The organism is Arthrobacter sp. PTI12, from assembly GCF_056679915.1.
Genome location: NZ_CM155256.1, coordinates 964442 through 1017764, shown reverse-complemented (window position 1 = coordinate 1017764; position 53323 = coordinate 964442). Strand labels below are relative to the sequence as shown.

General features: G+C 62.7%; 66 protein-coding genes and 2 riboswitches (2 of these 68 cut by a window edge). Of the genes, 30 read left to right on the top strand and 36 right to left on the bottom strand.

The window, feature by feature from the left end; translation table 11 throughout:
* From AC1MBU_RS05080 to AC1MBU_RS05045, 8 genes are all read right to left on the bottom strand, one after another.
* A protein-coding gene (locus AC1MBU_RS05080; protein WP_277358941.1) for a molybdopterin molybdotransferase MoeA crosses the window boundary here: on the bottom strand, positions 1-919 show its 5' portion. 335 nt of this gene lie to the left of the window's left edge; only the first 919 of its 1254 coding nucleotides appear in the window; its start codon is at positions 917-919; its stop codon lies beyond the left edge, outside the window.
* On the bottom strand, positions 916-1200 hold the full coding sequence (locus AC1MBU_RS05075; RefSeq protein ID WP_346028709.1) for a DUF6457 domain-containing protein: 285 nt from the start codon (positions 1198-1200) through the stop codon (positions 916-918). Before AC1MBU_RS05075 ends, AC1MBU_RS05080 begins: the two co-directional genes overlap by 4 nt.
* A 13-nt stretch (positions 1201-1213) precedes the next feature.
* Positions 1214-1855 (bottom strand): molybdenum cofactor guanylyltransferase, encoded by a 642-nt coding sequence (mobA, locus tag AC1MBU_RS05070; protein WP_277358939.1) that lies wholly within the window; start codon positions 1853-1855, stop codon positions 1214-1216.
* Complete coding sequence (locus AC1MBU_RS05065) at positions 1852-2352, bottom strand: HNH endonuclease (protein WP_479789050.1); 501 nt, start codon at positions 2350-2352, stop codon at positions 1852-1854. Before AC1MBU_RS05065 ends, mobA begins: the two co-directional genes overlap by 4 nt.
* Positions 2353-2537: 185 nt before the next feature.
* On the bottom strand, positions 2538-3386 hold the full coding sequence (locus tag AC1MBU_RS05060) for an NlpC/P60 family protein (protein WP_471672894.1): 849 nt from the start codon (positions 3384-3386) through the stop codon (positions 2538-2540).
* 23 nt (positions 3387-3409) lie between these two features.
* Complete coding sequence (locus AC1MBU_RS05055; protein WP_471672893.1) at positions 3410-4216, bottom strand: NlpC/P60 family protein; 807 nt, start codon at positions 4214-4216, stop codon at positions 3410-3412.
* 5 nt (positions 4217-4221) lie between these two features.
* A riboswitch (cyclic di-AMP (ydaO/yuaA leader) is annotated at positions 4222-4381 on the bottom strand.
* A gap of 156 nt (positions 4382-4537) precedes the next feature.
* Positions 4538-5416 carry a M23 family metallopeptidase gene (locus AC1MBU_RS05050; RefSeq protein WP_479789047.1) on the bottom strand — a complete coding sequence of 293 codons (879 nt, stop codon included), beginning with the start codon at positions 5414-5416 and terminating at the stop codon, positions 4538-4540.
* Positions 5417-5513: 97 nt separating this feature from the next.
* A riboswitch (cyclic di-AMP (ydaO/yuaA leader) is annotated at positions 5514-5707 on the bottom strand.
* 117 nt (positions 5708-5824) lie between these two features.
* Positions 5825-6529, bottom strand: coding sequence for an iron-dependent transcriptional repressor DtxR (locus AC1MBU_RS05045; RefSeq protein WP_277358934.1), 705 nt, complete (start codon positions 6527-6529; stop codon positions 5825-5827).
* A gap of 240 nt (positions 6530-6769) precedes the next feature.
* Here AC1MBU_RS05045 and serC point away from each other — a divergent pair, with 240 nt between their 5' ends.
* Positions 6770-7897, top strand: coding sequence for a phosphoserine transaminase (gene serC, locus AC1MBU_RS05040; RefSeq protein WP_479789045.1), 1128 nt, complete (start codon positions 6770-6772; stop codon positions 7895-7897).
* On the opposite strand, the gene AC1MBU_RS05035 is transcribed toward serC, so the two are convergent.
* From AC1MBU_RS05035 to AC1MBU_RS05025, 3 genes are read right to left on the bottom strand one after another with little or no spacing between them, the layout of a single operon-like run.
* A complete protein-coding gene (locus AC1MBU_RS05035; RefSeq protein ID WP_277358932.1) occupies positions 7894-9180 on the bottom strand; it encodes an MFS transporter in 1287 nt (428 codons plus the stop codon). The genes serC and AC1MBU_RS05035 overlap by 4 nt on opposite strands.
* Before the next feature lie 33 nt (positions 9181-9213).
* Positions 9214-9771 carry a DUF3027 domain-containing protein gene (locus AC1MBU_RS05030; RefSeq protein ID WP_479789043.1) on the bottom strand — a complete coding sequence of 186 codons (558 nt, stop codon included), beginning with the start codon at positions 9769-9771 and terminating at the stop codon, positions 9214-9216.
* Positions 9772-9776: 5 nt separating this feature from the next.
* Positions 9777-10160, bottom strand: a complete 384-nt coding sequence (locus AC1MBU_RS05025; RefSeq protein ID WP_277358930.1) for a cold-shock protein — start codon at positions 10158-10160, stop codon at positions 9777-9779.
* Between the two features lie 181 nt (positions 10161-10341).
* Between AC1MBU_RS05025 and AC1MBU_RS05020 the strand changes: the two genes are divergently transcribed.
* From AC1MBU_RS05020 to AC1MBU_RS04995, 6 genes are all read left to right on the top strand, one after another.
* A complete protein-coding gene (locus tag AC1MBU_RS05020) occupies positions 10342-10605 on the top strand; it encodes a hypothetical protein (protein WP_471672888.1) in 264 nt (87 codons plus the stop codon).
* Between the two features lie 102 nt (positions 10606-10707).
* Positions 10708-13092 (top strand): helicase-associated domain-containing protein, encoded by a 2385-nt coding sequence (locus AC1MBU_RS05015; RefSeq protein ID WP_479789041.1) that lies wholly within the window; start codon positions 10708-10710, stop codon positions 13090-13092.
* Positions 13085-14728 (top strand): DNA repair helicase XPB, encoded by a 1644-nt coding sequence (locus AC1MBU_RS05010; protein WP_056550003.1) that lies wholly within the window; start codon positions 13085-13087, stop codon positions 14726-14728. Before AC1MBU_RS05015 ends, AC1MBU_RS05010 begins: the two co-directional genes overlap by 8 nt.
* 63 nt (positions 14729-14791) lie before the next feature.
* Positions 14792-15502, top strand: a complete 711-nt coding sequence (locus AC1MBU_RS05005) for a response regulator transcription factor (RefSeq protein ID WP_479789039.1) — start codon at positions 14792-14794, stop codon at positions 15500-15502.
* 72 nt (positions 15503-15574) lie between these two features.
* Entirely contained in the window at positions 15575-16969 is a 1395-nt protein-coding gene (locus tag AC1MBU_RS05000; protein WP_277359117.1) for a sensor histidine kinase, read from the top strand.
* A gap of 147 nt (positions 16970-17116) precedes the next feature.
* Complete coding sequence (locus tag AC1MBU_RS04995) at positions 17117-17407, top strand: WXG100 family type VII secretion target (RefSeq protein WP_056549995.1); 291 nt, start codon at positions 17117-17119, stop codon at positions 17405-17407.
* A gap of 168 nt (positions 17408-17575) precedes the next feature.
* Here the strand turns inward: AC1MBU_RS04995 and groL are convergent, their stop codons facing one another.
* The 4 genes from groL to AC1MBU_RS04975 all read right to left on the bottom strand — a co-directional run bounded on the left by groL (position 17576) and on the right by AC1MBU_RS04975 (position 20876).
* On the bottom strand, positions 17576-19210 hold the full coding sequence (gene groL / locus AC1MBU_RS04990; RefSeq protein WP_479789036.1) for a chaperonin GroEL: 1635 nt from the start codon (positions 19208-19210) through the stop codon (positions 17576-17578).
* Between the two features lie 298 nt (positions 19211-19508).
* Complete coding sequence (locus AC1MBU_RS04985) at positions 19509-19715, bottom strand: cold-shock protein (protein ID WP_056549990.1); 207 nt, start codon at positions 19713-19715, stop codon at positions 19509-19511.
* Between the two features lie 126 nt (positions 19716-19841).
* On the bottom strand, positions 19842-20534 hold the full coding sequence (locus AC1MBU_RS04980; protein WP_346028720.1) for a LytR C-terminal domain-containing protein: 693 nt from the start codon (positions 20532-20534) through the stop codon (positions 19842-19844).
* Between the two features lie 36 nt (positions 20535-20570).
* A complete protein-coding gene (locus AC1MBU_RS04975) occupies positions 20571-20876 on the bottom strand; it encodes a DUF3263 domain-containing protein (RefSeq protein ID WP_056550316.1) in 306 nt (101 codons plus the stop codon).
* Positions 20877-21001: 125 nt separating this feature from the next.
* On the opposite strand from AC1MBU_RS04975, the gene AC1MBU_RS04970 reads away from it, so the two are divergent.
* Positions 21002-21742 (top strand): uracil-DNA glycosylase, encoded by a 741-nt coding sequence (locus tag AC1MBU_RS04970; RefSeq protein ID WP_346028721.1) that lies wholly within the window; start codon positions 21002-21004, stop codon positions 21740-21742.
* A 10-nt stretch (positions 21743-21752) separates the two neighbouring features.
* Here the strand turns inward: AC1MBU_RS04970 and AC1MBU_RS04965 are convergent, their stop codons facing one another.
* Positions 21753-23354 (bottom strand): threonine/serine exporter family protein, encoded by a 1602-nt coding sequence (locus tag AC1MBU_RS04965; protein WP_479789033.1) that lies wholly within the window; start codon positions 23352-23354, stop codon positions 21753-21755.
* A gap of 52 nt (positions 23355-23406) precedes the next feature.
* On the bottom strand, positions 23407-24480 hold the full coding sequence (locus AC1MBU_RS04960) for a lipid II:glycine glycyltransferase FemX (protein ID WP_346028723.1): 1074 nt from the start codon (positions 24478-24480) through the stop codon (positions 23407-23409).
* A gap of 121 nt (positions 24481-24601) precedes the next feature.
* Here AC1MBU_RS04960 and AC1MBU_RS04955 point away from each other — a divergent pair, with 121 nt between their 5' ends.
* From AC1MBU_RS04955 to AC1MBU_RS04920, 8 genes are all read left to right on the top strand, one after another.
* The gene (locus AC1MBU_RS04955) at positions 24602-25606 is read left to right on the top strand and encodes an aldo/keto reductase family protein (protein WP_479789029.1); all 1005 of its coding nucleotides are present in this window, start codon (positions 24602-24604) and stop codon (positions 25604-25606) included.
* Complete coding sequence (locus AC1MBU_RS04950; protein WP_471672881.1) at positions 25603-26451, top strand: NAD-dependent epimerase/dehydratase family protein; 849 nt, start codon at positions 25603-25605, stop codon at positions 26449-26451. The genes AC1MBU_RS04955 and AC1MBU_RS04950 overlap by 4 nt, the downstream gene beginning before the upstream one ends.
* Positions 26452-26574: 123 nt before the next feature.
* Positions 26575-26994 carry a hypothetical protein gene (locus AC1MBU_RS04945; protein ID WP_277359114.1) on the top strand — a complete coding sequence of 140 codons (420 nt, stop codon included), beginning with the start codon at positions 26575-26577 and terminating at the stop codon, positions 26992-26994.
* Between the two features lie 41 nt (positions 26995-27035).
* Positions 27036-27377 carry a hypothetical protein gene (locus AC1MBU_RS04940; protein WP_471672880.1) on the top strand — a complete coding sequence of 114 codons (342 nt, stop codon included), beginning with the start codon at positions 27036-27038 and terminating at the stop codon, positions 27375-27377.
* 76 nt (positions 27378-27453) lie between these two features.
* Positions 27454-27900, top strand: coding sequence for a hypothetical protein (locus tag AC1MBU_RS04935; RefSeq protein ID WP_056549972.1), 447 nt, complete (start codon positions 27454-27456; stop codon positions 27898-27900).
* Between the two features lie 127 nt (positions 27901-28027).
* Positions 28028-28507 (top strand): hypothetical protein, encoded by a 480-nt coding sequence (locus tag AC1MBU_RS04930; protein ID WP_479789018.1) that lies wholly within the window; start codon positions 28028-28030, stop codon positions 28505-28507.
* A gap of 59 nt (positions 28508-28566) precedes the next feature.
* Positions 28567-28878 carry a hypothetical protein gene (locus tag AC1MBU_RS04925; RefSeq protein WP_277359112.1) on the top strand — a complete coding sequence of 104 codons (312 nt, stop codon included), beginning with the start codon at positions 28567-28569 and terminating at the stop codon, positions 28876-28878.
* A 120-nt stretch (positions 28879-28998) separates the two neighbouring features.
* Positions 28999-29598, top strand: coding sequence for a uracil-DNA glycosylase family protein (locus tag AC1MBU_RS04920; protein ID WP_277359111.1), 600 nt, complete (start codon positions 28999-29001; stop codon positions 29596-29598).
* A 63-nt stretch (positions 29599-29661) separates the two neighbouring features.
* On the opposite strand, the gene AC1MBU_RS04915 is transcribed toward AC1MBU_RS04920, so the two are convergent.
* Positions 29662-29817 carry a hypothetical protein gene (locus AC1MBU_RS04915; RefSeq protein ID WP_471672878.1) on the bottom strand — a complete coding sequence of 52 codons (156 nt, stop codon included), beginning with the start codon at positions 29815-29817 and terminating at the stop codon, positions 29662-29664.
* 173 nt (positions 29818-29990) lie between these two features.
* Between AC1MBU_RS04915 and AC1MBU_RS04910 the strand changes: the two genes are divergently transcribed.
* The 3 genes from AC1MBU_RS04910 (at position 29991) to AC1MBU_RS04900 (ending at position 34659) form a co-directional block, all read left to right on the top strand.
* Complete coding sequence (locus AC1MBU_RS04910) at positions 29991-30932, top strand: HNH endonuclease (protein WP_346028729.1); 942 nt, start codon at positions 29991-29993, stop codon at positions 30930-30932.
* Between the two features lie 464 nt (positions 30933-31396).
* A complete protein-coding gene (locus AC1MBU_RS04905) occupies positions 31397-32404 on the top strand; it encodes a DNA methyltransferase (RefSeq protein WP_479789718.1) in 1008 nt (335 codons plus the stop codon).
* Positions 32405-34104: 1700 nt separating this feature from the next.
* The gene (locus AC1MBU_RS04900; RefSeq protein WP_479789014.1) at positions 34105-34659 is read left to right on the top strand and encodes an ATPase, T2SS/T4P/T4SS family; all 555 of its coding nucleotides are present in this window, start codon (positions 34105-34107) and stop codon (positions 34657-34659) included.
* A 136-nt stretch (positions 34660-34795) separates the two neighbouring features.
* Here AC1MBU_RS04900 and AC1MBU_RS04895 read toward each other — a convergent pair whose 3' ends face one another.
* The 5 genes from AC1MBU_RS04895 to AC1MBU_RS04875 all read right to left on the bottom strand — a co-directional run bounded on the left by AC1MBU_RS04895 (position 34796) and on the right by AC1MBU_RS04875 (position 37871).
* The gene (locus AC1MBU_RS04895) at positions 34796-35095 is read right to left on the bottom strand and encodes a hypothetical protein (RefSeq protein WP_479789012.1); all 300 of its coding nucleotides are present in this window, start codon (positions 35093-35095) and stop codon (positions 34796-34798) included.
* Between the two features lie 183 nt (positions 35096-35278).
* Positions 35279-35983: a recombinase family protein gene (locus AC1MBU_RS04890; RefSeq protein ID WP_479789010.1), complete on the bottom strand. Its 705-nt coding sequence runs from the start codon at positions 35981-35983 to the stop codon at positions 35279-35281.
* 132 nt (positions 35984-36115) lie between these two features.
* Positions 36116-36664, bottom strand: coding sequence for a PIN domain-containing protein (locus AC1MBU_RS04885; RefSeq protein ID WP_479789008.1), 549 nt, complete (start codon positions 36662-36664; stop codon positions 36116-36118).
* An 89-nt stretch (positions 36665-36753) separates the two neighbouring features.
* Entirely contained in the window at positions 36754-37566 is an 813-nt protein-coding gene (locus AC1MBU_RS04880; protein ID WP_479789006.1) for an ImmA/IrrE family metallo-endopeptidase, read from the bottom strand.
* Positions 37563-37871 (bottom strand): helix-turn-helix transcriptional regulator, encoded by a 309-nt coding sequence (locus AC1MBU_RS04875; protein ID WP_479789004.1) that lies wholly within the window; start codon positions 37869-37871, stop codon positions 37563-37565. Before AC1MBU_RS04875 ends, AC1MBU_RS04880 begins: the two co-directional genes overlap by 4 nt.
* 183 nt (positions 37872-38054) lie before the next feature.
* Between AC1MBU_RS04875 and AC1MBU_RS04870 the strand changes: the two genes are divergently transcribed.
* Positions 38055-38528: a hypothetical protein gene (locus AC1MBU_RS04870; RefSeq protein WP_479789002.1), complete on the top strand. Its 474-nt coding sequence runs from the start codon at positions 38055-38057 to the stop codon at positions 38526-38528.
* A gap of 47 nt (positions 38529-38575) precedes the next feature.
* Here AC1MBU_RS04870 and AC1MBU_RS04865 read toward each other — a convergent pair whose 3' ends face one another.
* The 3 genes from AC1MBU_RS04865 to AC1MBU_RS04855 form a co-directional block, all read right to left on the bottom strand.
* The gene (locus tag AC1MBU_RS04865) at positions 38576-38761 is read right to left on the bottom strand and encodes a hypothetical protein (protein ID WP_479789000.1); all 186 of its coding nucleotides are present in this window, start codon (positions 38759-38761) and stop codon (positions 38576-38578) included.
* 540 nt (positions 38762-39301) lie between these two features.
* Positions 39302-39823: a hypothetical protein gene (locus AC1MBU_RS04860; RefSeq protein ID WP_479788999.1), complete on the bottom strand. Its 522-nt coding sequence runs from the start codon at positions 39821-39823 to the stop codon at positions 39302-39304.
* A 132-nt stretch (positions 39824-39955) separates the two neighbouring features.
* Positions 39956-40390, bottom strand: coding sequence for a hypothetical protein (locus tag AC1MBU_RS04855; RefSeq protein ID WP_479788997.1), 435 nt, complete (start codon positions 40388-40390; stop codon positions 39956-39958).
* Between the two features lie 594 nt (positions 40391-40984).
* Between AC1MBU_RS04855 and AC1MBU_RS04850 the strand changes: the two genes are divergently transcribed.
* The 3 genes from AC1MBU_RS04850 (at position 40985) to AC1MBU_RS04840 (ending at position 44051) form a co-directional block, all read left to right on the top strand.
* The gene (locus tag AC1MBU_RS04850) at positions 40985-42187 is read left to right on the top strand and encodes an AAA family ATPase (protein WP_479788995.1); all 1203 of its coding nucleotides are present in this window, start codon (positions 40985-40987) and stop codon (positions 42185-42187) included.
* 331 nt (positions 42188-42518) lie between these two features.
* Entirely contained in the window at positions 42519-43271 is a 753-nt protein-coding gene (locus AC1MBU_RS04845) for a hypothetical protein (RefSeq protein ID WP_479788992.1), read from the top strand.
* A 123-nt stretch (positions 43272-43394) separates the two neighbouring features.
* The gene (locus AC1MBU_RS04840; protein WP_479788991.1) at positions 43395-44051 is read left to right on the top strand and encodes an HNH endonuclease family protein; all 657 of its coding nucleotides are present in this window, start codon (positions 43395-43397) and stop codon (positions 44049-44051) included.
* A 42-nt stretch (positions 44052-44093) separates the two neighbouring features.
* On the opposite strand, the gene AC1MBU_RS04835 is transcribed toward AC1MBU_RS04840, so the two are convergent.
* The 8 genes from AC1MBU_RS04835 to AC1MBU_RS04800 form a co-directional block, all read right to left on the bottom strand.
* Positions 44094-44534 (bottom strand): helicase associated domain-containing protein, encoded by a 441-nt coding sequence (locus tag AC1MBU_RS04835; RefSeq protein ID WP_479788989.1) that lies wholly within the window; start codon positions 44532-44534, stop codon positions 44094-44096.
* On the bottom strand, positions 44524-44757 hold the full coding sequence (locus AC1MBU_RS04830; protein ID WP_479788987.1) for a helix-turn-helix domain-containing protein: 234 nt from the start codon (positions 44755-44757) through the stop codon (positions 44524-44526). Before AC1MBU_RS04830 ends, AC1MBU_RS04835 begins: the two co-directional genes overlap by 11 nt.
* A gap of 44 nt (positions 44758-44801) precedes the next feature.
* Positions 44802-45140, bottom strand: a complete 339-nt coding sequence (locus tag AC1MBU_RS04825) for a hypothetical protein (RefSeq protein WP_479788985.1) — start codon at positions 45138-45140, stop codon at positions 44802-44804.
* On the bottom strand, positions 45137-45607 hold the full coding sequence (locus AC1MBU_RS04820; protein WP_479788983.1) for a type II toxin-antitoxin system Phd/YefM family antitoxin: 471 nt from the start codon (positions 45605-45607) through the stop codon (positions 45137-45139). Before AC1MBU_RS04820 ends, AC1MBU_RS04825 begins: the two co-directional genes overlap by 4 nt.
* Positions 45608-45669: 62 nt before the next feature.
* Positions 45670-46152 carry a GNAT family N-acetyltransferase gene (locus tag AC1MBU_RS04815; protein WP_056549828.1) on the bottom strand — a complete coding sequence of 161 codons (483 nt, stop codon included), beginning with the start codon at positions 46150-46152 and terminating at the stop codon, positions 45670-45672.
* Between the two features lie 34 nt (positions 46153-46186).
* Entirely contained in the window at positions 46187-46642 is a 456-nt protein-coding gene (locus tag AC1MBU_RS04810) for a GNAT family N-acetyltransferase (protein ID WP_235563336.1), read from the bottom strand.
* 110 nt (positions 46643-46752) lie between these two features.
* Positions 46753-47154 (bottom strand): hypothetical protein, encoded by a 402-nt coding sequence (locus tag AC1MBU_RS04805; RefSeq protein WP_479788979.1) that lies wholly within the window; start codon positions 47152-47154, stop codon positions 46753-46755.
* Positions 47151-47345, bottom strand: coding sequence for a hypothetical protein (locus AC1MBU_RS04800; protein ID WP_479788977.1), 195 nt, complete (start codon positions 47343-47345; stop codon positions 47151-47153). The genes AC1MBU_RS04805 and AC1MBU_RS04800 overlap by 4 nt, the downstream gene beginning before the upstream one ends.
* Positions 47346-47419: 74 nt before the next feature.
* Between AC1MBU_RS04800 and AC1MBU_RS04795 the strand changes: the two genes are divergently transcribed.
* On the top strand, positions 47420-47683 hold the full coding sequence (locus tag AC1MBU_RS04795; protein ID WP_479788974.1) for a hypothetical protein: 264 nt from the start codon (positions 47420-47422) through the stop codon (positions 47681-47683).
* Positions 47684-47945: 262 nt separating this feature from the next.
* Here the strand turns inward: AC1MBU_RS04795 and AC1MBU_RS04790 are convergent, their stop codons facing one another.
* Entirely contained in the window at positions 47946-48806 is an 861-nt protein-coding gene (locus AC1MBU_RS04790; RefSeq protein WP_479788970.1) for a hypothetical protein, read from the bottom strand.
* 111 nt (positions 48807-48917) lie between these two features.
* On the opposite strand from AC1MBU_RS04790, the gene AC1MBU_RS04785 reads away from it, so the two are divergent.
* Positions 48918-50099: a LamG domain-containing protein gene (locus AC1MBU_RS04785; protein ID WP_479788968.1), complete on the top strand. Its 1182-nt coding sequence runs from the start codon at positions 48918-48920 to the stop codon at positions 50097-50099.
* Between the two features lie 496 nt (positions 50100-50595).
* On the opposite strand, the gene AC1MBU_RS04780 is transcribed toward AC1MBU_RS04785, so the two are convergent.
* The gene (locus AC1MBU_RS04780) at positions 50596-50949 is read right to left on the bottom strand and encodes a hypothetical protein (protein WP_479788966.1); all 354 of its coding nucleotides are present in this window, start codon (positions 50947-50949) and stop codon (positions 50596-50598) included.
* Between the two features lie 138 nt (positions 50950-51087).
* Between AC1MBU_RS04780 and AC1MBU_RS04775 the strand changes: the two genes are divergently transcribed.
* From AC1MBU_RS04775 to AC1MBU_RS04755, 5 genes are all read left to right on the top strand, one after another.
* On the top strand, positions 51088-51420 hold the full coding sequence (locus AC1MBU_RS04775) for a hypothetical protein (protein ID WP_479788964.1): 333 nt from the start codon (positions 51088-51090) through the stop codon (positions 51418-51420).
* The gene (locus tag AC1MBU_RS04770) at positions 51407-51847 is read left to right on the top strand and encodes a hypothetical protein (protein ID WP_479788962.1); all 441 of its coding nucleotides are present in this window, start codon (positions 51407-51409) and stop codon (positions 51845-51847) included. The genes AC1MBU_RS04775 and AC1MBU_RS04770 overlap by 14 nt, the downstream gene beginning before the upstream one ends.
* Positions 51848-51857: 10 nt before the next feature.
* Positions 51858-52550 (top strand): endonuclease/exonuclease/phosphatase family protein, encoded by a 693-nt coding sequence (locus tag AC1MBU_RS04765; RefSeq protein ID WP_479788959.1) that lies wholly within the window; start codon positions 51858-51860, stop codon positions 52548-52550.
* 121 nt (positions 52551-52671) lie between these two features.
* Positions 52672-52869, top strand: a complete 198-nt coding sequence (locus tag AC1MBU_RS04760; RefSeq protein ID WP_479788955.1) for a hypothetical protein — start codon at positions 52672-52674, stop codon at positions 52867-52869.
* Between the two features lie 218 nt (positions 52870-53087).
* Positions 53088-53323, top strand: partial view of an NADP-dependent oxidoreductase gene (locus AC1MBU_RS04755; RefSeq protein WP_479788953.1) — the start only. Its footprint extends 694 nt past the window's final position; 236 of the gene's 930 nt are visible here — the first part of the coding sequence; its start codon is at positions 53088-53090; its stop codon lies beyond the right edge, outside the window.

Here is a 53323-nt window from a genome sequence, read left to right as displayed (position 1 = left end):
GCCGTGCCAGGAGCGTAGGGTGTCCGGGGCGCATGGCGATGCCGTCGATGAGAAGCTCAGCCTCGAGCACAGCCAGCGCGCGGCGGATGTGGTCCGCATCCGAGGAACCGGTGCCGCCGGTGCTGATCAGGACGTCTCCGGAAGCCCTCGCGAGAGAGACTTCATCTGTGGCCTCGGCGCTGATGGCAGCAACGACGTCGTCCAGATCATCACGCGCGCGGGCCACCGTATCCACGTGGCCGCCCAGCATGGTGAGCAGGCCGGGCAACTGCGGGCCGAACGTATCGCGAACCTGGCCCGCCTCGGGCAACCCTGCCTCGATCACTTCATCACCGGTCAACAGCAGGGACACCCGTGGCGCACGGAGAACGGGAAGCGTGTCATACCCGCAGACTGCGGCCAGCGCGATCTGCGCGGGATTGAGCACCGCACCGGCAGCTATGGCCTGCGCTCCCTCTGCCGCTTCCTCACCTGCCGGGCGGATATGTTCGTTCTCGAGCGGCTCGTCGGGGCGGGCACGGTCATTGCGGGTGAGCATGCCATCCCGGATGGCTCCGTGCTCAGAACGAAGAATTCCGGTAGCCCCTCGGGGCACCACGCCGCCTGTAAGGATGAACGTGGCCTGACCGGGTTCCAGCGTGGCGTAGCCGGACTTCTTGTGCTCGTGTGCCCGGTGCCAGGGGCTCTCATCCTCCTGAACGGGTGTGATCAGCATCCACGGCGGCTCACCGCTGAGCGCCCAACCGTCCATCGCCGAGGACGCGTAGTGCGGGATGGGCTGCAGCGCCACGACAGGTTCAGCAAGGGTCTGGCCGAGAGCGTCCGCGAGGTTCACGGTCTGTACAGGCTTAGGAGATGCCGATTCATACGCCAGCCGCCGGGCCTCCTGCCAGCTCAACTCGTGCCCTGCACTGCTCATCGGCGGTCTTCCGACCCGGCGACGGGCGGGCACGCCGCATGGGCGGCCCGCAGCGCTGACCGCATGGCCGTTCCGCTGTCTGCCTGCCCGATCCCGACGGCCATTCCGGCTGCATAACCGGCGATGAACGTGGTGAGCGGCGCTGCGGGTCGAACAACCGAGTGCGCCGCCTGACCGGCCAGCGCCAAAACGGCATCGACATCGACCTCGATGCCCTCAAGTTCAAACGTTTCCAGAAGCTTCTCGCTCCACTGCCTGAGCAGGCGTTCCCGATCCTCCATGGTGAACCTTCCGCTATCTGCCCGCGCCTGGCTCCTCCACCCCGAACTGCCGGGCATCGGACCACGTATCAATGTCAGTGGTTGAGCCCGCGGGAACTTCGACTGGACTCCATGTCACCCTAGCAAGGAGCGCGCGCATAGACAGATTCCTTACTTCCTGCTTTTCCACTGTGGCCAGGTCAGCCCAGCGGTACAGTGCGGCAAGCGGTTGGTCCCTGCCGCCGTCGTGAGCCAGAACCGAGGCGCCCGTTTCAGCGGCGCCTCGCATGAGTGCAGGCAGTGCGTCGCTGATCCGCGGCATGTCGCACGCAAGCACAAGCACCCAGGGCGCGGGATCGGTCATCAGATGTACGACGGCGGCGCTCACCGCCGCTGCCGGCCCCCCGAAGGGCGGGTCTTCCCGTACCAGTTCCGCCCGGGGCGGCAGATCGGGCGCCGGTCCGCCAACAACGACAAGCCGCCGGGCTTCATTCAGAGCGCTGCAGGTTCGTTCCAGAAGGGAGAATCCATCGACGATCAGGGTTGACTTGGGGACCCCTCCGAGCCTTGAGGACCTGCCTCCGGTGAGCACAACGGCGTCGTACATCAACTCGCTGGCGCCACCGACACCGGCGGCAATGCTACCGGCGCCCCGGCCGTCGCGTGTATTGCTCACGCGGCGTTGTCAGCGGGCAGGAATTCGCACCACTGCGGCAGCGGTTTTTCCAATTCCCGGATCTGCCAGAACGTCCCCCGGGGCGGCGTAGGCACAATTCGCAGGGACCAACCCAGCGAGGCCAGTGTCTTGTCACCCTTGGCGTTGTTGCAGCGTAGGCAGCAGGCCACCAGATTCTCCCAACTGTCCTCGCCCCCACGCGATCGCGGAACAACGTGATCAATGGTCGAGGCAGGCTTGCCGCAGTAGGCGCACAGGTGGTTGTCACGCCGGAGCACTCCACGGCGGGTCGCGACGGTGCCGCTACGGTAGGGGATCTTCACATACCTGTTGAGGAGGATGACTGATGGCCGCGACAGCACTTCGTTGGGGCCCACTACCGGGTCCTCCCCTTCTGCGACGACGCTGGCCTTGCCCGTAAGAACAAGCACGAGCGCCCGGCGGAAGGTCACGACCGCCAGTGGTTCGTATCCAGCATTCAGAACGAGAGTGCGCATGCACATTCCTCTTTGCCATCCATAGCCGCAGGATTGAATCCCTGAGGTCCCTGAAGCTACGGCGAAGGTACTTCGGATTGACAGTGCAAGAGTAAGCCGTTGCCGGGAGGATCCGTCAATCGCCACGCACGACAAAGCCCTCCGCCTGATAGGCAGAGGGCTTTGTCGAGGGAGGGTAAGGGAGATCAGCCGCCAACGCGGATGTAAACACCGCCGGAGCCGAGTTCTGCAGGTGCCACAACGGTCTGGTTGCCATTGAAACCACCGTGAACGGCCTGCCCTCCACCGATGTATACAGCGATGTGGGCTGCGCCCATGCCACCGTCAGCGTAGTAGATGAGATCGCCGGGAATAGCTTCCGCGGCGCTGACCGTGCGGCCGAGGGAGAGATAGCCGGCCGGCCATCCATGGAAGTTGATGCCGGCAGCGGCAAGGGCGTTGCTGGCGAGGCGGGTGCAGTCCTGGATTACTCCGAGCTGACCCTGCGCAGCGGCAGCAATGGTGGCCGCTACACCCGAGGAGACCTGGGGAGCTGCGGGCGCGGGCTTCTCGGCGACAGCAGCCGGTGCAGCAACAGGAGCCGCTGCCTGTATGGCGACAGCGGCCTCCGCTACGACGGCGGGTGCTGCTTCTGCGACTGTAGCTGTCTCCGCCACCGGAGCGGCTTCGATGATCTGGGCCTGCGGCTGCACAACAGGTACAGCCTCGACAACAGGGGCAGCCACAGTGGGCGCCGCCACTGCCTTGACGGCAGCCTTGTTGAAGGAGATTTTGGCATCCGCCGGGGCCTGAATCGGGGCCTTGGCGCCCTGAACCTCAAGCGTGGTGGTGACGGTGTTGCGCTCCGCGGGCAGCTCCACAGCGTTGGCCGCGACTCCGCTGGACAGAACGAGGCCCGAAGCCGCCGCGATGACGGCTGCCTGGCGACCTACACCGCCGGCGTTGTCACTGACTGCGCGGGCAATGGAGGAGAGGTGGGCTGAACGCTGCACTTCGGCGCGGTGGCGCGCTATGGCACGGGTGTTAGAGGTCATGTGTGTGCTCCAGGTATCTGTTCTTAGCTAACGCGGACGAAGCTAGAGCCAGCGAGATCGGACAGGCTGTGCAGCCCGGTATTCATACCGTTCAGGCCACCGCTGATGACCTGGCCGTTACCTACGTAGATGGCAACGTGACCTGCGGAGACAACGAGGTCACCGGGTGCAGGAGTGGAAACGACTGAGCCGAAAGCGAAGAAATCGCTCGGCGCGATGTCCCCGACCGACTTGCCGATTGAGCGCAGCGCCTTCTCAACCATGGCGGTGCAATCCTGGGCAACGCCGATCTGCGAGTAGGCCGAGCCTACGAGCGCTGCGCCGATTCCGCTGGAGGTGGGCGCCTCGACGGGAGCCGGAGCCTCAGCGGCGGGAGCCTTTACCTCAACCTCTGCCTGGGGAGCTGCCGCAACCTCGACGGCGGGCTCAACGACCGGGGCCGGAGCGGCCACAGCTGCTTCATTCTGAACTACTGCTTCAGCCTGCACTGTGACGGCTGGGGCGGGCTCAACAGCCTCGACGACCGGAGCTGCTACAGCTTCAACGGCTGCTCGCTCGAAGGTGACGGTTGCGTCAGCGGCGGCGCTGACGCTGACCGGCTGAGCTGCCACGGCACTGAGGGTCTTGACTGCCTGGGCCGAGCGCTGGGCGTCAGAAGCGCCATGAGCCGGAAGGCCTGCGGTGAGGACGAGTCCGGAAGCAGCGACGATGACTGCTGCCTGGCGTCCTACGGAACCTGCGTTCGAAGACACAGCCCTGGAAATGGCTGCGAGCGAATTTGTATGAGCCGGAACCGCACGATGGCGCCCCAGCGCAGAGCTATTTGACACGTTGAATTGCCTCTCCCTACGCCTGCGAGGTGAGCTGTCGGATTCGGATGGGAGTCACCCGGCCGCGGATCGTCTCAGATCCAGCGACTTAACCCCAAGGACTTCAAGAAGAAGCCCACAATTGGTTCCCCCGCCCCTGCCATGCGATTGTTGCGAACGGAACTCGTACAGTGGCAGAGCTAGGCGATCTGCACGAGTGCGCCGAACCCCCTGCGATTCGGCACGAGTTAGACGGTACATCAGTTCTCTGGCTATGTCACATTCCGGTCACGGAACGGTGTGTTCATGATTACGACGCGGCCAACCGGCGCGGAAAATGACTCAGAGCCAGCCGAGCGGATCGACGTTTTTGCCGTCGACAAGGACCTCAAAATGCAGGTGGCATCCGGTTGAGGCGCCTGTGGAACCCACGCGTGCTATCGCGTCGCCACGCTCCACAACCTGGCCCACCGCCACGTCCATGGCCGACAGGTGGTTGTAGGTGGTTTCCAGTCCGTTGGCATGCTTGATCACCACACGGTTGCCGCCCCCGTATGCGTGCCAGCCTGCAAACGTGACGGTGCCGGCCGCAGCCGCCAAGACAGAGGTCCCGCAGGCTTCGCTCATGTCCTGTCCGGTGTGGAGTTCCCCTGCACCGGTGATTGGGCTGATCCTGGCTCCGAAAGCGGAGCTCATCACCATACGGTCCAAGGGTGCTGAGAGAGAGCCCTTGGCCTCCGCAGTCACGATGTCTCCACCGGATGCGGAAACGATCTCGGCAAGCTTCGCATCGGGATCGAAGGTGCTGTGCAGTGCCGCGCGGTCAAATGAGACATCCGCACCGGCGGCAGCCTGCACTGGCTGCAGTTCTTCCTGCTCAGCTGCAGCAGCCACGGTTTGCGCTTCAGCGGGCACCACTGCGGCGGTGGTGGGCAGCGCAACCGTGAGCACCATGCCAGAGGCAGCGGCCGCAATGGCAACCTTCTGGCTGAGTCCGGCGAAGGAAACGTCGCGGCGAGTGCTGGCTGCGCGGCGTCGTCGTTCGGTGCGTTGGGCATCACGGGGGCGTAAGGAAACTACCGGGGCTACCGTTCCGGTGCGGGCTTCACGGCGGGGCAGCGGATTATCCGGGCAGGTGGAAACCGGCGCCGGGAAAGCGTTGATTTCAGTGCACACCGGGCTGGACGGCGCTGCTGCGTTGTCCGCAGCCTGACGTGCCAAGCGCTCAGCTCGTTCCCGCCTATGCGCATCGCGTGGCCGCGCTTCAGCGACCGGGGTGCTCGCACGGCGGCGCCCCGAAGCAGTGTTCGACAAGGAGACCCTTTCTCATTCTTTGCCTGCGAAGTTAGCTGTCGGATTCGAGTATGAGAAAACTCGGTTCAGATCCCTGCGGTGTGGCAGCATCCGAACTTCACCCCAAGGCCATGGCATGCCATGACCGGTTGTGGGTCCTCCGCCCCTGTCCATCTGTGTAACACTGCGTTCGCTGACAGGGTTAGGCAGGCGAACCAGGTAACGCTGGAGTATCAGCGCCAGGAACCAACTATAGCCGTGAGCGCCGGAAAGTAATCATTTCGTAACCATGCTGTGGATATCCTTCGGGAATCCAGAGCCTTCCGGTCCGGCGCCTCAGAACTGCGGCTGAACCGCCACAAAAACATGCGAAGCAACTTCCGGCGGCAACTCCAGCGCACCCTCCACGCCGGGCACCCGAACGGACACGTAGTCTCCCACTGCCTGCAGGGTCATCTGCGCTCCGGGACGCAGACCGCCTTCGTCCAGTTGGGTCAGCAGTTCGGGATCCACCTGAATGGGTTCGGCCAGCCGGACAAGGGTAACAATCGAACCCGCAGTGTAGTTTGCCATCGTGTCCGTAAGCGTGCGCACGCCCAAGGTGAACGCTTCCGACGGGGTACCGCCCAGGGCCTCAAGGCCAGGGATGGGATTGCCGTAGGGTGATTCGGTCGGCTGGCCCAGCAGCTCATACAGGCGCCGCTCAACCCGCTCGCTCATCACGTGTTCCCACCTGCACGCCTCATCGTGGACGTAGGCCCAGTCCAGGCCGATGACATCGGAGAGCAGTCGTTCCGCCAGCCGATGCTTGCGCATCACCTCGGTGGCCCGCCGGCGCCCGAGCTCGGTCAGTTCAAGGTGACGGTCGCCGGTCACCACTACGAGTCCGTCACGTTCCATCCGACCGACAGTCTGCGAGACCGTAGGGCCTGAGTGACGAAGGCGCTCGGCGATCCGGGCACGCAGCGCAACGATGTTTTCTTCCTCAAGTTCAAGGATTGTCCGCAGATACATCTCGGTGGTGTCGATGAGGTCCGTCATTTGCGGGGTTCAGCTCCTTGGCACTGGTGCGGTTTGAGCGTTGATGCAGCGGCTGCCTGCAGTGCCCAACAGATGGGCCGCCGTCGTCATCCCTACGCCCCACAAGGTTAACCCATTTACACAGCGTCACCCGCCCCGCTGATCCGGGCGCATCCGAAGCCGGTCACAATGCATCTGCGCTGAGCGTGCTGGGGCAGAATGGTCTGCGACCCCATCGCAAGCAACCTCCCTGGAGTAACCATGAGCGATCCCGCCGACATCCGCATCCCCGCCGAGCTGCTGCCGCAGGATGGCCGGTTCGGTGCGGGTCCCTCCAGAACGCGCCCCGAGCAGCTGGAAGCGCTGAACCGGGCAGGAACGGCCCTGCTTGGAACCTCACATCGGCAGGCACCGGTCAAGAATCTGGTGGGTTCGGTCCGGGCCGGTTTGATGGACTTCTTCGGCGCCCCGGAAGGCTACGAAGTGATTCTCGGTGTTGGAGGGTCCACTGCTTTTTGGGATGTCGCCTCCTTCGGTCTCGTTGAAGCGCGTGCGCAGCATCTCTCCTTTGGTGAGTTCGGATCCAAGTTCGCAGCGGCGACGTCCAAGGCACCATTCCTGGGCGAGTCAACGGTCATCACCTCTGACCCCGGCTCCCGGCCGGTGCCCGTCGCGGAGCCGGGCATCGACTTCTATGCCTGGCCGCAGAACGAAACCTCAACCGGTGTGGCGGCGCCGGTCGAGCGGGTGGCGGGCGCGGATCACGGCGCGCTCATCTGCATCGATGCAACCTCCGCTGCCGGCGGGTTGTCGGTGGACGTCTCAGAGGCTGACGTGTACTACTTTGCTCCGCAGAAGAACTTCGCGTCCGACGGCGGACTCTGGCTTGGCCTCTTTTCCCCCGCTGCACTCGAAAGGGCAGCGGCGATCAAGGCTTCGAAGCGCTGGATCCCGGACTTCCTCGACCTTCAGACGGCGATCGACAACTCACGCCTGAATCAGACCTACAACACACCGGCACTGTCCACGCTTGTGACACTCAATGCTCAGATCGAGTGGCTCAACAGCAACGGCGGGCTGGAATTCGCTGCAGCGCGAACCGCCGATTCCGCCAGCCGCATCTACAGTTGGGCTGAGTCCTCCGCCGTTGCCGCACCCTTTGTGCAGAACCCGGACCACCGCTCCAACGTCATCGCGACGATCGACTTCGCGGAGACTGTTGACGCTGCCGCCGTAGCCAGGACCCTCCGCGCAAACGGGATTGTCGACGTCGAACCGTACCGGAAGCTGGGCCGCAACCAGTTGCGCATCGCCACCTTCGTGGCAATCGAGCCCGCCGACGTATCGGCGCTGCTGGAATGCATTGACTACGTGGTGGAGCGTTCCTAGCCGTTCCGTTCCGCAGTATTCCGCGCTGTCGCGGCAAGGGTCAGTTTGAGCCGCCGCGGCGAGGGATGGATGAGACGGACCCGCACGTGATGCGACCGCGCTACCCAGGCCAGCCCGGCCACCGCGGCCACGAAGCCCGACGCCGCAGCGACCACCAGTCCCCACCGCGGCCCGTAGGCGTTGGTGACCCAACCGACGATGGGCGCTCCGATAGGCGTCCCGCCCAGGAAGATCGCAAAGTACAGGGCCATGACCCGGCCGCGCATCTCCTGCACGGTTGTGGTCTGAACGTAGGCGTTGGCGCTGGTCATCAGCGTCAGCGCGAAGAGTCCCACTGGAACAAGGGCCAGCCCGAAAAGCCAGACGGACGGTGCCAGCGCAGCCAGCAGGCACGCGAGGCCAAAGGCACCGGCTGCTCCGAAGACGAACCTGAGCCGCGGCCGGTCCCGCCTCGCCGAAAGCAGCGCCCCCGCCACGGAACCCACCGCCATGATCGAGGACAGCGTGCCGAAGACTCCCGCGCCTGTTCCGAACTCAGTGCGTGCCATCGCCGCAATATAGACGGCGAAGTTCAAGCCGAAGGTTCCGACCACGAAAATTGCGAACATCACCATCATGAGATCCGGCCGCTGCTGCACATAGCGGAAACCTGCTCGGATCCTCCCGCGACCGGGCGCCGAGCGGTTGAGTACACGCAGTTCTTTTTGACGGATAGTGACGAGGACGAAGATCATCGCCCCGAACGTCACTGCGTTGATCAGGAAGACCCAGCCGGGCCCTACGGCAACCGTGAGTAAACCCGCAACTGCGGGACCGAACATCCGAGCGCCGTTGAAAGAGGCGCTGTTCAGGGCCACCGCGTTGGGAAGGTAATCATCGCGCACCAGTTCGGAGACGAAGGCCTGGCGCGCGGGAGCGTCAATGGCGGAGACGACGCCCAGAGCAAGCGCAAACGCGTACACATGCCAGAGCTCCGCCAGGCCGAGCACCACGAGGAGGCCCAGCCCTACGCCGAGCGCCGCCATCGCGGCCTGGGTTCCCATCAATAGCTTGCGGCGATCAACGGAGTCAGCGATCAGCCCGGCCCACGGAGCTATGAAGAGCTGCGGCCCCAACTGCAAGGCCATGACAATACCCATAGCCGCGGCGTCCTGATCGGTGAGGATGTCATAGACAAGCCAGTCCTGGGCTGTGCGCTGCATCCAGGTGCCCACGTTGGAAATCAGGGCGCCGATGAACCAGAGCCGGTAGTTGTGGATATGCAGGGATCGGAACATGCCCATCAGGCAGCCTTCCTTTCCGCGCTCCCCCACACCTCAGGCAACTGGAGATTCGCCTCCAGGGGCGGCCTCGGCGTCAGTCTCAGCAACGTCAACCTCCGGAACCCGTGCGGCGTCCTCCGAAGTTGCATCTTCCGGAGTTGCATCTTCCGGCGTTACGGCTTTCGGTGCTGCCGAGTCTTCCTCCGCTGTGTCCTCCGGGCGAACGCGTTCAGACCAGGGCACCCAGTCAGGCGCCAAAAGTGCGTTTTCGGAGGGCAGCAGCCCTACTTCACAGACCGTGGCGTCCTTGCCGCGCGGAACCCGCGCCAGGGTTGCGAACCAGTGCCAGCCCTCGTACCCGGGGACGTGTGCGGCGAAGCGATGCGTCACGAGCCGCTCGGCATCGGGGAAAGCACCGACATGCTCCCCCACCTCATGTTCCCCGGCAACCTCCAGCAGGCCATTCCGCGCGGCGTCCACCGCCGCAGCCAGCACAGCGTCAGGCCTGGACGGCTTACGGACCGGCCTGCGCTTTGCTGCAGGCGCTGCGGGGGCCGCCGTCGCGACGGGCTCCGCCTCAGCTGTTTCCATTGATGCCGGGGTTTCACTCATGCGGGCTAAACGTCCAGATCATCCGCGACCGCGCGCAGCACTGCGGCGACCTTCGCGGAGTGCGACTTGTCCGGGTACCGCCCGCGCCGCAAACCGTTGGACACATCATCCAGCAGCCGGATCAGATCCTCGGTGATCACGGCCATGTCATCAGCGTTCTTGCGCGTTGCCTTGGCAACCGAGGGCGGCACGTCAAGAATGCGTGCGGACAGCGCCTGGAGACCCTTGCGTCCGTCAGCGACTCCGAACTCGAGCCGCGTTCCGACCTTGACTTCAGTCACGCCGGCCGGAAGCGCCGAGGCATGCAGGAACACTTCCTTGCCGTCATCCGTCGCCAGGAAACCGAAACCCTTCTCGGAGTCGAACCATTTGACCTTGCCGATAGGCACGTAATTACCTCGTTCTCGAACTACTTGCGCGCAATCCGTTGGCGCTTCACCAATGGTTACCGAGGGCAACCGGAAGGGTGTCAGTCAGCCGGGGCTGCGCAGGGAAAAAGTCTGCCTTAACAGGATACCCGGCACTGACGGGCGAAATGGGCGATCCGCGTCCTTGTACGCTAGGAGCATCATGTCGCAAAACCCTTCCTCTGTCCCTGCCGCCAACGATGACGGCGGCCGCAACACCCGGCGTGCGCGGCTGGCCCTGCTCATTGCCGCGGTCGGCTTCGCGGTCCTCGGCCTGCTGTCCCTGGTGGCGGTACTCCTCTCCGCGTGGGCCGGCGCGGAGGCTTGGCCGGGATTTGTTACCGCTGCCTATTTCTTTCTGCCGCTCGGCTTCCTGTTGATGGCTGCCAGCGTGGTTGTCAGCGTTCTTAGGCGCGGGCGCAGCTGAGTTTTCCCTATAGTCGCCGCTGGATTCTCATTTCCTACGGGCGCCCACGCCCAGACATCGGCAGTCATCTCACCGCCGCCCGGTGCGAGTAACGTTAATCCGGTGTCCGCTATCCGTGCTCTTGCCGAGGACCTTGTTTCCCGCAGCGACGCCGAACTCCGAAGGCTGATGTCCGCGCGCCCGGATGTTGTCCTGCCGCCGGTGCCGGATTTTGCAGCCCTCGCGGCCCGGGCCTCGACCCGGGTAAGCGTCCAGCGTGCCCTTGAGGGCTTGAATACTCCGCAGCTCATGGTGCTCGAGGCAGTAGTGCTCACCACCAACCTCGACGCGGCCGTCGGTGCCACAGCCACAGGCCTCAAGGCGTCCATATCCTCGATGACGGCGAAGACGCTCGAGCCCTTTCTCACTCAGCTTCACGAGGTGGCGCTCCTGCGAACCGGCCCCGCGGCCAGGGGCCGCCGCTCCTACTTCCCCCTTGAATCCCTTCACGATGCGCTTGGTCCCTACCCTGCAGGCCTTGGACGTCCACTGGCCTTGCTGGCCCAGCAGTACCCGGAGTACGCCGCGCGGATGGCGGCCGGACTGGAACTGCTGTCCGCTTCCGGGATTCCTGGTGCAGCGGGTCCGTCCGCATCCGATCCCGCAACTACCCTCGCGGCGATCCTCGACACATCCTGGGACGCTGTGCTGGAGGCGGCTCCCAGCGCAACGGGTGACCTGCTGGAAAAACTCGCGGCCTCTCCGGTGGGCTCGGCAAAGGCAGGCGCATCAAGCACGGCGACGCCCCTTGAGTGGCTTCTTGAGCGCGGACTCCTCATCCGTCTCGACGCCAATCATGTCGAGCTTCCGCGGGAAGTGGGAATTGCGGCACGTGGTGGCATGATTATTCCCTCGCTGCCGGCCTCGCCACCGGTTCCGCAGCTCGCTGCGGTCCGCGCCGGCCTTCGGGACAACGCCGCCTTCGGGGCCATCGCTGAAACGCTCAGGCTCGTCACCGAACTCCTTACCAGCGTGCAGGCGGAGCCAATCGCGACCCTCCGCACCGGAGGTGTGGGCGTTCGGGAGATTCGACGGCTCGCCGATGCCCTGCGGGTGGACCGTGTCCAGGTGGCCTGGCTGCTTGAGCTGGCAGCACTGGGCCGCTTGATAGTGCTGGATCCGGACAGCTCACGCTGGATGGCCGCCCCTGGTGGATCCTGGCACCTCGCCGAACGCCACGAGCAGTGGCTCCGGCTGGTGCAAGCGTGGCTCGACGCTGAGCGCGCTCCTTCCCTGGTGGGCGGGCAGCTGCCCACCGGCAGTACGGTCAATGTGCTGTCTTCGGAGGCAACGCGCACTGACGCGCCGGCGGTCCGCCGTCGTCTGTTGTCAGCCGCGGACGCGCTCTCGGCCGAGACAGAGCACGATGACGGCCGCGCCCCGGTCCTTGACGCACCATCCCTCGTCGAACGCCTCACGTGGCACCAGCCCCGCCTGCGCCGGCGGTTTTCGCGGCTGGTGCCGGGCATGGTCGAGGAGCTGGGCCACCTCGGCCTGCTGGGATCGGGTGCGCTGACCGGGCTGGGCGCGGCGATCGCCCAGGAACGGTTCGACGATGCCGCGGCCACACTTCGCAACGCGCTCCCCGAGCCGCTCACGCACTTCGTGCTGCAGGCGGACCTGACCGCGGTAGCGCCGGGCTACCTTGAGCCGGGTGTGGCGCGCGAGCTGGCGCTGCTGGCATCCGCGGAGGGGCAGGGCCCGGCAACCGTATACAGGTTCTCCGCACAGTCAGTGCGCCGGGCGCTCGACGACGGGCAGGACGCCGTGGCAATCCTGACCTTCCTTGAGAAGCACTCCGCGACAAACGTCCCGCAACCGCTGCGCTATCTGGTGGAAGACACCGCAGCCCGTTACGGCTCCCTGCGCGTTGGTCCCGCATCCAGCTACGTTCGAAGCGACGACGACGCCGCTCTAACGGCCCTGCTCTCTGATCCTGCCGCTGCCTCGCTCGGGCTCGCCCGGCTCGCTCCGACGGTCGTGACGGCCCGGGCCACGCCGGCTGAATTGGTCGCTTCCCTGCGTGAGCTCGGCTATTCGCCCGCCTTGGAGGGCGGCGCGGCACCGCGGGTTACCTTACGGGCGGCAGCCGGCTCCGCGCCGTCGTCGTCCGCGGTACGGACCAGCCCCTGGATACTTACGGAGGCAGACCTTGAAGCGCAGATGACGGTGCTGCGGGGCAACGGCCGGCCCGGCGCGGGCGGAGGAGCCGAAAGCGAGGCGATGATCGGCCTTGAAACGCTGCGGACTGCGATCCGAACAAAGCAGGCCGTCCGGATGGGCTTTGCGGACAGCGCAGGGAATTCCACCCGTCAGGTGTTTGTTCCACTGTCGGTCCATGCCGGCCGTGTACGGGTCTTCGACCCGGAGAAGGAAACCGAGCGCGTAATTTCCGTGCATCGGATCATGGATGTGGAAACTGTGGAAGGGGCTTCAACGGATGCCTAACGGGCCGCTGATCGTCCAGAGCGACAAGACCATCCTGCTGGAGGTGGATCACGAGCAGGCCACCGAAGCCCGGCATGCCATCGCCGCTTTCGCCGAACTGGAGCGCGCGCCGGAGCATGTGCACAGCTACCGCCTCACTCCCCTTGGGTTGTGGAACGCCCGCGCGGCAGGGCTCGACGCCGAACAGGTGCTGGATACGCTGCTGAAGTACTCCCGTTTCCCGGTGCCGCACGCGCTCCTCGTCGACGTCGAGGAAACAATGTCCCGCTACGGCCGGCTGCGGTTGGAAAAGGATGACCAGCACGGCCTCGTGCTGCGCACCAACGACTACCCCGTGCTCGAGGAAGTCCTGCACGCGAAGAAGATCGAGCCGCTTCTGGGCCCGCGCATTGACGGCGAGACGGTGGTGGTGCACTCGTCCCAGCGCGGGCAGCTGAAGCAGCTCCTGCTCAAACTCGGGTGGCCGGCTGAGGATCTCGCCGGCTATGTTGACGGCACCCCGCACCCCATCATGCTCAACGAAGACGGCTGGGCGCTGCGTCCCTATCAGAAGGTGGCCACGGAGAACTTCTGGGCGGGAGGTTCCGGCGTCGTTGTGCTTCCCTGCGGGGCAGGTAAAACCCTGGTGGGCGCCGCGGCTATGGCGACGAGCTCCACAACCACCCTCATCCTCGTGACGAACACCGTCTCCGCCCGGCAGTGGAAGGACGAACTGCTCAAGCGGACCTCGCTGACCGAGGAAGAGATCGGCGAGTACTCCGGATCCGTCAAGGAGGTCCGGCCGGTCACCATCGCGACCTACCAGGTGCTGACCCTGCGCCGCGGCGGGCTCTACCCGCACCTCGAACTGCTGGACGCCAATGACTGGGGCCTCATTGTGTATGACGAGGTTCACCTGCTGCCCGCCCCGATCTTCCGCATGACCGCTGACCTGCAGGCCCGTCGGCGGCTCGGCCTGACCGCCACCTTGGTGCGTGAGGACGGCCGCGAAGGCGAGGTGTTCTCCCTCATTGGACCGAAGCGCTATGACGCGCCCTGGAAGGACATCGAAGCGCAGGGCTACATTGCGCCCGCGGACTGTGTTGAGGTGCGGGTCGACCTCCCGCGCGATGAGAGGGTCGCCTACGCAATGGCGGACGACGGCGACAAATACCGTCTGTGCGCAACCTCCGAGACGAAGACAACAGTCGTGGAGAAGCTGGTCGCCTCGCACAAGGGCGAACAGCTCCTCGTGATCGGGCAGTACATCGATCAACTGGATGAGCTGGGTGAGCGGCTCGATGCTCCCGTCATCAAAGGTGAGACGTCCGTCAAGGAACGCCAGCGCCTGTTCAATGCCTTTCGCTCCGGGGAGCTGCACACCCTCGTGGTTTCCAAGGTCGCTAATTTCTCGATCGACCTTCCGGAAGCGTCAGTGGCAATACAGGTGTCAGGGTCCTTCGGCTCGCGGCAGGAGGAGGCGCAGCGGCTGGGCCGGCTGCTGCGGCCGAAGGGTGACGGTAGGGCAGCGCGGTTCTATACCGTCGTCGCGCGTGACACCATCGACCAGGATTTTGCAGCCAAGCGTCAGCGGTTCCTCGCTGAACAGGGCTACGCCTACACCATCATGGATGCCGCAGACATCCCACAGACCTGACACCCGACGCGCATACAGCAAGCATCCAGACAACTCCCAGCTGCTGGGAGCATACTGGGAATCGTGAATAATTCAGTACCTGAAGCCAAACTGCTTGTAGTCGATGACGAGCCGAATATCCGGGAACTGCTCTCCACTTCCCTGCGGTTCGCGGGATTCGATGTTGTCGCCGCCGCCAACGGACGCGACGCCCTCGCCGCAGCGGAAACTCACAATCCAGACCTCGCCGTCCTCGACGTGATGCTGCCGGACATGGACGGCTTCACCGTCACCCGCCGGCTCCGCGCCGCTGGCCGCCACTTCCCCGTGGTCTTCCTGACGGCACGCGATGACACCGATGACAAGGTCACCGGCCTCACCGTGGGCGGTGATGATTACGTGACGAAGCCCTTCAGCCTCGACGAGGTGGTTGCCCGTATCCGCGCCGTCCTGCGCCGCACCCAGCCACACGACGACGACGGCGCCGTCATTCGTGTAGATGACCTCGAACTGGACGACGACGCCCACGAGGTGCGCCGCGGCGGGGAGGTCATTGACCTCTCCCCCACAGAGTTCAAGCTCCTCCGCTACCTGATGATGAACCCGAACCGCGTCCTGTCCAAAGCGCAGATCCTCGATCACGTCTGGGAGTACGACTTCAACGGAGACGCCTCCATCGTGGAGTCCTACATCTCCTACCTGCGGCGCAAGATCGACAAGAACCCGGATGCCGCGGCGCTGATTCAGACCAAACGCGGGGTCGGTTACCTGCTGCGCACCGCTGACAAGCGGTAACGAAGCATCTCTGTACCCGCCGTGATACGTCGCTGGAAGTCTGCCTCCCTCCGCACGCAACTCATCGCCATCATGACCCTGCTCATGGTGTTCACGGTTGCCATCACGGGGATCGTGACCATCTCCCTGCTCCGGAACAGTCTCATAGTCCAGATGGACCAGGACATCGATGCCAACGCGCAGCTGGTGACCAACACCATCGGCACCATCGGCAGTGACACCAGCCAGGACCTTTCCCGCTTCTATGGCGTCTGGCTCGACTCCAACGGAAACGCTATCCGCGCAACCCACTCGTCTGCGCTCTACGAGGTTCCAAAACTTCCTCTACTCGATCACGAAGAAGTTGAGGAACGAGACGTGGAGGGCTTCACGGTTCCCGGGAGCAGGGGGGAGAGCGAGTGGCGCGTCATGGTGTTCCCGCTGCAGGCGGACAACACGTCGGTGGCTGTTGCCAGCCCCATGTCCACCCTGAACCAGACGGTGTCCGAAGCCGGGCGCATCATCTTCACCGTCGGACTCTTTTCGATTGCCGCGGCCTCGATCGTCGCCTACCTTGCGGTTACCCGACAGTTCCGTCCGTTGAGCCGCGTCGAGCGGACGGCGGCGGCGATTGCCGCCGGCGACCTCTCACGCCGCGTCGAGGTTGAGCGTCCCGCCACCGAGGTGGGCAGGCTCTCCCGCTCCCTGAACGCCATGCTTGCGCACATCGAGTCTGCGTTTGCAGCCCGGATGGATTCAGAACGGAAGATGCGCCGCTTCGTCGCGGACGCTTCGCATGAACTTCGTACACCTCTGGTCACCATTCGCGGATTCTCCGAACTGTACCGTCACGGTGCCCTCCAAAACGACGACGACGTCAAGGCCGCCATGGGCCGTATCGAGAGCGAAGCCAAGCGGATGGGCCAATTGGTCGAGGATCTGCTCACCCTGGCGCGCATCGACGAGCAGCGACCCCTCGAGTCGCAACCTCTCGACCTGCTGGTGCTGGGAAACGATGCCGCCATGGACGCCCGGGCCATCGCGCCGGAACGCACTATCCGTGTGATCGGCCTCGACGGTGGACCGGCGCGTCACGCCCCGACAGTCGGTGACGAGGCCCGCCTCCGCCAGGTCGTCGCAAACCTGATGACCAACGCCCTGCGGTATACGCCCGAAGGGTCGCCGATCGAGGTTGCCGTGGGCGTTGCCCCCGTGATCCACGGCCGAAGCGATTCGGTGATCGAGGTGCGCGACCACGGTCCCGGCATCTCCGAGGAAGACGCCGCGAGGGTCTTCGAGCGCTTTTACCGGGCAGACTCCTCACGCTACCGGGAAACCGGCGGTACCGGCCTTGGCCTGGCCATTGTCGCGGCGCTGGTTGCGCAGCATGATGGAAGCGTTCGGCTCGAGGACACCCCCGGCGGCGGCGCCACCTTATCCATTCGGCTGCCGCATGACACGGAAAGCACGCCGCCGGCAGACGACTGACGCGCGATTCTTGCAGGGGACCCCTCCTCCCCAGCCCCTTGGGTGCAGGCAAATTACCCACATTCCGCGGCCGAGGGCATGCGCTGCTACCGGTGCACTCTAACGTCGAAGGCGCAGTGCATACACAGCAGAAGCCCAGGAGGAACCATGACCTACTTCAACGTCAATACGGACTCGCTCGCCGCCAAGAGCGCAGACGTGCAAAATACCATCGCCCGGCTCCAGGCAGAGGTCAATGCCATGCAGTCAGGGCTGAGGTCCCTTGAGTCCGAGTGGCAGGGTCAGGCCTCGCAGAACTTCCAGCAGCTGGTGACGGACTGGCGTGCAACCCAGCTCAAGGTCGAGGAATCGCTGACCAGCATCAACCAGGCTCTCGGCGTTGCAACCGAGCAGTACAGTCAGGCAGAGCTGAGCAACGCCCGCATGTTCATGCACTAGCCGAACCGGCCCACCCCCGAAGTTTTGTGCAGCTGCGGCGGCTTCCAAGCCGGAGAACCCGCCATAGCTGCACAAATCTTCCAGCACAGCCCAAAGGCCGGCCCCGTGAGGGACCGGCCTTTGGTGTAACTCTCTTCGCAGGTATTCCTGCTGGTGAGGCTGGGAAGCTTAGAAGCCGCCCATCCCGCCCATGCCGCCCATTTCGTCGCCGCCGCCTGCGGGAGCAGCCTTCTCAGGCTTGTCCGCGACAACAGCTTCGGTGGTGAGGAACAGGCCCGCAATGGAGGCAGCGTTCTGCAGTGCAGAGCGGGTAACCTTCACGGGGTCGTTCACGCCGGCAGCCAGGAGGTCCTCGTAATCGCCGGTCGCGGCGTTGAGGCCATGGCCGGCGGGCAGGCCGCGAACCTTCTCGATCACAACGCCGGGCTCGAGGCCAGCGTTGAAAGCGATCTGCTTGAGGGGAGCGTCGATGGCGATGCGAACGATGTTTGCACCGGTTGCCTCGTCGCCCTCAAGGTTGAGGTTGGCGAATGCCTTGGCGCCGGCCTGAATCAGGGCCACGCCGCCACCGGCAACAATGCCTTCTTCAACAGCAGCTTTTGCGTTGCGGACGGCGTCCTCAATGCGGTGCTTGCGCTCCTTGAGCTCAACCTCGGTTGCGGCTCCGGCCTTGATGACTGCAACGCCGCCTGCCAGCTTGGCCAGACGTTCCTGCAGCTTCTCGCGGTCGTAGTCCGAGTCGGAGTTCTCGATCTCGGCGCGGATCTGTGCAACCCGGCCGGCGATCTCCTCGGCGTTGCCTGCACCCTCAACGATGGTGGTCTCGTCCTTGGTGACGACAACCTTGCGTGCCTGGCCCAGAAGGTCCAGGGTTGCGTTCTCCAGCTTGAGGCCAACTTCCTCAGCGATGACCTGGCCACCGGTGAGGATGGCGATGTCAGCCAGCTGAGCCTTGCGGCGGTCGCCGAAGCCCGGTGCCTTGACGGCAACGGACTTGAAGGTGCCGCGAATCTTGTTGACCACGAGGGTAGCCAAGGCTTCGCCCTCGATGTCTTCGGCGATGATCAGCAGCGGCTTGCCGGACTGCATGACCTTCTCAAGAACAGCGACGAGATCCTTGACGTTGGAGATCTTCGAGTTGACGATCAGGACGTAGGGGTCTTCAAGGACCGTCTCCTGGCGTTCTGCGTCGGTGACGAAGTAGCCGGAAATGTAACCCTTGTCGAAGCGCATACCCTCTGTGAGCTCAAGCTCGAGGCCAAAAGTGTTGGACTCCTCGACGGTGATGACGCCTTCCTTGCCCACCTTGTCGAGGGCTTCAGCGATGAGGTCACCGATCTGCTGGTCACCGGCGGAGATCGAAGCCGTAGCTGCGATCTCTTCCTTGGTCTCGATCTCCTTGGCGGAGGCGAGGAGCTCGGCGGTGACGGCGTCAACTGCCTTCTCGATTCCGCGCTTGAGGCTCAACGGATCAGCACCGGCGGCTACGTTGCGCAGGCCTTCCTTGACGAGTGCCTGGGCGAGGACGGTGGCGGTGGTGGTTCCGTCACCGGCGACGTCGTCGGTCTTCTTTGCAACTTCCTTGACCAGCTCGGCCCCGATCTTCTCGAACGGATCGTCGAGTTCGATCTCCTTGGCGATGGAAACGCCATCGTTGGTGATCGTGGGAGCGCCCCACTTCTTCTCAAGGACAACGTTGCGACCGCGGGGGCCCAGCGTAACCTTGACTGCGTCAGCGAGGATGTTCAATCCGCGCTCGAGGCCGCGGCGTGCCTCTTCATCAAAAGAAATGATCTTGGCCATAACGGCGTAGGTCCTTTCGGGACGGTCATGCGTATGCTGCTACCGGCCTGTGATGCCCGCGACGGACGGACTGATCCGGGAGGATCTCTGTACCTCCCCAACCAGCCCTCACCACAGAGGTTGCCTGGTTCACTCCCAGCGTGGCGTCTTAGCAGTCGTCACACCAGAGTGCTAAGTCAATAATTAGCACTCACACACTGCGAGTGCAAGCTGTTTCGCCTTGGGGAAAATAACGACGACGGCGCACCAGCCCTGACAGGGGAAGCGCGCCGTCGTTGTTTGGTGTTGCTTGGGTTGCTCAGGATGCGAGCCGCACGGCCTCCGCCTGCGGGCCCTTCTGGCCTTCTCCGATTTCGAATTGGACCCGCTGGCCCTCATCGAGTGCACGGTAGCCCTCCATGTCTATTGCGGACCAGTGCACAAAGACATCCGCCCCGCCCTCATCGACAGTGATGAAGCCGTAGCCCTTTTCAGCGTTGAACCATTTCACGGTTCCCTGCGCCATGTTGTTCTCCCACTATGTAGATCCCCCGCTTAACTATTGACGGCGGGGCTGAGATACATCTAATCCCAGAACTCGAAAGCAGTGATGCGGAACACAGTGAATGTTATTGATCCTTAACCGGGCGGCTCACTGGAAGCCGGGGCCAACCACCACGGTGATATCGCCGAAACCCGCATTGCCCTGGACAGCGCCGATACCAAGGGCACCGGCGAGCGCCTCAGCCGTGGGGCGCTGCTCCTCTGCGTTGTAGAGCACGATGGACCCCTGCAGCTGCTGGCCGGACCAGTTGCCGATCTGGGTCACGTTCCAGCCATCCGCCTGCAGCCTGCCCGCCGCTGTGCTTGCCAGCCCGCTGACCGCGGTGGCGTTCAGCACGGCAACCGGCTGGGTGATGTCGACGACTGCTGCCGCTTCTGACGGCGAATCGGTTGCCTCGGCTGTCGGTTCCTCTTCGGTTGTCGGTTCCGAGCCGGCAGTCGACTCTTCCCCGGGAGTGGGTGCGGCACTGGGCGACACAGATTCCGTGGACTCCGCAGATTCACTGGCGTCTTCGCTGGGTTCGCCCGCCGCCCCCTCGGCCGTGATGGACGGCATCGGCGCAGAACTGGTGCTCCCCGGAGTGACATCGCTGGCCTGCCCAAGCCCAAGGCGCGGAAAGAGGAAGTATGCGGCCAGACCAACCGCGAGGACCAGGACTCCCGCAACAACCTTCAATGCCAGACCGCTAGATCGCGGAGGCACAATGCGCTCGCGGTGGACTCCCTGCCGGGCGGCGGATTCGGGAACCTGGTCGAATTCGTCGCGGGGGTATTGGGTCATGGTGCGGGGAATCCTTGGATTGGGTGGACGTGGGTGCTAGACATCGACGCCAAGACGGCGCGCTGATCGGGCGCGTTGGCGGGTTGTACGTAGTCTACGCAGTCTCTTCACGAGCATCGGGTCATGGGCAAGCGCGGCTTCTGTATCGATAAGCGCATTGAGGATCTGGTAATAGTGCGTGGCAGAGAGATCAAACAGCTCACGAATGGCCTGCTCTTTGGCCCCCGAGTATTTCCACCACTGTCTCTCGAGCTCAAGTATCCGCTCTTCCCGCTCACCCAGGCCTGACTCCCGCACGCCCGCTGCGTGGCCGTTCTGGTCTGTCTGCGCCGGTCCCTGCATGCTCACGACACACCGTCCAATCCACCGTTTCCGCCCAATTTACTTTCCCCATGGTAGTGGCGAATCACACCGTTGTCATTTACCCGCAGTGGAGCTTGAGTGCCCATCCGGGCAAAGATAGAACCATGAACGACGACGACGGCGGCACCACCCTGCCCATTCCTTCCAGCCCGGGCGCAACGCTGCCGTTCGCCGCTCCGGCGACGCTCGAGGAAATCATGGCTTCCGACTGGGCGGCAGCGCTTCAGCCCGTTCAACCACAGATTCACCAGCTGGCGCGGCGCCTGGCTCTCGAGCAAGCGGCCGGCGCCCACGTGCTGCCGCGCCCGGACCACATAATGCGGACCTTCACCTACCCACTCAATCACGTGAAGGTCATCATCGTCGGCCAGGACCCCTACCCCACTCCCGGGCACTCCGTCGGCCTGGCGTTCTCCGTTACCCGGCAAACCAAACTGCCGCGCAGCCTGGTCAACATTTACAGGGAGCTGTCTACGGATCTTGGGGCACCGGCACCCAGCCACGGTGACCTTTCGGGCTGGGCTGACGAGGGGGTCTTGCTGCTCAACCGGGTCCTCACAGTCCGAGCGGGGGAAACGGGTTCACATCGGAAGCTTGGCTGGAACGCAGTCACTGATGCCGCCGTCCGGGCTCTGGTTGCCCGTGACCAGCCGTTGGTTGCCATCCTGTGGGGCCGGGAGGCACAGCAGCTCAAGCCACTGTTGGGCTCTACGCCGCTCGTCGAGTCCGCTCACCCGAGTCCCTTATCAGCCTCCCGCGGATTCTTCGGCTCCCGGCCCTTCAGCCGGGCCAATGCGCTCCTCGCCGAACAGGGCGCCGAGCCGGTGAACTGGCTTCGCGGCTAGAGTCTCCGGATCATCTGCGTCGATTACGGCGTCGTTCGTTGCTGCTGAGCTTCTTGGTGAACGGCCGTGCCAGATTGTCGCCCAGGACCACGCCGCCGGCGATGGCCAAAATGATGGTGAGAGCGTTGAACAGGCCGATGGCGCCAGCGCCGGTCACGTCCGTCTCGATTGTGAGGTCATACATCGACCGGAAAATCGTGAGCCCGGGGTAGAGGAACATCACCGCAGGCACGGCGACCACCAGCTGCGGTGCGCCCATCCGGAGGGCAACCACCCGCGCGAGCATGCCGATCAGGACAGCCGCAATGGCGGGCGCAAGCCGATAGCCGACGCCGAGGTTCACAACGAGCGAATAGAGCAAGAACCCGGCAGTTCCGATGAGGGAGGTCGGCACAACCAGGGCCATGTCCGTCTGCTCGGCAATGCAGATCATTGCAACCGCGATGAAGATGAGCACCGCAACCACCGGCAGCGGGTACAGGGAGCCGACCGACGACGTCACGTCAAGCTCAGGAACCCCGAGGAGGTTGCCGAGCACCAGCGCAACGGCGATGCCGGACACAATTCCTGCGAAGACGAGGAAGGCAGACAGGAACCTCCCTGCTGCAGTCACCGGGAATCCGTTGATCGCGTCCTGGGTTGCAGATACGAGCCTGCCGGTAGGCAGCAGCAGCAGAATCCCGCCGACCACAACCAGGGCGGGCGCGATCGGTACGTGCAGCGACCACAACAGCACTGCGGTCAACGTGACGAGGGCGGCCGAGGTGGCCGTCGCAAAAAATTCAGGCACCCGCCAACGCCCCAGCTGACGCGAGAGCAGGTCAACACCGATACAGCTTGCAAACGAGATCAGGGAGCCAAGCGGTCCGCCGCCGATGAACGCCACGATGGCCGCAGCGAAGACACCGAACGCGGCCGTGACCATCCAACGCGGGAAAGGCTTGGGCCGGTGGGTTATCTCGTCAAGGCGCCGGATGGCTTCGGAACGGTCCACCCCGCCGTCGACGACGTCGGTCACCAGCTGGTGGACCCGTGTCAGTCCCGCATAATTGTTGGTCCAGGACCGCACCACGCGCAGAACGGTTGTGGGGGTCTGGTCCTTCGCTGAGTAGTTGAGCACCACCGACTGGTTGGTGATGTCCACCTCGATGTTGTCGAGCCCGAACGCCGCGGTCACGGCAATGATGCTCGTCTCGACTTCCAGCGCCCCGGCACCGTATCGGAACATCGTCTCAGCGAGACTGAGCGCGAAATCGAGCGTGCGGCGGGCACCGACGTCGGGGCCTCCCACCTGGATAGTGGGGTTGGCATAGGGACTGCCGGCGAGCCGCTCCACCAGGTTCATCGCCTGGGTGGGCGGAGATTCTCCCTGGACAAGGCGCCGAAGCATCTTGCGGGCGGCCAGCTGTGAACGGTCAGGGCGGGCGGATTGCGGGGTGATCGGCAGGGCATCGGTCGGGTTGGACTGCGGCCGGGCGGCTGCTTTCCGCGCGATTTTCGACTTGGCCTTGCCCGGTGATGCGGGCGACTTCACTACGGGAAGCTGTTCAGCCACCGGAGAGGGGTTGGTATCCGGGCTCCGGCGCTTGCCCGCACCGGTCTTGTCTGCCACTCTTATGCCCCTTTCCTGGCTCATGATCGCTCGTCGTGCCCGGGCCTGCTGTTTAGTAGAACGGTTGATTTGTGCGCCGCCAGTACACCTGACGCGTGATGCGTTCGCCCAGCTTCTGCCACGCACGGTACTTCATGGGACTGAGCACCTGGTCATAACAACCCACGAAGTCGGTGACCGTCTTGGTGAAGCTCGTCTTGAACAGGCCGAGACCGTGGTGCTGATGGCTCTTGTCCTTCAGCTGATCGCTAGGAGGGGTCCCGCAGAAGTCGTACTCAACAATATTGTGCTCGGCCTTGAGATCATTGATCGCCCTCCACTGAAGGAGATGCGAATCACCGTATTGCGAGCGGCCCGGCTTGGATCCACCGTCTTTGTAGGTGCCCTTGCGGCCGTAGTTGATGACGAAGGCGCCAACGGAAGGCTCGCCGTCCTCGTGCACAAAGTAGAGCCGACCCTGACCGGCGGAAACGAAGTTCGTCCAGAATCGCCGGTAGTACTCGAACGAGCGGAGACGTGCCGCTGAGCGGTCCTCAATGTGCGCCATGAGGCGGTACATCGTGCGGAAATTTTCATCCGTGGGTTCCATCTGCTGCACGGTGACGCCCTCCCGCTCGGCCCGCCGGACGGCGTTGCGCCCACGCGAGTGCAGGTTGCGCAGCAGCTGGTTCGGCTCCGGGGTGGTGTCGAGGATGGCCGTGTGATCGTTGGGCTGGAGGTTGAAGGCCTTCACCAGACCGGCGCGCCGGAAGAGGGTGCGGACGCCGTCGTCATCCTCAATGTCCGGCTCGATCTTGACTGCAAAGACTGCGAGCTTTGACTCCCGGATGAAGGATTTGCACGCGTCCAGGACCGCAGGAACATCCTCAGGGGCTGCCACATCCGGGCCCTTGATCAGGTACCAGAGGCTCCCGAGAAGCGGGACCTTTTTCTCGAGGACGAGGTTGTAGGTGGTGTATCCGGCGGATTCGAACACGAGAAACAGGGGCTTCCAGCCATGGTGGGACTTGACCTCTGCAAACGCCGCCGACTGCAGGAGGTTGCCGCCGTTCGGATTGGCGGTGACCAGGGAATCCCAGTTCCCGCGTTCTTCCGCAGTGGCAAATCGCGCAGTAAACGTACCCATGGTCCTCAATCACAATTGGTCGGAAGGCGTCGATTCAGTGTAGCCGTTGGCACTGGCCGGATCCGGCGTCGCCCGCAGGTGCACTGTACCGCTGGACCCGGGGATGGATAGCATCGAAACCATGGAATTCAGATACCTCGGAAACAGCGGACTCAAAATCTCGGAGATCACTTACGGAAACTGGCTCACGCACGGCTCCCAGGTGGAGAATGACGTGGCCACGCAGTGTGTGCGTGCAGCCCTCGACGCCGGCATCAGCACCTTCGACACCGCGGACGTGTACGCCAACACCGCAGCCGAGACGGTCCTCGGGGAAGCCCTCAAGGGTGAGCGCAGGCAGTCCCTTGAAATCTTCACCAAGGTCTGGGGTCCGACCGGCCCCAAGGGTCATAACGACGCCGGTCTCTCCCGGAAGCACATCATGGAGTCGATCGACGGCTCGCTGACGCGCCTTCAAACAGACTATGTGGACCTTTACCAGGCCCACCGGTATGACCACGAGACTCCCCTCGAAGAGACCATGCAGGCGTTCGCCGACGTCGTCAGGCAGGGCAAAGCCCTCTACATCGGGGTCAGTGAGTGGACTGCGGAGCAGTTGCGCGCCGGGCACGGGCTTGCGAAGGAGTTGGGTTTCCAGCTCATCTCCAACCAACCGCAGTATTCCATGCTCTGGCGGGTCATCGAGGAGAAGGTAGTGCCGGCGTCGGAGGAACTCGGCATCTCCCAGATCGTGTGGTCCCCTGTCGCGCAGGGCGTCCTCACCGGCAAGTACAAGCCGGGTCAGGCACCGGAACAGGGTTCGCGAGCTGCCGATGACAAGGGCGGCGCGGACATGATCAAGCGCTGGATGTCTGATGAGGTCCTCACCGGAGTGCAGAAGCTGGAACCGCTCGCAGACGAGGCCGGGCTGAGCATGGCGCAGCTCTCTATCGCGTGGGTGCTCCAGAACCCCAACGTTGCCTCAGCAATCATCGGCGCGTCCCGCCCTGAGCAGGTCGAGTCCAACGTTGCGGCCGCCGGCGTCACGCTGGAGCCCGCCCTCATGAAGAAAATCGATGAAGCGATCGGGCACCTGGCCGAAACTGACGCGGCCAAGACAACTTCCCCTGACAATCGGCCGGCGTGAGGCTCGCGGTCACGGGATCCAGCGGCAAACTGGGACGCAGTGTTGTTGCGGGTTTGACGGAGGCCGGACACGAGGTCCATGGATTCGACCTGCACGGCGAGCGCGGGCCTGGCTTCCTCTCAATCGACCTGACCAACTATGGTCACGTCGTCGATGCGCTGCTGGGAGTGGATGACCGGCACTCAGGTTTCGACGCCGTCGTCCATCTCGCTGCGATCCCCGCACCGGGGCTGCAGCCTGATTCCGCCACTTTCCACAACAACATGCTGGCGACCTACAACGTGTTCCAGGCCTGCCGGCGGGCGGGGATCCAGCGGATTGTCTACGCCTCCAGCGAGACAGTCCTCGGGCTTCCGTTCGACGAGGACCCGCCGTACATTCCGGTCGATGAGGAATATGACGCGCGGCCGGAGAGTACCTATTCCCTGGTAAAGCACCTCGAAGAACAGATGGCCATCCAGCTGACCCGCTGGGATCCCTCGCTGAGCATCACGGCGCTGCGGTTCTCCAATGTGATGGATCCGTCGGACTACGCCGAGTTTCCGACATTCGATTCGGATCCGCTGCTGAGGAAGTGGAATCTATGGGGATACATTGACGGCCGGGACGGAGCCCAGGCTGTGCTGCAGGCTCTGGAGAACGCGCGGAACGGCTTTGACCGGTTCATCATCGCGGCCGCCGATACCGTGATGAGCCGATCGAGCGCCTCGCTGGCCGCGGAGGTATTTCCCGGCGTAGAGCTGGTCAGGGAAGTCGGCGAACATGAAACGCTGCTCTCGATCGAGAAGGCACGGCGCCTACTGGGATTCGACCCGCAGCACAGCTGGCGGGATCACGCAGGCTGACGGCTCGGATGGGAGGCCTCCGGTATTGGGAGCTTCCCATCCGGCTGGCCTCGACCTTGAATGATCAGTAGGCTTACATTCACGGGAGCACCTCCCGGAATGCAATCGTCGAAAGGACCGGTCATGACTGAGAATCTTCCCGATGAGGAATTGCACGTTGTCGGCGAGGAGCCTGACGCCGTGAACGAGTCGATCGCGCCCGAGGCGCTCGATCCCGTGCAGGACGGCCAACCGGACGGCTATCCCACAGCTGCCGAGAATGATCCGGATAACTGGCAGCAGGATCCACTGCTGCAGGATGAGCCCGGAGCCGGCACGATTGCCGAGGAAAGCGATCAGAGCCTTCGCGATGATACCGAGGAAGCGCGCTTCCGTGACGGTGAAGAGCAGGTGCCGCCGGAAGAACCTACCATCGGCGAAGCCGCATCCGACGTCGATTTCGGTGATCCCATGAGCAGCGAGGAAGTCGACGCGAGTGATGACGAGGCGAACTTCGGAGGGTCCCCCTTGAGCCAGTTCGAGCCTGAGGACCTGGACCGATAGTTACCCAGGGCCTACAGGGCCCGTGCCCGTAGACTGGAACCGTGAAAAAAATCGCTGCACTGTCCCTGCTCATCCCTCTGGGCGCCCTGCTGGTGGGCTGCAATCAAATTGAGGAAACTGCCGGTGAGATAGCCAGTGATGCGGCATCGCAGGTGGCCGGCGCCGCCGCAGAAGAAGTCCAGTCACAGGTGTGTTCACTCGTCAGCGACGGGAACGTCAGCGCTGGAGATCGCGAACTGCTCGGCGGATTGGTTGACGCCGCAGAGACCGCGGGTGTTCCTGCCGAGATCACCGGCCCGCTTCGCGACATCGCTGCAGCCGGCGATCAGGTTCCGGCAGAGTCGGTGGAAGCGCTGAATGAGGCGTGTGCGCCGTCGTCGTAAGCCGGTGATGTCGCGTTTAGGTGTCAATTGTCCATCAACTGTTCTATTGACTGCCCGCTAGCAGTAACTTTGCCCTATGAGAGGCGGCTCAGCCAGGGTCGTACGTGAGGCGACTGCTTACCAGGACGCGGTATCGCGTTCCGTGAGGGCGGCCTGCGCCAAGTGGGTTGCCATCGAGTTGGAGTTCGGGCTGCTGAGCGGCGCCGACGTTGACGCGCTGCTGGGGCCACACTGGCCACCCGCCGGGTGCCTCGCAGCCGAACGCAGGATCCTCGGCGTCGCGACGAAGGCCGGTCGTGTCCTGTACCCCGGATTCCAGTTCGACTCAACGGCGCACACAGTGCGTCCGATCCTCGCCGAAGTAGCCCAGATCGGGCTCGACGCCGGCTGGAAGGATCGCCACATCCTGCAATGGTTCGTTGCACCGAACGGCTCGCTTCACGGGGATCGGCCCGTGGATCTTCTCGATGACAGGGAGCGCCTCCTCGCAGCGGTCCATGCGGATCTGGAGACCGTGTGGTGAGGGGTTTGGCGATCATTCTGGCAGCCTGCCTGCTCTTGCTCACCGGCTGTGGCGCGGTGGCAACGCCCGGCGCGAGCCCCGGCGAAGTGCCGCTTCCCCCGCTTCCCAGGAGCTGATTGGGCAGGGCATGGTGATTTCGGACGAAGACGGTCCCGCGATGCTGTGCCTCGGACCCGTGATGGAGTCCTATCCCCCGCAGTGTTCCGGCCCCGAAGTCATCGGCTGGGACTGGGAAGCGGTGAAGCTGTGGGAGAGAGCAGGGGGTGTGACCTGGGGGACCTACGCCGTGCACGGAACCTGGAACGGCGAGACCTTCACTCTCACACGTCCGCCGACCCCGCTGGCGCTTTATGACCCTCCCGCAAATATCGATCCGCGTACCGAACCTGCGAATTCGGGCGCAGGAAACCACGCGGAGCTGGAAGCAGTGCAACAGGACCTCCTCGAGACGGCGGGCGAGAGGATACTCACCTCGTGGATCGAGAACGGTTACGTGTTTGTCACGGTCGTGTATGACGACGGCACGCTGCAGGATTCCTATGACGCCAGCTACGGGGAGAACATGGTGGCGGTTCAATCGGCCCTGCAGCCGGTGAACCCTGATTGATCCGTAACTCGCCGAGCGGGTCCCGCGAAATTGTCAGAGGCACGACGTATTTTGATCGCATGAACATCTCAACGTCTCCTTCGAGTACTTTCACAGGTAACCTTCGCCACCCCGAGAGGGGGCGGAGATACACCATTGACGAACTCCGCGAGCTTGCCGATCAGGGTGATGCGTGGGCACTCTGCCAGGTCGATCAGTGGGAGCGCGAGTTCGCCAACGAATACGCGGGAACCCTGACGGAGCAGTGCACGGACCACAGCTGTGAAGGCTTCGGTGAACCCGTGGACGTGTGCTTCGGCCAGGACGGAGAGCCGATCGACGTAGACCACGGCGATTGGGGACACGCAGTCAGCCGGCTCCGCGCCGCCTGATTTTCCCGTTCGCGGACTGCATCCATCTTCCGGACACCCACTCCGGGCAGATCCGGTCGAGCGGATGGATCTGGAGAACCCGACGCATACGAAGTGGCTGAGCGCGGATACAGTGGAGATATGTACCTCGATCATCCGCAAGCCCTGGCCGACGATGCGGTTCTCGAGAACCGCCGATCCATGCTGGCAACCGCCCCGCACATTCAAAGCCTGGAGCAGTGGCGAGCCAGCTACACGGCCACCAGGTCAACCCCTGTACCGCACTTTGACCCGGCAGACGCGGGAGATCAGGCCCGCGTGCTTTTCGTGCTGGACCGCCCACAGGAGGAAGTGCTCTCCGAAAGCGGCACCGGTTTTGTATCCGTCGACAACCCGGACAGCGCCGCTGAGCGCTGCTGGATAGAACGCGATTCAGCCGGCCTGCATGAAGGCGTCCTGATGTGGAACATGGTCCCGTTCCTCGTGTCGAATCCCAATGCCGACAACCGCACGGCCGGCGCCAAGGCGTTGGGTTCGGTCCTGCGCCTCCTGCCGCGACTCGAGGTGGTGCTGCTCTGCAGCGATGCCGTGCAGCAGACCTGGGACAAGCACCTGCAGGATCGCGTCCCCCGCGTCACCGTCATCAAAGCTCCCGGCGTAGGTCCCCAGTCCCTGTCCCGCAAGACCAAACAGGATGAGCTGCGTAAGGCCGTCGAGCGCGCCAAGCGCCTCGTGGGCTGACTGGCGCTCTGGTTCCAACGGAATACGGCACGCGCTCAACCGTACGTAGCCCGCTGGGAAGCGCTAGGAAGGCTTGACCTCTTCGTGCTGGTCCTTCCACACGGTAGCTGTCCGGTGGCCTGGATTCAGATAAACGTGATTCTGCGCGATCACGGTTTCAGCCTTGGTTGTTGTTACGGTCCACGTTCCTGGACACGTCTTGCACTTGATGGTTCCCATATCCGCCCCCGATGAGTCCTTTTGCACTGCGTAATCTCAGCATCTGCCGCAGACACTTCAAGCGTCAAGGGCTTCCATCAAGTCATGAGAGTAACTTGCACGGGTCTTGAGATTACCTTTCAGTAACCATCGGCACCCGTACCCGTGCGAGTCCGTAGTGACACACTGATCCCATGGCAGCGGTACTTTTGGGGTGGAACCCGGACACGAGTCACTGGAGCGGACCTTATGCATCAGCTGTCGCCGAGGTGCGGAACTCCGGCGGGCATCTGGAACAGTGGTTTCTCAATGACGGAATGATGCTTCCCACCGGAACTGAGGTCTGGTTGCTCGTACAGGGAACGGGGCCCAACAGGCGGGGTCTGATTGGGCATGGCGTCACGGTGGGTGAACCGATTGCGGTCACGTACCTCGATCCGGAGGCCTCGGGCAGTCGGCTGTCTGTCACAGTTCAATTCGACCTCCTGCTGCCGGAAGGGGAACAGTTGCACACCGATGAGCTCGCGGTTCGTGCCCCGGAAATTGACTGGGACGCCGCTGCTGATTCGTTCTGGCACATCCCGCCGGACACCGAGTCGGCAGTGAGAGACGCCTGGTCCGGCCATGTGGTGGACAGCGTATGTCAACACGCAGACACCGTGGATCCAGTCCCCGGCTCCTACCCGGAGCACGCGCTGCAGCGGATACCCGTCAACCGGCATGAACGCGATCCCGAGGCAAAAGCGGTAGCGATTGCTCATCTCGGGTCCAGCTGTCACGCGTGCGGCTTTGACTTCGAGGCTACGTATGGGCCGCCGGGCGCAGGTTTCAGCCATGTCCATCACACAGTGCCTGCTGCAGGTCTTCGGCCAGATTATGAGATCGACCCGATCATCGACCTCGTACCCCTTTGCCCGAACTGCCACTACATGGCGCACCGCAGGGTCCCCACCCCGTATACCGTCGCTGAACTGCGCGCAATGGTTGCAGCGGCCGGCCATCTGCCGGGAATCATAGTCACCGCGGAACAGGAGCAAGCACAGAACGATGCACGAGCGATTAGCGGAAGTATCTCGATCTCTGGGGAGCAAACCGGACAGTATGTCGAGCAGTCCGGACACAATAGAGCGGAATAATGCACCGTTTTGTCCAGGTTGCTCTGAGTTCCGGCTGAGCTGGTGGAGCCCCCTGTCGGATTCGAACCGACGACCCCCGCTCTACATGTTCGCGGTTCCCGCTGGTTCCTGTCAGGACCCGATTTCGCCCACTGACTAGGGAAAACAGTGTTGATAGTGCTGACACTTTACCTTGTGAATCCCCTCGATTCCCTGGGATTCCCCGATAAACGTCCACATAAACGTCGACTGCTCGCCAGCAACGTCGTCTCGGCATTTATTTTGCCGGGCTCGGCCTGGCGCTCCTGGTCACCCGCCCTACCGCAGTCCCGCCGATGTGCTAGCGCATCTGTTGAGACGAAGCGAATGAGTAGAGTTCCTTCCTCGCTTCCGAAACCCATGTCCGAAAGTTCTAAAACTCTTCCCGCTGAGGGAATAATGGGGCAGTGCTTGTCAATCGGGTGATACATGGGGATGCCCGGAGGATGCTTCCGGAACTGGCCGCCGAGGGGTACGCCGAGGGGTTCCGGCTGGCGTATGCGGATCCGCCTTTCAATACGGGGCGGGCCGATCGCGGACCTTTTCGGGACCAGTGGGCTCCGGCGGAGTGGACCGCGCTCATCCGCGATGTTGCCGAGGGTGTGGTGCCTCTGCTTGCGTCTGATGGAAGTTTCTGGGTGCACGTCAGCAGTCGCCAACTAGGCATTGCGCAAGGTGCGTGCGATGCGGCCCTAGGGCACGACCGGTTCATTGGAACTATCTCTTGGGAAAGGACTCGCCGCCCCAGTTACTTGCCGAACCAGCCGATGGCGAATACGACCGATTTCCTCCTCGTCTACGCCAAGGACCCCAGCAAGTTGCGGCAGTTCACCGCGGGAACCACTGAGGCCGGGAAGCGTGTGCCGGTGGCGCATCGAGGAAACCCGATCACACACTTGAGGTTCCCGCCGGGCGCGGTACGGTTCAACTGCCCGGACGGCCCATATCTCGCCGGCGACCACTCGACGCCTGGCATCAATGCAGCACTCATCGAGGACGTTGTAATCCAAGAAGGCCGCAACACCACGCCACTGGTGCTACGTCTTCCGAGCAGGTACAGCCAAGCGACATTGCAGATGATGTTGGAAGACGGCGCGCAATTTCTCGTACCGCGCGTACCTTTTCGGCCTTCCTACCTAGCGGTCGGGGGAAAACCAAAGGCGGTGTCGAATATCTGGTCATGGCGTATGGACGACAAAATGCCCACGAATGAGGACGCATACAAGGAGCAGCAGCTCGCTGGCATCGAGCCATTTCCGTACGCCAAACCTGTCGGGCTTATTGCAAGAATCCTCGAGGTGGCCACAGAACCGGGCGATGCAGTGTTGGACCCCTTCGGCGGCTCCGGGACGACTGCGGTCGCTGCACGGCATACCGACAGAAAGTATGTGCTCATTGAGGAGCAGATGAGCACCATCCGCAAGTTCATCCACCCACGAATTGCAAGCGCATAGGGCAGGCACGCTGGTAGTCGACCTCCTGAAGGGGCGTTGAACGAGAACGCCCTGGTTTTTGTCGGCTCAGGATCTTCGGTCGACTCCTAGCACGGGGGCCCGGGCGTGAAGGTTCAGCAAACATCAAGCGCTTGTGGAGCCGAGCACGTCGCGTTGCGGTTGCTCCGTGGCGAACCTCGAGTCTCCGGAGCGCTCTCACTCTAATCGGAGTACAGCGAAGTAGTTCCGTCTATTTCGGGGGGGGTTCCGCGACACTGATCGAAACGCTAGTTTCCTGCGGTCGATGATCCGCGCGTCCTTCATCCGGCGTCTGCTGCCTTATTCGCCCGACTGTCGATTTCGAAGTGCCCGCTAATCTAGCCGTCGCCCTGTCGCTGTACCCTTCAGCCAAGAACGAGCGAACGGTCCTCTGTAATGTTTCCCTAGACTGTCGACTGTCTGCGCTCCCATGCATGCCGGCCAGATCACTGATCGATGCTTGGCGGGTTCCTGAATCTTCCCGCACGCAGGCTCGCGGAATCACTATCTGAAGCGGGCCTTCCACTATGCGAACATAGTCGACAGCAATCGCCGCGTCCCTCCGGCCAAAACTAGCGTTCAAGTACTCCGCGATCCTGTGCGACTGCTGACCGATTCCGTCCCCCGCGATGACCATACGAAATAGGCCCTCCGCGAGGTTCCGTGCCAAGACGTCACGTTTCGGCCCAGAGCCATCGTCCCGCAATAAGGATGCCCCAGTCCGCATCCTCCATGCCTCGTCGAATCGGTCCACGCTTTTCCCCCATAGCGCCGCCGAATAGGCCAAGATCTGCCCAACGACCGCGCGCTTCACTTGAGAATTGGAGGTTAGCTTGCATTCGACGAGCGTGATCGTGCCATCGTCGTCGACGATCACGAGATCTGCTGGGCCACTTGCAGTACGAAACTCCGTACAGGTCTTTGCCGCCGCGCTGACACCCGGGACAAGCTCGGGACTTGCGGCCAGGATGTCCCGGAGCTCGTACTCGTTCATGAAACATTCGATGGTGGGTCGCCGCCATGCGTCTTCGCCATCGCGAAGCATGATTTGGGTCATCCAAATGCCTTCCTTAGCCAGAACATCGACGCCTATTTTGCGGTGTTATCCCCGCGTCGCTCCATTGCCGCCTTCGAGGAGACTCTCTGCACGGCTCAGAAAGCCCAGTGCCGGATGCCTTCGTAGGGCGCGGACTCCTGCCGGCGTTCCGACAACGAGGAGACCCGCCGCGATGCCCTCTCTGACCAAGTGCTGATGTGCGGTCACGATCAACGGGACTGTGTTGGGCAAAGGGATCTTGACATCTCGAAGGATCAGGAAGCTAGCCTGCCGCTGCAGCACTTGACGAAGGTTCGGTCCGTCCGTCAGTACATCCGAGGCGGAGCATTCCAAGAGTGACCACCGCGCTTGATCGACGAGGCCTCGAGCCGTCTCTATAACTGCGCTACTGCACTCGGCTGACGAGCAACTGGCTAGGGTGAGCAGTGACTGCGAACCCGGGCCACTGTCGAAGGCGTATGCCAGCTCTTCGCTCCACTCGCCCAAATCCATGTCGCACACATTACTAGCGTGATGCGAGGAGTATCTACGTATGAAGCAGTCGATGCGGCGCCTAGGCCTAACCTGAAAGTTAAGGACTACACGTCCGGTCGCGTGGGAATTCCGGCACCCGCACACCAGATCCATGGTCATCCAGCGCGAGGTCGGCACCGACGTCAAAGACTTCCCCACCGGTATCGAGGACGCCATGCGTGAGGCACCGGACATCATCCTGGTCGGTGAGATGCGCGACTCGGAGACGATGCGCGCCGCCATCAGTGCAGCTACCTCCGGGCACACCGTTTTCTCCACCATCCACTGTGAGTCCACGGCGGACGCGCCCACCCGCATCCTGGACTCCATCGAAGCCGCCCGCGTCGCCGACGTCCGCTCCCAGCTGTCCCGGTCGCTGAAGGCGGTCGTCTACCAGAAGCTGCTCCCCAAAAAGGGCGGCGCGGGCCGTGCCCTGGCCACCGAGCTTATGCTGGTGAACCCCGCCATCTCGAACGCGATCCGCACCAACGAGCTGGGCAGCATCCAGGGTCAGCTGAACAACAAGGAGACGGGATCCATCCCGTTCGAGGTCAGCCTCGCCAACCTGTACCACGACGGGCTCGTCAACGAATCGGTCGCCCGCAACGCCGAGATCAAGCAGGGCAGCTTCGACCGGCAGAAGGCAGCTGGCCGTCGCGTCATCTAGGTCAAGCCCGTTGTGAAGTCTTCAGAACTCCAATTTGTCACGGGTTCATCATTGGATACGAGGTCCCGCCGAACACACAAGAGACCGCCCGGCTGGGCGGCCTCTTGTGTGTCATCACGGCAGCAGCTTCAGGTGTTCAGTCGGAAGTGATCTCCGTGACTTCCACGGGTCCGAGTTCTGCGGTGAACGGCGTTGCCAAGAACAGCGATGCGAGGTTCGCCAGGAGCACCACCAGTGCTAACCACCGCAGGCCGGTGTAGCGTCTGTCGCTGAATCGCATCACCCAGGTCCACACGACAGCCAGCCCTGCGATCACGGCGCCCGCGAGTGGCAACAGGAAGATGCCGACGAGTGCAACGAGCGTGACAATGAACCAGATAGCCAGGCCCACACGGCTCTTCTGTGAAACGTCAGCCGGCGAAATCACATCAGTCATGGCGTGAACTCCTTAGAAGAGGCCGCAGACGTTGGCATCTGCCCAGGCCGTCGTGTAGTAGGTGCCACGGAGGCGGAGACAGGAATCTCTTGTCTGTGCACACCCCCTGTGTGCTGTGCTGCTAAACGTAGGACAGGCGGTGTTCTGAATCAATCGGATCGGATCACAATCACAAGACCAGTTTCAGGGCGTGGGAGTCTTGCTCTCATGCGCCGGATGACGCTTAGCGTCCTTTCGAGCGGGCAGCCTCGTCTTCTTCCCGTACCGGGACCTTCCACGCTTGTACTCCACGACAGCCTGCTTCGGGTCTTTCTCAGCGCCGAACTGCTTCAGGTAACGGTAGGCGGTGGCCCGTGACCAGCCGACAGCCTCTGCGGCGTCGACCATAGTGTCGCCGTCGGCGAGGGACTGGCGGAGCATCCGGAGCTTTCGCTCGATGGAATCCGGCTTCGGCGCCGGCCGGCCGAACTGGACCCCGCGTGCCTGGGCCGCCATCACGCCCGCGCGGACCCGCTCATTGATCAGCTCCCGCTCGTACTCGGCCAGCGTCGCGAACAGATGCAACTGGAGGCGGCCCTGCGCCGAACTCGGATCTACGCCGTCGACAATTGAGCGCAGCAGGATGCCATTTTCGGTCATCTCGTTGACCGTGTTGACGACGTCGACGAGGCTGCGGCCAAGACGATCGATACGCCAAACCAGGATTTCGTCCCCCTCCCTGGCATACTCCAAAAGGGCTTTCATCTGGGGGCGGTCACGGGCAGATTTCGCCCCCGACATTTCATCGACGAAAATCCTGTTCCGGGCGACCCCCGCTTCGACCAAAGCCTCGATCTGCATCTCGGCATGCTGGTCTGTGGTGCTCACCCGCGCGTACCCGAGTTTCATGGCGAACTCCTCACAACGAACGTCTCATGTCTCCTTAAGGACTTTCTGGATAAAAGCCTGAGACAGGGTTACTGAGACATATATCAGCCCCCGATGACAGTATTGGCGCGGAAGTAGGCGCGATCTCTCAAGCTAGAGTTTGCGAGACTGGTTCTCGCGCGCTTCTCGACCTTTAGCCCAGAAGTCCTTCTTGAGAAGTTCAGTCTGCTCTATGGGGACCAGGGATTGATCGAGTGGCCGCATTCGGGCATAAAGAGACTTGAGCTCGCCCCGATCTTGGAACAGCCCCATCATGATCGCCCATTTGAGGACTTGCTGTGTGGAGATGGTTCTAATTCCGTTGATCCGAGCGAGCTTCGTGCCGTCGCTGTCGTCAATCAAGAGGATGACATCCTCCCCGCGGGACTTCATTAGGCATCCGTGGGCAATCGCCAACAGCTCGCCCAAGTCCTTCGGGTGCTTCAGCCGCTCAGTGAGAGGCATCCCGGATAGACGCCGCACTTCTTTTGCAAGGTCAGCGTCTTTGGCTAGCGAGGGTAGGACGATTACCCGATCGTGGTCGACAAGCCGTTTCCATCCAGCGGCGACAGATTCGAATCCCCGACCCTTTTTGCGCATGATCTCGTCATCGACAACGTCGGGTGTCAGGAGGGAGTACTGGGTGGCCAGTACGTCATGCAACAAGGACTCCTTGTTGACTGCGCAGAACGTGATGCATGGGCCGGCATCCAGGAGGGACTTCGGCGGAGGTGCTTCTGTGGATTCAGGTACTATGCGGGACCGAAGAATTCGTCGTCGCTCACCGTTAGCTCCGGTACTTCCTCCGGGATGGTCTCATCGGCGGCGAATGCACTCCGTAGTTCGTCAGCGCTCACTTCGCTCAGTCTCGCCAGTGCTTCAATGCTGAGGGCATTCTTCACGTAGGCGCGTGTAGCTCGCTCGACGAGGTTCTGTGGAGGGACGGGCACGCCCGAACGTGCAGCATCGGCACGATAGTCATTCAGGTGCCCGTATGCGGCGGCCAATCCACTGCCGCTCAGACGAGCCCAAGCGGCGCTCTCCTTCTCCGCAATCAGGCCCAGCCTTTCCATTTGAAATCGGGCTACATCGGGAGAAACTCCAAAGTGCCGGGCGACCAGGGCCAGGTCGTGCTTCTCTGCTCTGCGTGCGGGGACCCCATGATCTTTAAGGAGCTCGCTTACGCCATGGAGCGGGGCGAGGAGATGCCGAGCGAACATGTCTGCCCGGCGCTCCTCCGGGGTGCGCGCTGAACAATCATCGACGCTCCCGTTCTTGTAATCCTCGAACACGATGTGGCCCAGCTCGTGCGCGAGGGAGGACCGTTGCCTCTCAGGAACGCTGGTGGTGGCGATTCCCACCACAACCCGGCCGGATTTCGGGTCCTTGAGCACCATCCCATCCAAGCCGGGGGGCATGTCCAGCACTGCGACAAGCGCCGTAGGGCAGACCTCCTCAATCAGGTCCTGTACTTTGCCGATCGGGGCTGTGGCACCATATCCGCTTTGGCTCCGGATTGATGACGCCCTGTCGCAGGCTGATTGCTCGAGTGGGGACACCGTCATGCGGTAATGCCGTGCAGGTTCAGGTAGTCGTCCATCTCAAGGAAGGACAGCAGTTTGTTCCGCACTCCGCTGGTGTCCACGTCGTGACGGCCGGCTCGGTGGGCCACAAGGACCCGATCCTCTAGTGGGTCCTCCTCAAGGATTACCTCCGGACTTACCCCCAGGGTGGAGGCGACGATAAGCACCTCGTCCAGTCGTGGCTCGCGTGTCCCAGCTTCAATCCTCGACAGTGTCGCCTGTGAGATTCCCGTGGAGGCGGCCAGCTCCCTTTGGGATAAATTGGCTCGTTCTCGGAGCCTGGTCATTCGTTCGTGAATGGCAGCAGTCATTGCAGTAACCCGCCTGAATCATTTCTCGTGGTTGGTGATTCAATCTTACCCCAGCGCACTGTGTTTCGCATATGAGGGACGCACCATGGAGCGGATGGACTGAAACACTACTGAATCGTCGGAACCTGCGAAGATTGGCGCACGGAACGATGGATATGAATGGGGGCGTTCCACGTGGGGAAGCACAGCAGACGGCCAATCCAGCTGCCGAAGCCGCAGCTCTTCGACGATGAGAAAGAAGCGGCCAGGAGGAAGCTGGCCTTCCGGCTGGTCACCCTGGCAATGCTGTCGCTCCTGACGGTCATCGTCATAGGCAACATCCAACATGCCTCAGAACCCAACCCGACCCCGAGTGCCCCGGTGGCGGCGGCCGTTTCTCCTGAATGCGAGCAAGCATTCGAGGCCATGCGAGTCGGTTACGACAAGCTGTACGAGCGTGGGGACTTCATCGACGACGAAGCGGATGCGTTGGAGGTACCGCCGCTGAACGAGTGCGCGACGGCCGAGGAGTGGATCACGGCCGGGAAAGCCAACCCTGCGACCCTCGGGCTGATGGACGCTGGCGCAGTAGACAGGACGTCACTTCAGATCAGGTGCGACGTGCATCCGGAAACAGCTGCCTCCTCCAACTAGCCTTGGGGAGCACGGTTTCAGCCGGCAGCTCTATGGCGGGCACGCTTTTACTTCATGAGGGCGCCGAACCTGTCGTAACCGGGCGGCGGGAACCTCTGCCAGGAGCCATCGAAGTGCTTGTAGGTCATGCCCATATTTCCGCCGCTGAACTCGTATCCGGTGTCGACTCGTGGCGGCGGTTTGTAGGACGGATTGATCCCAGCAGCCCACTTCGCCAGGTCTGTGGCGGTCATAATCGCGTCGTACGCTTCCAAGGCGTACCAGGCGCCCCTGACCCATGGATTATTCTTGGCGACCCACTTCGCGCCATCCCATGCGATTCTCAGCCCTTTGAGGGTGAAGTCCTTCGAGGGCTTTGGCACCTCTGGCCTTGCGGTCGCTGGCAGGTTTCGCCATGGGCCGGGCTGCCGGGTGGGCGCTGACTGTGTTGACCCCTGCGACACCGGGACCGTCGGTGTGGGCTGCCAATTTGTCCTCGCGGTGTCCCGGTTCGCTGCCGCTTCGGCTAGGTCAGCAGCCGTTATCGGCGGGGGTGGCGGCGGCTGTGGAAGTATCGGGTTCTCCCACTGTTCGCTGAGCCACGGCGGGATATGGATTTCGCGCGGGGGAGGAACATATGGCGTCGTCATCGCGAACCTCCGATAAGCGGTGAAGCAATGGTGCTCCCGTGCCCGCTTCATTCGCAAGAGCGAAACGCCGTCGATGCGGTGTCGAGGAAATAAAGGAAGGGCCGCCGGGATTTACCGGAAGGCCCTTCGCTAACCCAGTGGTGCTTACGGGTTGGCGGTCTTGTATGCGGTCAGCGCTGCTGCGGCGGTGTCTGCTGCGGCCGGCTGGGTGGCCATGGGTACCGGCGTGGTCTTCACATCGTTCACACCGAACCAGATGCCGGATCCACCCTTCTTGACGGCCCAGTACTTCGTTGCCGTCGCATCGGCTGCGAAGGTTGCGTCCGCGGCGAGTTCAGGAGAGAGCAGGTTCGCCGGCGCTGTGGTCAGTTTGGTCAGCGTGCCGTAGGAGGCGACGGTCTCCCAGCCACGGTCGGTGGACTGGGCCTTGTAGACCTGCTGGGCGGTGACGATCGCGGACAGGTCCTGCTTGGCTGCCTTGTCCTGGGCCCAGGGAACGAGGCCCGAGGTGGAGGCGATGATGCCGCCAACCAGGATGCCCAGGAGCACGACGCCGATAATGATAGACGCAATGTCGAAGGCGCCGCTCTCGCCGGCGGTGCGGTTCTTGAAACGCTTGGATGCTTCGCGGCGGGCTGCCTTGATGCTGGTGATGAAGCTATGCATGGTCGTCCAATCTGTGAGGTTAGTGCAGCTGCAGCCGGCGCCAGGATGCCTCCATGCGCCTTTTCTCTTGGGCTCACGTATAGATGTGCGGCTGCGCGCAAAAATTGGACGAAAAGTTGAATAAGTTTTGGCTCAGGGGCCGGTTGAGGCGTAGAACGCGCCGGTGGCGATGATAGACACGACCAGGACGACGGCAGCTACGTTCCGCTGTGGCCTGCCACCGATCCGGAGGGCCGCCATGACGAAGACGTGCCCGGCAAGAGCCACAGTCAACCAGAGAAGGGCAGCCATCGTGGAGAAGGTGGCCAAGGTGCCGGCAATTGTGGGGAAGAACTTCAGGTCTCCTCCCCCGAAGTATGGCCGGATCTCGGCCGTCAGGTCTTCGGGTGCCTTGCCGGTGGGGTGGTAGTAGATGCCTTTGCCGCGGGTGTAAATCATGCCGGTCGGGGTGAGGACCAGACCGGGGAAATCCGAACGGCTCTGGGGCTTGTTGTTCTGGGACGCCGTACGTCGGGCGTCGGCCCGGTAGGCGTGGAGGAGTTCTTTGGGAGAGGTTGGGGCTGTCATATGGGTTATGTGTACGGCGCCAGCCAGCAAGCTCACCGGGCCGATTCAACGCCGGGATACTGCCGCGGATCCCCTGCTGAGGGCGTGTCCGACCTGTCCGACCACTGTCCGACCAGGTGGTCGGACAGCAACTTCCGCGCCGTTACTGGCCAAAAGGGGGTATATAACTATCTGTCCGACCAGTCCGACTTAAGTTAACTACCTCTACACATAAGGGACCCATAGATAGGAGCTCCCCCTCCTCAGAGGTATATATACCCTTCCTCTCTTAAGTGTCCTGTTTTCCTCGCGGTCTGGTCGGACACGGCCGTTTTTCGACCCAAAAAGGGCGTCTGACTAGGCATTATGCTGTCCGACCACGACGCCGTTTTTGGTGGCCGGCGGTCGGACACGGTCGGACAAATCAGCCCAAAAACCCCGTTTTCAGGTGTTTCGACGTCAAAACACGGCCCATCGGCGGATGGCCGAAAAACGGTATGCGGTCGATCGGAGCAACTTTGGGACCGATTTTTGACGCCGGTTCGAGTTCGACGTCCTCTCGATCGAACCGTCGGAGGGTGCTTCGCGGGTAGGTTTTCGGTCTTCCCCGCACACATGATTGCCATGACAAGCATCGGCATAGACCTTGGCGACCTCGGCATTGAACTTCCTGACGCAGGTTCAGCACCTGTTGAAACACCCGCACCGGCAGTCCCTGAGGGGCGCAACCTGGTCGCGGGATCGACCCTCGCGAAGGCCCTCTACAGTGTGTGGAGCGGTGAGCCCATCACCATCGTCGACTCCCCTCCCGGGGCCGGCAAGACGACCACGGTGTCCGAGTTGGTGGCCTACCTGTGGGAGCGTTCCGACCTCAAGATGGTCATCGCGTGCCCCACCCGCCGGGGTGCCTACGACATGGCCGAGCGCATCGCCCAGGTCCTCGGACCCGACAAGAACGGGCAGCCCCAGGTCGCCCTGAACGTCAACGGAATGAACCCGCCGCCCGGTGTCGCCAAGGGCGGTACGAGTGCCAATGCCCGCATCCCGGTGGTGCGCAGGATCGCCTCCTGCAAGACCTCCAGCCGCCCCGTCTGCGACCTCATGATCGTCGATGAGGCCTACCATGCAACCTTCGCCGATGTATCCGCGGCAGCCGATAACGCCGACCAGATCCTGATGGTGGGAGACCCCGGACAGATCGGTCCGGTCGTTACCGCTGACGTCTCAGCGTTCCGCGGCAAGGACCAGGCACCCCACATGCGCGCCCCTGAGGTGTTCGTCCAGAAGACCGGCGCCGTCGTGCACCGCCTCGACACCACCTACCGGCTCGGCCAGGAAACAGTGGATGCCATCGCACCGCTGTACAACTTCCCGTTCACTTCCTCCCGGCCCGACCGCTACCTGACCGATGAGCACGGCAACCGGGTCTCCGAGATTGTTCCGCTGCAGATCCCTGTTGCGCCCACCCACCAGCACATGGACACCATGCTCACCGTCGCCCGGTACGCCGCCAACCTGGTCGGCACCGAGATGGTCGAAACAGCACGCGACAGTGGGGAGCTGATCCGCCGACCGCTGGAAACCACGGACATCTCCATCGTCGTCGCCCACAACGCCCAGCGAACCGCCATCCAGGCAATCCTGCGCGACAAGTTCGGCATCGAAGGCATCGTCGCGGACACCGCAGACAGCCTCAGGGCGGCCAGTGGCACGCCGTCGTCGCCCTCGACCCGTTCGTCGGCTACACCTCGGCAGGAGCCCACCAGCTCTCCCCAGGCCGCCTCTGCGTCATGGCGAGTCGAGCAATGTCTCACATGACATGGGTCCATGACGGTGCTTGGGAACAGGCTCTCATGACGACCGAGATCGACGAAAAGGAAGCCCGGCTCGGGCTCAAAGTCCGCTACGCGCTCACGGCGGTGTAACGGTGGCTGGTGGACCACCACGTAAGACAACGACAACCTTCATCACCGAGGCCCGGGAGAAACACGGACCGGACCGGTACGACTACTCGATGGTTGATTACACGACTGCCAACGAGAAGGTTTCTATTCGATGTCCCGAACACGGCTTGTTCGGCCAAAGGCCATACGCACACCTGAATGGGGCAGGTTGCCCTGAGTGCGGAGCCGCCGCCAGGCGGGTGTCGATGTTGCAGGACACCGACTGGTTCCGAAACCGCGCAATAGAGGTGCACGATCAGAAGTATGACTACTCTGAAACGATTTACCGGGGCTCACAGCGCAAGCTAACCATCAGGTGTTTCACACATGGATATTTCGAACAGCTGGCGGCACTTCACATCAACGGCGGTGGATGCAGCTCTTGCGCCGATCTTCGCAAAGGACTTGCTCGAAAAATAACGCTCGAGAAGTTCATCGAACGAGCGAACGACATGCATGGCCCGGGCAGGTACGACTACAGCGAAGTCGTGCTCGAGCGAATGATCGTCAAGGTCACGATCATCTGCCCCAGACACGGCGAGTTCAAGCAGACGCCGCATCATCATGTGATGGGAACGGGCTGTCCAACCTGCCGGGAGCCGCGTGGTGAAATCGAGATACGACGCACCCTTCGCCGCTCGGGTATCCCATTCGAGGAGCAGTGGAAGCACCCCCAGTTGAGGAACAAACGCCCGCTTGCTTTCGATTTTGCCGTGCCTGCCATGAAGATCGCCATCGAATTCGACGGTGAGCAGCATCGCCGGCCTGTTCGCTGGGGCAAGGCGAGTGAGGAGAAGGTTCAGCGCGATCATCAGGCGGTTCTCATACGGGACGCCATCAAGAATGAGTGGGCCAGGAAGCACGGTTGGACTCTCATCCGTCTCGATAATGTGAAACAGGTTGAGCCGACCCTTCGCCAGGTCTTGGAGGGCACGGACGCAAGATGCGAAGCCGCATGACGGAATGAGTTCCATCAAACTCAGCACTTCGTCAGCTTCACCTCAAGTACCCGCGGATTGTCGGTTCCGGGTGCCACACTCATGACAGCGTCCGCTGGGGGCGCTCCGACTTGGGGGAACACCATGAGATTGAAATCCGCGCTGGTCACTGCGCTCACCATCGGCCTGCTTTTCACCGGCCTGACCGCGCCGGCCCAGGCTGCAACCACCTACACGACGGATCTGCGCAGCGCGGTCCGGGCCCTACCCGTGGCGGTTGAGAATAATGCCGGCTATGACCGGAACCACTACTTCGGGCAGTGGATCGACCAGAACCGGGACTGCCAGAACACCCGCCACGAAGTCCTCATCTCCGAAAGCAAGATCGCTCCGAAGTTCACGTCGACCAAGCTGTGCTCGGTCGCAACCGGCAAGTGGATCACCACGTTCGACAACAAGACTCACACCTCGGCCACCACCGTCCAGATTGACCACATGGTGCCGGTCCACGAGGCGTGGGGTTCCGGGGCCCGCAACTGGACGCAGGCCCGCCGGGTGGCGTTCTACAACGACCTCGGCTACGCCGGATCACTCAACGCCCAGACCAGCGCCCTGAACTCCTCCAAGCAGGCCTCCGGACCGGAACAGTGGATGCCGCCGGCCAACCAGTGCTCCTACATCGCGCAGTGGACCGTCGTGAAGGCGCGCTGGGGAATGACCGTCGACAAGACCGAGAAGGCCGCGCTGATCAAATGGGCCGACAAGTGCGCCGCGGTGAAGCTCACCATCACGAAAGCCTGATCGAGCCCTGACATCGCTCTCCGATCCTCGACTGAAGCGCCGTCAGCCCCGCCACTCCCCCAGCGCATCGAGTAGCTCCACCCGACGTTCATCCAGATCCCCGGCCTCGAGCTTGAGCCGTTGTGCGTAGAGCCACCGCTGCATACCTCTTTCGGCTGGTCCGCCGAGTTGTTTCGGATGGCGGCTCTGGTCGGCGACGAACCGGAACACGGCCGCGTACCGTTTGTCCCACGCACGATCTCGGCCCACCTTGGACGGCTGAAAGCGTGGCCGGTCATGGAGCATCAGTCGGCGTCCAGCGATGGACGGGTCGAGGGCCACCCGTTGCAGGATCCGGTACCGGACTGTTTCGGCGTTGACGCGGCACCAGCGCGCTATCTGGGCGAAGGTCAGACCGCGCAGGTAGAACAGTAGCCACTCGTCCTCGGACGCCGCTGGCGGCCACGGGTCGTCGCGCCGGCCGGCAGGCTTCTCAGCCGTCATCGTCCTTGCGTTCCGCCGGCAGCTTGTCCAGGTTCCTGGCCGCCTGCTCGTACATGCGGGCTATGTACTCTTCAAGCTTGGACCGCTCAATTCTCCATTGACCGCGGCCGCCCACCTGAATGGCAACAAGATCACCGGAGCGCACCAAAGCGCGCGCCTGCGACATGGAGATGCTGAGCTCCTCACAAACGTCATCAAGCTTCAGGAAACGCGGTCCGGTCATGTCAAAAACCCTACCGGGCAGGACTGCCACCGTTGTGGAGGCGGTCATTTCGTTGCGTTGGGATGATGAGTGTGGACGTCGATGAGGATGACGCTCCTGCCGTCCACGTAGAACCAGATCCGGGCTCCATTCGACAGCTCGTATTGCCGTCGGCGATGGTCCTTGCCCTGGTGGGTCACAAACTCAAGGTCTCCTTTCATCCCGTGACAGGTCGTGTCATCAGTCAAGGGGTCGGTTGTCAGTCGCTCCCAGGCCGTGACGACTACGTTGCGCTGTGTCGCTACTACGTCCCGCCAGCCCTTCTGCGCGTTGGACGTGCCGAAGACGATCTCGTACTCGTTCTTGCGCAGAGGTCGCGAAACAGCTCCCCGCTTCGGGCTCAAGCGCCTGCCCCGGGGTGTGGGACCGATTCGGCTTCGTCGAGCCAATCGAGTTCGGCGTCTGGGGTGACACCGGACGCAACTGCTTCAGCTGTGGCCTTCCACTCGGCCAGGACGACAAACAGCCGGTCGAAGTTGTTGATGGAGACGCAGGCCCGCGTAGTTTCCACGATCTCTGCGGCGAATTGTTCACGCTGTCTGATCGGCAGGAAACCGAGCCAGGGGAAGGGCGCCAGGAGACGCTCGGGGAAGCTGAGGCCGCCAGGTGCCAACGAAGCGGCAGCGAGATTCGCCACCACGCCAAAGGCTGCTTGCTCACGCTCGATCATGCGAGAAGGAAGTAGTGTCAGCGGCTCACCGTCACGGCGTGAGATCGTCACCGGCCCCTCGTCAGCGCTGCGGAACACCTGTGCTGGGTTACGCGAGAGGTCCGAAGAGGTCGCGTGACGGCTAACGGTAGGAACACTCATGTCCCCAATTATTCTGAATACGTTCAGAATAAGCAAGAGCCAGGCGGGCCGCCGGAAGCGACTCAGCGAACGAGGCGGATGATCTCGACCGGCGTGCCGACGATTTCGTGGGTGTCCGATTCGCCGTCTGGGGCGAAGCCGTTACGTGCGTAGAAAGCTCGTGCCCGGGGGTTGTCAGCCGCCATCCATAGGTAGGCGGGATCCGTGCCGACACCCGCCTCCAGCAGTCCCTGCCCTGCTCCTGTTCCATGGTGGCTTGCCAGAACGTAGAGCCCTACCAGCTCAGTGGGCCGCGGACCATCATCGCGCCCGTGACCAACAGACATCCACCCGACGATCTGACCGCAGTCCAGTGCCACCCAGACTTCCGTCGCGCCTTCGCTGATGATGTCGGCCCAGCGTTGGGCCCTTCGCTCGACGTTCAGGGCTGCCAGGGCCTCGGCAGGGGCTAGGTGGGCGTACGCTTCCTGCCAGGACTGCACGTGTACTTTGGCTATTCCAGGCGCGTCATCGGCCTGGGCTCGGCGGACTTCTACCTCGTTCATCCGCCCAACCTACCGGTCCGAGTCGTAGGAGTGATCACAACGGATGCTCACGGTTTCCGATCGTACGGTGAAGATTTCGAGCCATGACGATTCGGGGCCAGGCATCAAGTCCAATAGCAGCCTCCCGCTCGCGAAGGGCGCGGATACCAGGACTCCACGCCGGGGGCGGAACAACGTCGAAGCCGAGACGTGCGTAATATGGCGCGTTCCACGGGACGTTCGCGTAGGTGGTCAGTGTCAGGCTGTGCAATCCCTTCTCAGCTTCAGCCCACGCCTCTGCGGCATCGATTAGGTCACGGCCTCTCCCCTGCCGTGCATACGTGGGGTGAACCGATACCTGCTCGATGTGAGCTGAGCCGTCCAACAGGCCAAGCAGGAGGAACGCAACCGGCAGGCCTGCATCCTCCGTGTGGACGAAGGCTCGCCCTGCATGCTGGTAATCCTGCAGGCTCGCGAGAGGTGCGGGGTCAGACTCTGCGACTAAGTCCATGCCTATTGTGCGAAATGCTTCGTCCGCCGCAGATTCGATCTCGCGCAACAGCTCAAGCTCATCCATCCTCGCGAGGCGCATCATCCTCCCATTCAAGCAAAGTACGTGGCTCAGTCCCGCCACCAGCGGTCAACTGGAGAGATGAACTCCGGATCCCGGTCACGGAACTCCTTGTCGATGGCGTCGGCGAGGCATTCCTTCTGTTCGGTCGTGAGCTGCGTCCAGGTGTGACGGCTGATATACAACGACAGGGACGCAAGCGTCTCCTGTTGCAGGTCTGCCTTCGTCTTCGGCGGAGTGTCGGGTGCGAAGCCGTAGATCGTGCGCATGACTTCGTTGACTGCGTCGATGGCTTCCTGCCCGGCACCGGATTCCTTGAGTTCGTCGAGCTTCTCCTGGGCGATGCGTGCGTGCTCGAGCTTCGAAGCAACCTGTGTCCGGTGAATGAGCGGGGCGAACGCTCCGGCGATCTCCTGGTCGCTTGGAACAGTGTTCATGCGGGAGGCTGTCATGCAGCGGCTTCCTCAGTCGTTTCGGTCGTGGCAGGGGCGGCAACCCGTGCGGTGCGGTGCTTTTCGATGACCAGGGTGGACCCGGCAAGGAGCAGCGCAAGCAAGCTTAGGCCGTTGAAGGCGGGGGTGCTGACACCGATGACGAGTGCTGCGAGAAGCAGAAGTGCCTGGGCTACGCGGTAAGGGTTCATGTCCTACATGTGTGCGGGCATTTTGAATATTCTCACCGGGAAGACCCGTACCGCCCTCCACACACATGGGATCCATGACATCCCACGCCCTTTCCCAGAGTGTCGTCACGATTCAGGCTGGCGGCAGTGCCAGCACCCTTCCTCCGGTGGGAGAGGCACTCCAGTACGTCAACCCTGAAGGCATCAGAGTTATCGCAGTCCACGACAGAGACGGCATGTGGGGTGTCATCAAGGTGTCTCCGCGCGGGGCAGTCACCCACTGGAACTGGGATGCGGACCTGCTGATGGCCGATATGAACGGCGCGCTGGAGTGCACTGTCCTACCGGCGGCCGCCTGAGAGCGCTCGATCGGCAAGATATTTCCGATTCCGGCGTTTCACGGCTCAGGGAGTTCTCGCAAAGGTCGAATCGGCAATATATTGCTGTTTTGGTCTGCCGGGGGTAGCTGAACGCCTACTCAGGCCGCATCGACGAGGTTCGGCTGATCCTGCTCTCGCGCCGTTGTCCCGACGACCGAGTCAGACCGCTGGCAAAGGAGTCGCCTCAAAAGGTCGCCGTTGAGCGAAATGAGCCAGGCACTCAGAATGAAGAACAGCCCGGTCATCGCTTCGCCTGCTGTGCGTCGTGAATCTCCTGGCATGCGGCAGACAGTTCTTCCCGGATGCTGTCCCAGCCGTGCTCCCCAACCCCAGTGCTGAGCAGCTCCTCAGTGATCTCAGGGAGGGCCGGTTCGATGAGCTCGGTCAATGGCGTCCGGTCGGCTGCGCCGGCTCGGCGGATGAGCTTGATGGTGTCCGGGTTGGCGTCTTCGGATTGCTCCGAAAGCCAGCTGGTGTAGATGGTGATGGAGAGCCGCCAGGCCCGCTTTTCCCTCGACGGTGCGACGTCCTTCGACCGGATGGCCCCATCAGCTGAGAAGACCTCTCCGAAGGCGCTTCCGGCATCGGGGCCGTTCCGCAGCGACATCATCAGCATCGCTTCCTTGGGGCTCTTGTAGCCGAGCACTCGGGTCCACGCCGCGTGCCGCTCGTCCCACTCCTCCTGCGAGATGTATTCGGGCTTATCGAAGCTGCCCCTGTAGAAGTACGGCTCGACCTCCGGCATACCGGCGAAGGCCAACTGCAATTCTTCGGCGTCAACGAACGGCAGCAGGAGGTGCCGGTCGGTGTAGGCGTCGTATCCGATGGCCAGCTCGAACCGGTGCGGGTCGTAATACCGGGACGACGGGTCGAGCTTCTCCTGGTCCTCGAACCAGTTCAGGACAGCCTGCACGTGCGGAGCCTCTGGGCGTGGCTCGTTCTTGAGGTCTGCGTTGTCGACGAGGCCGACGGCTTTGTCCGCCAGCCGTGCCGCATCCAGCTCATCGCGGATCGGATCCAGGACGGTCCGCAACCGGGTGATGAAAGCGAAGACATCGGTGCCTGCGGCGAGGCGGCAGCCGTGGTGAAGTTTTGTGCTCATGCCTGCACATGTGTGCGGAGCGAACGATCATCGGCTCCGACCGTATTTGCGCGTCGCCGCACATCTACTGGTGGCCGGACATCGGCCATTCACGGCCGAATAGGAGCTGACATGAGACCACCAGAATGGGTGCGCACCGCTGGACGGCTTCTGCGCTCCTCAACCGGAGCGTTCGACATTTCATCCATCGTGGTGGGCGTCGTCCTGGTGGGGATCCTCACCGGGGGCGTCCTGGTAAGCGTTGGCACCCTCATTCCCTACGCCCAGGATTCGGCAGCCAAGCAGGACCTGTACGCTCTGCGGACCGCGGCGGGTGTGACCCTGTCCACCGGCTCCGGCAGGTACGTTCCGCTGTCGGAAATGACGGACGCTGGACTTCTGGCGGAAAGCACCAGCCTCGCCGCCCAGCCGGACATAGCCGGCGCCTGCTATGTGGCGATCTCCCGGTCGGCCACCGGTGACCCGTTCTACCTCACGGATTCAAGCACCGACGCGAAGCCCCTGACTGACAGCAACCAGCCCGGCTGTCTGGAGGCCGATGCGGTAACGGCTCTGTCCAGCAGCATCGGCGCTCCCCTGCCGGCCCGCTACTCTTCGGACATGGGGATGCCCACGTTCGACTTCAACGGCCACGAATTCATGAAGCGCGACTACGACACCTGGAATCCGGCGCTCGGGGTGGGACCGCACTTCACCGGGGAATGGTACTCATCCCTGGTCACCGAGAACCCTGACGGGTCACTGGATTTGAAGATGTACAACCCGTCCGGGAACTACCCGATGGGCGCCCAGATCATCTCCAAGAAGGCCTACGGGTACGGCACTTACCAGATCACCGTGGAGGGTGACTTCGCGAACTTCGACCCGAACCTCGTCTTCGGTTCGCTGTTCACCTACGACTGGACTGACGGACCAAGCGGCGGGCACAACGAAATCAACGCCGGCGAGTTCTCCAACTGGAACGGCAACGGCGTCGAGGCACTGCTGAACTTCTTCAAGGACACCGGTGGTGACCCGGTCATCGCCAAGGGGGTCCTCTGGCCAGCCGGCGTCACCCAGGCCACCGTCCGGATGACGTGGGAGGAAGACTCGATTGTTTGGGACGTCTTCCAGGGCGCCGACACGACCGGACCGGTGATCGCTCACGCCGAGGAAACGGAGGACATCCCGGTTCCGGCCAACGAACAGGTGAACATCAACCTGTGGGTCAAAGACCGCGGGCTGGCGGCCTATCCTGCACTGAACGTGCCGACCACCATTGTTACGATCCGCGACTTCACCTACACCCGGTAAGGATCAGGCTGCTTCGAACCTGGCTTATGAGCTGGACCTGCTGCAGTCCGAGTCAGAGTAGACCTCAATGACGCGAGTTGGGGCGTCTGGGTAGCCGGCCGCCTCTAGCTCGGCTCGCACGTCAGCCCTAACCGCTTCAACGTAGGCATCGCCTTCGAGCTTGTGTGCCGGGATCTGCCCGTCACCTGACTTCGACTCATGCAGGATCTCTTTCCACTCTTCGAGCTCAGACGTGGAAACGACAGAGTTGGATAGCGCCTGGTCAGCGACGTCAGATGCTTCCACGGGCACCTCGTCGGACAACGGCTCAAGCCACCATCGCGCAGTACATTCTCCGCCTTGAACGGAGAAAGCTTCCTCCCGGTCCGGCGTCCCATATGTACTACCGCACGCTGTCAGGCCGCAAAGTAAACCGAGGGCGGCAACCCACTTTGCTACATGTTTCCCCATGCGGAAATCTTACTGGTAGCGACTGTCGAGCATCAGGTGGTAGAGGTCAGGCGGCTTCCTGCCAATCCAACGCAACCGTTAGCGGTCGGGGAGCCGGCCGCCGAAGGTCGCTCTCCCACGCAAGATCGACCCGCTCATGGGCCCTGGCTTCCAGTGCCCGAAGCGACGGCGTGGTGCGAAGCTTCTCGAAGCCGTGCATGTCGTAGAAGTCCCGCCGTGCGGCGATCGACGCGTTGATCTCGTCCCAGTCGAGGATCCGCTGCTCAAAGATGGCGGCGCTGATCCGGTTCACCCGGCGCTGGCGGTCCTCAATGAGTTCGAGCTGCTCCTCGGGGTGGCCCGAGTAGCCTCCGGTACGGAAGGTGCGTCGCGCATCATCCAGCGCAGCCTTGGCTTTCATCAACTCACGGTTGGTCCTGCTCAACGGCATGGAGGTGGGACGTCGGAAGAATGGGAATCTCATAAGCCCTCATGTGTACGGCGAAGGTCGCCCTGCTGCCCGGTGAGCTTCACCATTCACGCCACACACATGGCGGTAATGCAGATACTTCACATCCAACCCAGGAATTACGGCGAACAGCCCGTGGCCCTCCACTTCGATACCGACGAGCAGGTCCAATTCGCTTGGCAGTGGATTGTCGAGAACCGCCGCCTCGACAGCTTCTCCTACCGACCCGAGGCAGAAGGCATCGACAATGACCGTGCTTTCGTCGAGGACTACCTCTCGAAGTACCGCACCACCGGCGAATTCCGGTCGATCTCAGCTGTACTGATCAGGCGGCTCATCCAAAACTTCTGGGGTGAAGACTTGAACCGCACGATCGCCGCGCTCATCACTCCCACACGGGAGGTGCCCCATGCAGACGCCTGAGATGAAGAAGTTCACAGGAACCGGCGGCAGCACCATCCTGATCACCCGTGAACCCACCCACGACGCCGAGAAGAGCCGTGACAGGGTTTCGCTGGCGCTCTTCGATGGAGCGCACTTCAACACGACGCACGTCGCGTCGGAGCAGAGTGAGGGCATCTGCCGCATCGTTCAGCGGGACGTGGAACGCCGGGATGCAGAGAGCTCGCCGATTTACCTGTACGACTTCACGTTCCACAACGTCACCCTGATCTCCAGTGATGAAGGCATACTCACGTACACCGGTTGGCTCACGAGTGTCCGCTGTTATGACGACGGTGGGGAGCCGCCGAAGGACAACGGAAGCTATCAGTGGCTGCCACCTCATTCTCGGCACTTCGCCCACTACATTCCCTGCAAGGTCCACATCACGATCAGCGCCAGCCGGTAGGCTCATGCCGATGCCGATGCCGATGCCGATGCCGATCGTTTCGTGGAACTGTGCGATGGGCTTTGCCAAGAAGCGGCACCTCGTCGAATCGCTGAACCCTGACATCGCGATCCTGCCCGAAGTGTCGATGAAGGCCATCACCGAGTCGGATGTGCCGTTCAAGACGTGGGTGGGGTCCAACCCGAACAAGGGTCTCGGTGCGCTCGGATTAACCGACCGCACCTACGTTGAACACGAGGCAGGACCGCTCCTGCCGTGGCATATCCCGTTCAGCGTGGACGGCCTGAACGTCATTGCGTTATGGGCTCATGTCCGTACGCGCGAGCTGCGCTACGTCCGGGTCACCCATGAGGTCGTTGACCGACTCACCGAGTTCCTCCAGCAGGCGCCGTCGCTGCTGATTGGTGACTTCAACAGCAACACCGCCTGGGACAAGAAGCATCCGGGCCGGACTCATTCGATGCTGGTCGACAAGCTCGCCAGACTGGGCCTGCACAGCGTCCACCACCGCCAAGCCGACATCGCCCACGGGGTTGAGGATGTGAAGACGTACTTCCACACGAAGAAGCTCCACTTTGGGCACCACATCGATTACGCGTTCCTCAGCGACGGTGTTTCAGCCAGGCTTGAGGTCGGCGCCCACGAGGACTGGCTGCCCTACAGCGACCACATGCCGCTCATCCTCGACGTCGAGAAGGATTGATGCCTACTACGCGTTCGTTTCGTCACGCTCCTGCCACTCGGTGACAACCCGGTGGCCAGGGTTCAAGTAGGTGTGGTTGTCCGTGATGACTTTTTCGCACTTCGGTGTCGATACTGTCCATGTGCCTGGACAGGTCTTGCATTTGGTCTTCGCCGAGCCGGTGTCCACTATCGGTGTTTGGATCTTGGCGGGCTATTTCGCCCTCGGCGTGCTCATGAACGCCATCTCCCGCAGCAAGCCGGAACGCCTTATTATGACGCCAGTAGCGCTCCTGCTCGCCATTCTTTACTTTGTCGTGGCCACGTCCTCCACCTCGTAATCCAAAAGTCGGCACGTTGCCTTTTCCATCGGTGCTCCGCACGGTTGAACTGGCAGTGAGGGGGCCATCAACCCCGCATCCCGCCCACGGTTGTGAGTGTGGCGACCGTTGTGCGATCCTTTGCTTTTATTTCGTTACCCGCCGCATTTTCCCGTAAGGAGATTTGCTGCTATGCCCGCTCTGTTCAGTTCTCGTCCTGTGACCGAATCGGTCGACTCGTGAAGGTGGTTCGTTTCCACGAGTACGGGGCTCCCTCGGTTCTACGGATCGATGATGTTCCGATGCCGGTGCCCGGGCCTGGGGAGTTACTTGTCGAAGTCGCTGCGACCTGTTTCAATTCCATCGATGCGCTCTTCCGCTCCGGTGAGCTGCGCGACGTATTCAAGCTGCCGTTGCCTTACACACCGGGCATTGAAGTTTCGGGCACAGTGCTTCGAGGAGGTCGAGAGGCACA

What these genes read in the sequence shown, in the direction of transcription:
- AC1MBU_RS05075 (WP_346028709.1), bottom strand. Translation starts at nt 1,200, where the DNA reads ATGGAGGATCGGGAACGCCTGCTCAGGCAGTGGAGCGAGAAGCTTCTG.
- AC1MBU_RS05065 (WP_479789050.1), bottom strand. Translation starts at nt 2,352, where the DNA reads ATGCGCACTCTCGTTCTGAATGCTGGATACGAACCACTGGCGGTCGTG.
- AC1MBU_RS05060 (WP_471672894.1), bottom strand. Translation starts at nt 3,386, where the DNA reads ATGACCTCTAACACCCGTGCCATAGCGCGCCACCGCGCCGAAGTGCAG.
- AC1MBU_RS05045 (WP_277358934.1), bottom strand. Translation starts at nt 6,529, where the DNA reads ATGACGGACCTCATCGACACCACCGAGATGTATCTGCGGACAATCCTT.
- serC (WP_479789045.1), top strand. Translation starts at nt 6,770, where the DNA reads ATGAGCGATCCCGCCGACATCCGCATCCCCGCCGAGCTGCTGCCGCAG.
- AC1MBU_RS05035 (WP_277358932.1), bottom strand. Translation starts at nt 9,180, where the DNA reads ATGGGCATGTTCCGATCCCTGCATATCCACAACTACCGGCTCTGGTTC.
- AC1MBU_RS05030 (WP_479789043.1), bottom strand. Translation starts at nt 9,771, where the DNA reads ATGAGTGAAACCCCGGCATCAATGGAAACAGCTGAGGCGGAGCCCGTC.
- AC1MBU_RS05020 (WP_471672888.1), top strand. Translation starts at nt 10,342, where the DNA reads ATGTCGCAAAACCCTTCCTCTGTCCCTGCCGCCAACGATGACGGCGGC.
- AC1MBU_RS05010 (WP_056550003.1), top strand. Translation starts at nt 13,085, where the DNA reads ATGCCTAACGGGCCGCTGATCGTCCAGAGCGACAAGACCATCCTGCTG.
- AC1MBU_RS05000 (WP_277359117.1), top strand. Translation starts at nt 15,575, where the DNA reads ATGACCCTGCTCATGGTGTTCACGGTTGCCATCACGGGGATCGTGACC.
- AC1MBU_RS04995 (WP_056549995.1), top strand. Translation starts at nt 17,117, where the DNA reads ATGACCTACTTCAACGTCAATACGGACTCGCTCGCCGCCAAGAGCGCA.
- groL (WP_479789036.1), bottom strand. Translation starts at nt 19,210, where the DNA reads ATGGCCAAGATCATTTCTTTTGATGAAGAGGCACGCCGCGGCCTCGAG.
- AC1MBU_RS04985 (WP_056549990.1), bottom strand. Translation starts at nt 19,715, where the DNA reads ATGGCGCAGGGAACCGTGAAATGGTTCAACGCTGAAAAGGGCTACGGC.
- AC1MBU_RS04980 (WP_346028720.1), bottom strand. Translation starts at nt 20,534, where the DNA reads ATGACCCAATACCCCCGCGACGAATTCGACCAGGTTCCCGAATCCGCC.
- AC1MBU_RS04975 (WP_056550316.1), bottom strand. Translation starts at nt 20,876, where the DNA reads ATGCAGGGACCGGCGCAGACAGACCAGAACGGCCACGCAGCGGGCGTG.
- AC1MBU_RS04970 (WP_346028721.1), top strand. Translation starts at nt 21,002, where the DNA reads ATGAACGACGACGACGGCGGCACCACCCTGCCCATTCCTTCCAGCCCG.
- AC1MBU_RS04960 (WP_346028723.1), bottom strand. Translation starts at nt 24,480, where the DNA reads ATGGGTACGTTTACTGCGCGATTTGCCACTGCGGAAGAACGCGGGAAC.
- AC1MBU_RS04955 (WP_479789029.1), top strand. Translation starts at nt 24,602, where the DNA reads ATGGAATTCAGATACCTCGGAAACAGCGGACTCAAAATCTCGGAGATC.
- AC1MBU_RS04945 (WP_277359114.1), top strand. Translation starts at nt 26,575, where the DNA reads ATGACTGAGAATCTTCCCGATGAGGAATTGCACGTTGTCGGCGAGGAG.
- AC1MBU_RS04935 (WP_056549972.1), top strand. Translation starts at nt 27,454, where the DNA reads ATGAGAGGCGGCTCAGCCAGGGTCGTACGTGAGGCGACTGCTTACCAG.
- AC1MBU_RS04930 (WP_479789018.1), top strand. Translation starts at nt 28,028, where the DNA reads ATGGTGATTTCGGACGAAGACGGTCCCGCGATGCTGTGCCTCGGACCC.
- AC1MBU_RS04925 (WP_277359112.1), top strand. Translation starts at nt 28,567, where the DNA reads ATGAACATCTCAACGTCTCCTTCGAGTACTTTCACAGGTAACCTTCGC.
- AC1MBU_RS04920 (WP_277359111.1), top strand. Translation starts at nt 28,999, where the DNA reads ATGTACCTCGATCATCCGCAAGCCCTGGCCGACGATGCGGTTCTCGAG.
- AC1MBU_RS04915 (WP_471672878.1), bottom strand. Translation starts at nt 29,817, where the DNA reads ATGGGAACCATCAAGTGCAAGACGTGTCCAGGAACGTGGACCGTAACA.
- AC1MBU_RS04910 (WP_346028729.1), top strand. Translation starts at nt 29,991, where the DNA reads ATGGCAGCGGTACTTTTGGGGTGGAACCCGGACACGAGTCACTGGAGC.
- AC1MBU_RS04905 (WP_479789718.1), top strand. Translation starts at nt 31,397, where the DNA reads ATGCTTCCGGAACTGGCCGCCGAGGGGTACGCCGAGGGGTTCCGGCTG.
- AC1MBU_RS04900 (WP_479789014.1), top strand. Translation starts at nt 34,105, where the DNA reads ATGGTCATCCAGCGCGAGGTCGGCACCGACGTCAAAGACTTCCCCACC.
- AC1MBU_RS04895 (WP_479789012.1), bottom strand. Translation starts at nt 35,095, where the DNA reads ATGACTGATGTGATTTCGCCGGCTGACGTTTCACAGAAGAGCCGTGTG.
- AC1MBU_RS04890 (WP_479789010.1), bottom strand. Translation starts at nt 35,983, where the DNA reads ATGAAACTCGGGTACGCGCGGGTGAGCACCACAGACCAGCATGCCGAG.
- AC1MBU_RS04880 (WP_479789006.1), bottom strand. Translation starts at nt 37,566, where the DNA reads ATGACGGTGTCCCCACTCGAGCAATCAGCCTGCGACAGGGCGTCATCA.
- AC1MBU_RS04875 (WP_479789004.1), bottom strand. Translation starts at nt 37,871, where the DNA reads ATGACCAGGCTCCGAGAACGAGCCAATTTATCCCAAAGGGAGCTGGCC.
- AC1MBU_RS04870 (WP_479789002.1), top strand. Translation starts at nt 38,055, where the DNA reads ATGGGGGCGTTCCACGTGGGGAAGCACAGCAGACGGCCAATCCAGCTG.
- AC1MBU_RS04865 (WP_479789000.1), bottom strand. Translation starts at nt 38,761, where the DNA reads ATGACCGCCACAGACCTGGCGAAGTGGGCTGCTGGGATCAATCCGTCC.
- AC1MBU_RS04860 (WP_479788999.1), bottom strand. Translation starts at nt 39,823, where the DNA reads ATGCATAGCTTCATCACCAGCATCAAGGCAGCCCGCCGCGAAGCATCC.
- AC1MBU_RS04855 (WP_479788997.1), bottom strand. Translation starts at nt 40,390, where the DNA reads ATGACAGCCCCAACCTCTCCCAAAGAACTCCTCCACGCCTACCGGGCC.
- AC1MBU_RS04850 (WP_479788995.1), top strand. Translation starts at nt 40,985, where the DNA reads ATGATTGCCATGACAAGCATCGGCATAGACCTTGGCGACCTCGGCATT.
- AC1MBU_RS04845 (WP_479788992.1), top strand. Translation starts at nt 42,519, where the DNA reads ATGTTGCAGGACACCGACTGGTTCCGAAACCGCGCAATAGAGGTGCAC.
- AC1MBU_RS04840 (WP_479788991.1), top strand. Translation starts at nt 43,395, where the DNA reads ATGAGATTGAAATCCGCGCTGGTCACTGCGCTCACCATCGGCCTGCTT.
- AC1MBU_RS04835 (WP_479788989.1), bottom strand. Translation starts at nt 44,534, where the DNA reads ATGACGGCTGAGAAGCCTGCCGGCCGGCGCGACGACCCGTGGCCGCCA.
- AC1MBU_RS04830 (WP_479788987.1), bottom strand. Translation starts at nt 44,757, where the DNA reads ATGACCGGACCGCGTTTCCTGAAGCTTGATGACGTTTGTGAGGAGCTC.
- AC1MBU_RS04820 (WP_479788983.1), bottom strand. Translation starts at nt 45,607, where the DNA reads ATGAGTGTTCCTACCGTTAGCCGTCACGCGACCTCTTCGGACCTCTCG.
- AC1MBU_RS04815 (WP_056549828.1), bottom strand. Translation starts at nt 46,152, where the DNA reads ATGAACGAGGTAGAAGTCCGCCGAGCCCAGGCCGATGACGCGCCTGGA.
- AC1MBU_RS04810 (WP_235563336.1), bottom strand. Translation starts at nt 46,642, where the DNA reads ATGGACTTAGTCGCAGAGTCTGACCCCGCACCTCTCGCGAGCCTGCAG.
- AC1MBU_RS04805 (WP_479788979.1), bottom strand. Translation starts at nt 47,154, where the DNA reads ATGACAGCCTCCCGCATGAACACTGTTCCAAGCGACCAGGAGATCGCC.
- AC1MBU_RS04800 (WP_479788977.1), bottom strand. Translation starts at nt 47,345, where the DNA reads ATGAACCCTTACCGCGTAGCCCAGGCACTTCTGCTTCTCGCAGCACTC.
- AC1MBU_RS04795 (WP_479788974.1), top strand. Translation starts at nt 47,420, where the DNA reads ATGACATCCCACGCCCTTTCCCAGAGTGTCGTCACGATTCAGGCTGGC.
- AC1MBU_RS04790 (WP_479788970.1), bottom strand. Translation starts at nt 48,806, where the DNA reads ATGAGCACAAAACTTCACCACGGCTGCCGCCTCGCCGCAGGCACCGAT.
- AC1MBU_RS04785 (WP_479788968.1), top strand. Translation starts at nt 48,918, where the DNA reads ATGAGACCACCAGAATGGGTGCGCACCGCTGGACGGCTTCTGCGCTCC.
- AC1MBU_RS04780 (WP_479788966.1), bottom strand. Translation starts at nt 50,949, where the DNA reads ATGAAAGCCAAGGCTGCGCTGGATGATGCGCGACGCACCTTCCGTACC.
- AC1MBU_RS04775 (WP_479788964.1), top strand. Translation starts at nt 51,088, where the DNA reads ATGCAGATACTTCACATCCAACCCAGGAATTACGGCGAACAGCCCGTG.
- AC1MBU_RS04770 (WP_479788962.1), top strand. Translation starts at nt 51,407, where the DNA reads ATGCAGACGCCTGAGATGAAGAAGTTCACAGGAACCGGCGGCAGCACC.
- AC1MBU_RS04765 (WP_479788959.1), top strand. Translation starts at nt 51,858, where the DNA reads ATGCCGATGCCGATGCCGATGCCGATCGTTTCGTGGAACTGTGCGATG.